This is a genomic window from Comamonas sp. GW821-FHT11H03 (genome assembly GCF_058807955.1).
Genome location: NZ_JBXARF010000005.1, coordinates 120,470 through 177,605 on the forward strand (window position 1 = coordinate 120,470; position 57,136 = coordinate 177,605).

The 57,136-nt window shown below is 61.4% G+C and carries 46 protein-coding genes, 4 tRNA genes and 1 pseudogene (1 of these 51 only partly in view); 33 read left to right on the plus strand and 18 right to left on the minus strand.

Annotated features, from left to right (window positions below; all coding sequences use genetic code 11):
- Position 1: 1 nt before the first annotated feature.
- The 4 genes and pseudogenes from AC1RTQ_RS13000 (at position 2) to AC1RTQ_RS13015 (ending at position 1,292) form a co-directional block, all read left to right on the plus strand.
- A tRNA-His gene (locus AC1RTQ_RS13000) sits at positions 2–77 on the plus strand.
- A gap of 140 nt (positions 78–217) precedes the next feature.
- Positions 218–293, plus strand: a tRNA-His gene (locus AC1RTQ_RS13005).
- 190 nt (positions 294–483) lie between these two features.
- Positions 484–1,158 (plus strand): annotated as a pseudogene (locus tag AC1RTQ_RS13010) (IS5 family transposase); the annotation flags it as partial.
- Positions 1,140–1,292, plus strand: a complete 153-nt coding sequence (locus AC1RTQ_RS13015) for a hypothetical protein (RefSeq protein WP_492876289.1) — start codon at positions 1,140–1,142, stop codon at positions 1,290–1,292. The pseudogene AC1RTQ_RS13010 and the gene AC1RTQ_RS13015, both read left to right, overlap by 19 nt.
- A gap of 26 nt (positions 1,293–1,318) precedes the next feature.
- On the opposite strand, the gene AC1RTQ_RS13020 is transcribed toward AC1RTQ_RS13015, so the two are convergent.
- Positions 1,319–1,468 carry a hypothetical protein gene (locus tag AC1RTQ_RS13020; protein ID WP_492876291.1) on the minus strand — a complete coding sequence of 50 codons (150 nt, stop codon included), beginning with the start codon at positions 1,466–1,468 and terminating at the stop codon, positions 1,319–1,321.
- Between the two features lie 1,073 nt (positions 1,469–2,541).
- Between AC1RTQ_RS13020 and AC1RTQ_RS13025 the strand changes: the two genes are divergently transcribed.
- Positions 2,542–2,676, plus strand: a complete 135-nt coding sequence (locus AC1RTQ_RS13025) for a hypothetical protein (RefSeq protein ID WP_492876293.1) — start codon at positions 2,542–2,544, stop codon at positions 2,674–2,676.
- Between the two features lie 169 nt (positions 2,677–2,845).
- Positions 2,846–2,922, plus strand: a tRNA-Met gene (locus tag AC1RTQ_RS13030).
- A gap of 536 nt (positions 2,923–3,458) precedes the next feature.
- Here the strand turns inward: AC1RTQ_RS13030 and AC1RTQ_RS13035 are convergent.
- Both AC1RTQ_RS13035 and infA read right to left on the minus strand, forming a co-directional pair.
- Positions 3,459–3,535 (minus strand) — tRNA-Pro (locus AC1RTQ_RS13035).
- Between the two features lie 70 nt (positions 3,536–3,605).
- Positions 3,606–3,863, minus strand: a complete 258-nt coding sequence (gene infA, locus AC1RTQ_RS13040; protein ID WP_302091344.1) for a translation initiation factor IF-1 — start codon at positions 3,861–3,863, stop codon at positions 3,606–3,608.
- Between the two features lie 411 nt (positions 3,864–4,274).
- Between infA and asd the strand changes: the two genes are divergently transcribed.
- A complete protein-coding gene (gene asd, locus AC1RTQ_RS13045) occupies positions 4,275–5,138 on the plus strand; it encodes an archaetidylserine decarboxylase (protein WP_492876295.1) in 864 nt (287 codons plus the stop codon).
- A gap of 64 nt (positions 5,139–5,202) precedes the next feature.
- Here the strand turns inward: asd and AC1RTQ_RS13050 are convergent, their stop codons facing one another.
- The 3 genes from AC1RTQ_RS13050 to map form a co-directional block, all read right to left on the minus strand.
- On the minus strand, positions 5,203–5,463 hold the full coding sequence (locus AC1RTQ_RS13050; RefSeq protein WP_302091342.1) for a hypothetical protein: 261 nt from the start codon (positions 5,461–5,463) through the stop codon (positions 5,203–5,205).
- 74 nt (positions 5,464–5,537) lie between these two features.
- Complete coding sequence (locus tag AC1RTQ_RS13055) at positions 5,538–8,180, minus strand: [protein-PII] uridylyltransferase (RefSeq protein WP_304351041.1); 2,643 nt, start codon at positions 8,178–8,180, stop codon at positions 5,538–5,540.
- Between the two features lie 191 nt (positions 8,181–8,371).
- Complete coding sequence (gene map, locus AC1RTQ_RS13060; protein WP_302091340.1) at positions 8,372–9,184, minus strand: type I methionyl aminopeptidase; 813 nt, start codon at positions 9,182–9,184, stop codon at positions 8,372–8,374.
- Positions 9,185–9,363: 179 nt separating this feature from the next.
- On the opposite strand from map, the gene purL reads away from it, so the two are divergent.
- The 6 genes from purL (at position 9,364) to AC1RTQ_RS13090 (ending at position 22,408) form a co-directional block, all read left to right on the plus strand.
- Positions 9,364–13,374: a phosphoribosylformylglycinamidine synthase gene (gene purL / locus AC1RTQ_RS13065; RefSeq protein WP_492876299.1), complete on the plus strand. Its 4,011-nt coding sequence runs from the start codon at positions 9,364–9,366 to the stop codon at positions 13,372–13,374.
- 937 nt (positions 13,375–14,311) lie between these two features.
- Entirely contained in the window at positions 14,312–15,691 is a 1,380-nt protein-coding gene (locus AC1RTQ_RS13070) for an SWIM zinc finger family protein (RefSeq protein ID WP_492876301.1), read from the plus strand.
- Complete coding sequence (locus AC1RTQ_RS13075; protein WP_492876303.1) at positions 15,688–17,445, plus strand: DUF5691 domain-containing protein; 1,758 nt, start codon at positions 15,688–15,690, stop codon at positions 17,443–17,445. Before AC1RTQ_RS13070 ends, AC1RTQ_RS13075 begins: the two co-directional genes overlap by 4 nt.
- 36 nt (positions 17,446–17,481) lie before the next feature.
- Positions 17,482–18,564, plus strand: a complete 1,083-nt coding sequence (locus AC1RTQ_RS13080) for an ATP-binding protein (protein WP_492876305.1) — start codon at positions 17,482–17,484, stop codon at positions 18,562–18,564.
- 53 nt (positions 18,565–18,617) lie between these two features.
- Positions 18,618–21,200 carry a DUF5682 family protein gene (locus AC1RTQ_RS13085; protein ID WP_492876307.1) on the plus strand — a complete coding sequence of 861 codons (2,583 nt, stop codon included), beginning with the start codon at positions 18,618–18,620 and terminating at the stop codon, positions 21,198–21,200.
- A gap of 2 nt (positions 21,201–21,202) precedes the next feature.
- The gene (locus tag AC1RTQ_RS13090) at positions 21,203–22,408 is read left to right on the plus strand and encodes a VWA domain-containing protein (protein WP_302091333.1); all 1,206 of its coding nucleotides are present in this window, start codon (positions 21,203–21,205) and stop codon (positions 22,406–22,408) included.
- A 43-nt stretch (positions 22,409–22,451) separates the two neighbouring features.
- Here the strand turns inward: AC1RTQ_RS13090 and AC1RTQ_RS13095 are convergent, their stop codons facing one another.
- The gene (locus tag AC1RTQ_RS13095; protein ID WP_492876309.1) at positions 22,452–22,661 is read right to left on the minus strand and encodes a hypothetical protein; all 210 of its coding nucleotides are present in this window, start codon (positions 22,659–22,661) and stop codon (positions 22,452–22,454) included.
- A 143-nt stretch (positions 22,662–22,804) separates the two neighbouring features.
- Between AC1RTQ_RS13095 and AC1RTQ_RS13100 the strand changes: the two genes are divergently transcribed.
- The 4 genes from AC1RTQ_RS13100 (at position 22,805) to egtB (ending at position 27,371) form a co-directional block, all read left to right on the plus strand.
- On the plus strand, positions 22,805–23,824 hold the full coding sequence (locus AC1RTQ_RS13100; RefSeq protein WP_492876311.1) for a DUF808 domain-containing protein: 1,020 nt from the start codon (positions 22,805–22,807) through the stop codon (positions 23,822–23,824).
- 203 nt (positions 23,825–24,027) lie between these two features.
- Positions 24,028–24,642 carry an OmpW/AlkL family protein gene (locus tag AC1RTQ_RS13105; protein ID WP_280031332.1) on the plus strand — a complete coding sequence of 205 codons (615 nt, stop codon included), beginning with the start codon at positions 24,028–24,030 and terminating at the stop codon, positions 24,640–24,642.
- Between the two features lie 481 nt (positions 24,643–25,123).
- The gene (gene egtD, locus AC1RTQ_RS13110; RefSeq protein WP_492876313.1) at positions 25,124–26,056 is read left to right on the plus strand and encodes an L-histidine N(alpha)-methyltransferase; all 933 of its coding nucleotides are present in this window, start codon (positions 25,124–25,126) and stop codon (positions 26,054–26,056) included.
- Entirely contained in the window at positions 26,043–27,371 is a 1,329-nt protein-coding gene (gene egtB, locus AC1RTQ_RS13115) for an ergothioneine biosynthesis protein EgtB (protein ID WP_492876315.1), read from the plus strand. The genes egtD and egtB overlap by 14 nt, the downstream gene beginning before the upstream one ends.
- A gap of 27 nt (positions 27,372–27,398) precedes the next feature.
- Here egtB and AC1RTQ_RS13120 read toward each other — a convergent pair whose 3' ends face one another.
- The gene (locus AC1RTQ_RS13120) at positions 27,399–28,676 is read right to left on the minus strand and encodes an O-acetylhomoserine aminocarboxypropyltransferase/cysteine synthase family protein (protein ID WP_492876317.1); all 1,278 of its coding nucleotides are present in this window, start codon (positions 28,674–28,676) and stop codon (positions 27,399–27,401) included.
- Positions 28,677–28,884: 208 nt separating this feature from the next.
- Between AC1RTQ_RS13120 and AC1RTQ_RS13125 the strand changes: the two genes are divergently transcribed.
- Positions 28,885–30,081, plus strand: coding sequence for a GGDEF domain-containing protein (locus AC1RTQ_RS13125; RefSeq protein ID WP_492876319.1), 1,197 nt, complete (start codon positions 28,885–28,887; stop codon positions 30,079–30,081).
- A gap of 71 nt (positions 30,082–30,152) precedes the next feature.
- Here AC1RTQ_RS13125 and AC1RTQ_RS13130 read toward each other — a convergent pair whose 3' ends face one another.
- From AC1RTQ_RS13130 to AC1RTQ_RS13165, 8 genes are all read right to left on the minus strand, one after another.
- Positions 30,153–30,797: a 3'-5' exonuclease gene (locus tag AC1RTQ_RS13130; protein WP_492876321.1), complete on the minus strand. Its 645-nt coding sequence runs from the start codon at positions 30,795–30,797 to the stop codon at positions 30,153–30,155.
- A gap of 129 nt (positions 30,798–30,926) precedes the next feature.
- A complete protein-coding gene (locus tag AC1RTQ_RS13135; protein WP_492876323.1) occupies positions 30,927–31,709 on the minus strand; it encodes an enoyl-CoA hydratase/isomerase family protein in 783 nt (260 codons plus the stop codon).
- Positions 31,709–33,265, minus strand: a complete 1,557-nt coding sequence (locus AC1RTQ_RS13140) for an acyl-CoA synthetase (RefSeq protein ID WP_492876325.1) — start codon at positions 33,263–33,265, stop codon at positions 31,709–31,711. The genes AC1RTQ_RS13135 and AC1RTQ_RS13140 overlap by 1 nt, the downstream gene beginning before the upstream one ends.
- Before the next feature lie 54 nt (positions 33,266–33,319).
- Entirely contained in the window at positions 33,320–34,474 is a 1,155-nt protein-coding gene (locus tag AC1RTQ_RS13145; protein ID WP_492876327.1) for an acyl-CoA dehydrogenase family protein, read from the minus strand.
- A gap of 2 nt (positions 34,475–34,476) precedes the next feature.
- A complete protein-coding gene (locus AC1RTQ_RS13150) occupies positions 34,477–35,307 on the minus strand; it encodes an SDR family NAD(P)-dependent oxidoreductase (RefSeq protein ID WP_492876329.1) in 831 nt (276 codons plus the stop codon).
- A gap of 30 nt (positions 35,308–35,337) precedes the next feature.
- A complete protein-coding gene (locus AC1RTQ_RS13155) occupies positions 35,338–35,751 on the minus strand; it encodes a MaoC family dehydratase (RefSeq protein ID WP_492876331.1) in 414 nt (137 codons plus the stop codon).
- 12 nt (positions 35,752–35,763) lie between these two features.
- Positions 35,764–36,204 (minus strand): MaoC family dehydratase N-terminal domain-containing protein, encoded by a 441-nt coding sequence (locus AC1RTQ_RS13160; protein WP_492876333.1) that lies wholly within the window; start codon positions 36,202–36,204, stop codon positions 35,764–35,766.
- Positions 36,205–36,215: 11 nt separating this feature from the next.
- Complete coding sequence (locus tag AC1RTQ_RS13165; protein WP_409812888.1) at positions 36,216–37,400, minus strand: lipid-transfer protein; 1,185 nt, start codon at positions 37,398–37,400, stop codon at positions 36,216–36,218.
- 125 nt (positions 37,401–37,525) lie between these two features.
- On the opposite strand from AC1RTQ_RS13165, the gene AC1RTQ_RS13170 reads away from it, so the two are divergent.
- The 12 genes from AC1RTQ_RS13170 to AC1RTQ_RS13225 all read left to right on the plus strand — a co-directional run bounded on the left by AC1RTQ_RS13170 (position 37,526) and on the right by AC1RTQ_RS13225 (position 51,981).
- A complete protein-coding gene (locus AC1RTQ_RS13170) occupies positions 37,526–38,545 on the plus strand; it encodes an AraC family transcriptional regulator (RefSeq protein WP_492876335.1) in 1,020 nt (339 codons plus the stop codon).
- A gap of 88 nt (positions 38,546–38,633) precedes the next feature.
- Complete coding sequence (locus AC1RTQ_RS13175; protein ID WP_302091317.1) at positions 38,634–39,281, plus strand: TetR/AcrR family transcriptional regulator; 648 nt, start codon at positions 38,634–38,636, stop codon at positions 39,279–39,281.
- Positions 39,281–40,171, plus strand: a complete 891-nt coding sequence (locus AC1RTQ_RS13180; protein WP_302091316.1) for an SDR family oxidoreductase — start codon at positions 39,281–39,283, stop codon at positions 40,169–40,171. Before AC1RTQ_RS13175 ends, AC1RTQ_RS13180 begins: the two co-directional genes overlap by 1 nt.
- Positions 40,168–41,811 carry an acyl-CoA carboxylase subunit beta gene (locus tag AC1RTQ_RS13185; protein WP_492876338.1) on the plus strand — a complete coding sequence of 548 codons (1,644 nt, stop codon included), beginning with the start codon at positions 40,168–40,170 and terminating at the stop codon, positions 41,809–41,811. Before AC1RTQ_RS13180 ends, AC1RTQ_RS13185 begins: the two co-directional genes overlap by 4 nt.
- A 56-nt stretch (positions 41,812–41,867) precedes the next feature.
- A complete protein-coding gene (locus AC1RTQ_RS13190) occupies positions 41,868–43,046 on the plus strand; it encodes an acyl-CoA dehydrogenase family protein (RefSeq protein WP_492876340.1) in 1,179 nt (392 codons plus the stop codon).
- Between the two features lie 10 nt (positions 43,047–43,056).
- Positions 43,057–43,890, plus strand: a complete 834-nt coding sequence (locus tag AC1RTQ_RS13195) for an enoyl-CoA hydratase/isomerase family protein (RefSeq protein WP_492876342.1) — start codon at positions 43,057–43,059, stop codon at positions 43,888–43,890.
- Positions 43,887–45,860 (plus strand): acetyl/propionyl/methylcrotonyl-CoA carboxylase subunit alpha, encoded by a 1,974-nt coding sequence (locus tag AC1RTQ_RS13200; protein WP_492876344.1) that lies wholly within the window; start codon positions 43,887–43,889, stop codon positions 45,858–45,860. The genes AC1RTQ_RS13195 and AC1RTQ_RS13200 overlap by 4 nt, the downstream gene beginning before the upstream one ends.
- Positions 45,857–46,999, plus strand: coding sequence for an acyl-CoA dehydrogenase family protein (locus AC1RTQ_RS13205; RefSeq protein WP_492876346.1), 1,143 nt, complete (start codon positions 45,857–45,859; stop codon positions 46,997–46,999). The genes AC1RTQ_RS13200 and AC1RTQ_RS13205 overlap by 4 nt, the downstream gene beginning before the upstream one ends.
- Positions 47,000–47,101: 102 nt before the next feature.
- On the plus strand, positions 47,102–47,968 hold the full coding sequence (locus tag AC1RTQ_RS13210) for a beta-keto acid cleavage family enzyme (protein ID WP_492876348.1): 867 nt from the start codon (positions 47,102–47,104) through the stop codon (positions 47,966–47,968).
- 18 nt (positions 47,969–47,986) lie between these two features.
- A complete protein-coding gene (locus AC1RTQ_RS13215) occupies positions 47,987–49,528 on the plus strand; it encodes a class I adenylate-forming enzyme family protein (RefSeq protein WP_492876350.1) in 1,542 nt (513 codons plus the stop codon).
- Positions 49,525–50,328, plus strand: a complete 804-nt coding sequence (locus tag AC1RTQ_RS13220) for an SDR family oxidoreductase (RefSeq protein ID WP_492876352.1) — start codon at positions 49,525–49,527, stop codon at positions 50,326–50,328. Before AC1RTQ_RS13215 ends, AC1RTQ_RS13220 begins: the two co-directional genes overlap by 4 nt.
- Positions 50,329–50,391: 63 nt before the next feature.
- Positions 50,392–51,981 (plus strand): class I adenylate-forming enzyme family protein, encoded by a 1,590-nt coding sequence (locus AC1RTQ_RS13225; RefSeq protein WP_492876354.1) that lies wholly within the window; start codon positions 50,392–50,394, stop codon positions 51,979–51,981.
- Between the two features lie 48 nt (positions 51,982–52,029).
- On the opposite strand, the gene AC1RTQ_RS13230 is transcribed toward AC1RTQ_RS13225, so the two are convergent.
- Positions 52,030–52,830, minus strand: coding sequence for an SDR family oxidoreductase (locus AC1RTQ_RS13230; RefSeq protein WP_492876356.1), 801 nt, complete (start codon positions 52,828–52,830; stop codon positions 52,030–52,032).
- Between the two features lie 310 nt (positions 52,831–53,140).
- On the opposite strand from AC1RTQ_RS13230, the gene AC1RTQ_RS13235 reads away from it, so the two are divergent.
- From AC1RTQ_RS13235 to AC1RTQ_RS13245, 3 genes are read left to right on the plus strand one after another with little or no spacing between them, the layout of a single operon-like run.
- The gene (locus tag AC1RTQ_RS13235) at positions 53,141–53,890 is read left to right on the plus strand and encodes an SDR family NAD(P)-dependent oxidoreductase (RefSeq protein WP_492876358.1); all 750 of its coding nucleotides are present in this window, start codon (positions 53,141–53,143) and stop codon (positions 53,888–53,890) included.
- A 9-nt stretch (positions 53,891–53,899) separates the two neighbouring features.
- Complete coding sequence (locus tag AC1RTQ_RS13240) at positions 53,900–55,363, plus strand: flavin-containing monooxygenase (protein ID WP_492876360.1); 1,464 nt, start codon at positions 53,900–53,902, stop codon at positions 55,361–55,363.
- Positions 55,364–55,419: 56 nt separating this feature from the next.
- On the plus strand, positions 55,420–56,361 hold the full coding sequence (locus tag AC1RTQ_RS13245) for an alpha/beta hydrolase (protein ID WP_492876362.1): 942 nt from the start codon (positions 55,420–55,422) through the stop codon (positions 56,359–56,361).
- A 258-nt stretch (positions 56,362–56,619) separates the two neighbouring features.
- Here the strand turns inward: AC1RTQ_RS13245 and AC1RTQ_RS13250 are convergent, their stop codons facing one another.
- Positions 56,620–57,136: the 3' portion of a peptidase U32 family protein gene (locus AC1RTQ_RS13250; protein ID WP_492876364.1), read on the minus strand. Its footprint extends 1,490 nt past the window's final position; only the last 517 of its 2,007 coding nucleotides appear in the window; its start codon lies off the right edge, out of view — the gene reads right to left on this strand; it ends in the stop codon at positions 56,620–56,622.

The following is a 57,136-nucleotide window of genomic DNA, read 5'->3' on the forward strand; positions in this document are numbered from 1 at the left end:
GGTGGCTGTAGCTCAGTTGGTAGAGTCCAGGATTGTGATTCCTGTTGTCGTGGGTTCGAGTCCCATCAGCCACCCCAGAATTTTGAAAACGCTCTGCAGCGCAGAGCGTTTTTACTTGATGAGAGGTTTTTACCTTGAATCGTTGCTAGTTCAGTGTTTGTTGCTCTCAATTTTGATTGGCTGCTTCAAATTCTGAAGTACAATAGAGACTTCTACGGTGGCTGTAGCTCAGTTGGTAGAGTCCAGGATTGTGATTCCTGTTGTCGTGGGTTCGAGTCCCATCAGCCACCCCAGTTTATAAAATGCCTCACAGGTTTTCTTGTGAGGCATTTTTGTTTTTGCAACCCTGCTGAGCAGGGTACAAAGGCCGCTTTGAAGTTCTACTTTCTCGCTAGGCCGTCCGGCACTGAAAGCAGCGTGACAGCGGTTGGGCTGGAAGTCGTACAGCGCAGCATTGAAGGCCCGAGGTGATTTGAGCATGTGAAGGGGTTGGAGGTTCAGGTGCACTCCCGTCCAAGCCGCAACGGCCTGCATTTGCTCGCTGACTCCACGGGCATCAAGTGCTTGGGGGAAGGTGAATGGAAAGCCAAGAAGCATGGCGCCGTCGCCAGTGGCGCAAGGTGCATCTGGGCATAGACGCACAGACACTGCATATTGGAGCCATCGTCGTGACCACTAACGAGGTGGGTGATTCGCCAGTAGCGGCTGAGCTGCTTGGCCAAACACCCAACACCTGAAGAGGTGGCCAGCTTCACGGGCGACGGCGCATATGACGCACAGGATGTGCATGAAGCATGTCACGGCCGCAGCGCCATCCCCGTCATCTCGCCACGTAAAGGAGCAAGACTGCGTAAAGGGTTGGCCTTTACGCATCGCAACGAGGTCGTTAAGGCGTGCAAGCGAGTGGGGCGCAGTATCTGCAAGCGCTGCAGCGGCTACCATCGCTAAAGCTTGGTGCCAACCAAGATGAGTTGCTTCAAACGCCTGGGAGAGAAGGCGATGGCCAGGACGCTTGAGCGTCAAGTCGTCGAGCTCAATATTCGTGCATCCATCCTCAATCGATTGACCGAGCTGTGCATGCTGCAGACGGCGGCCGTTGCATATCTTGTCTGGTTGCTATGCACATCACGGACATCGCTATGGGCATCGTCACCATGATGGGGTCTACGGGCATCCGCACGGCCACAAGCATCGTGGCCATTGATCAGATGGTCATGGCGGAGGATATAAGCACCACGGCGGATGTAGACACGGTCGACGCTAGGCCTGAAACGCAAAAAAGCCACCTTTGAGGTGGCTTAGTTTATTTGGAGACTGTTTAGAAAGCGTCGACGCTGTACTCGCCTTCGGGAGGGTTCTGGGACAGCATCCGCAGAACTTCTTCGGGAGAGCGCGGGTCAGGCATTGGCATCATGATCTCTTGAGTCGTCGCTTTGAGTTCAGGATAGGCGGCGTACAGGTAGGTCATGGCTACTCCTTGAAGGGTGGATGGAAGCTGATGTGTCCCTTTTTAATGCTTGACTGTGTCAGTTCGTTGACAGAAATGTAAGCCGTGATGTGTGCTTACAGATTCTCAAGCAGGCATTGCACGGTCCTGTTGTCCGGTCACTAGGCTGTCTGCCCGGGCAGGAAAAGGCAGCGCGTGCAGCGACTCGGATCGCACCGCCTGGGGGCTGAGATCGGTATCCGCCCAAGCCGGCCAGCGGCTCAGGGTATCGCTAGCGGCGATAGCCGGGTTGTTGCCGGATGCTTTGCCGTCAATCTGGTACAGGGCTCTGCCAGCCATGTGCGGTGCGTGATGGCGCAGTCGAGAAACTCTGGCCTGTGCTTGAGATGAGAGTCCGGCTTGTGATTGCGCAACGGTGTTTGGCCGTGCTGCTGTGGTTGCCGACTTGATTGACTCGATCGTGGAAAAAAGGCTTGGCTAATAGGAGAGGGCCGCTGGCTAGCTAAAACGCTGCAAGCCCTCGCTTGTCAGCGCCCCACGATGAAGAGGCAGTACAGCGATTCGCTGCACCATGAGGTGGATTATAAATGCAATTGAGAATCGTTTGCAAATAACCGTGCGATTTTCAGGACTATAGAAAGAAAGGGCTAATGTCTGGAGGCGTGAATCTGAATTGCTCCAAGAGTTGCTGGATAGATACGGGCGTTTGGTTCAGAAGCGTTGGAAGAGGTTGCGATGCGTCAGTGCCAAGGAGCGGTGTCAGTCTCTGCCGCAGGAAGATGAATCATCAATCCCTTTTATTCCGGACTGGCGCTAGACAGGCTCAGCTTGCGCTGCAAGCCGCGTCCATGAAGTTCCATCATGCGCTGTTTGCAGCCTGTGTCCTGAAGAGGGAGGTTGTGAGTACGTTGATAACGTGTAAAGGCTTGTGCTGCATGGATGCGCTGTCTGGTCCCACGGCCGTAGGCCTCGCTAGAGCTTAACTTTGAACCAAGCCGCATTTCGCGGCTTTGTTCATAAGGAGGGCGGCATGAATGCTGATCAAGTCAAGGGCGCGCTGAAGGATGCTGCAGGTAGGATTCAGGAGAGGTTTGGTGAACTTTAAAGACGGCCCTGAACAAGAAGCCAGGGGAATCGCAAAGCAGGTTGAAGGCTCCGCTTGGAAGAAGGCCGGTGATCTGAAAGAGCGATTCAGGATGCGGTCAAAAAATACGCTGCACGAGCGCTAAAGAGCAGGCCACCTCCAGGTTGGCCAGTTGGCTTTTGTGTTGCTTTCTGGCGGGGTTCATTACTGAATATCTATTCATGCTGTAGATTTATACATGTGTGCTACAATACAACGGTCGGGGAAATCATGCTGGCGCCTAGGAATGGTGGTTGGCCCCCGACGCGGAATATCGCGAGGTGGAGCAGTCTGGTAGCTCGTCGGGCTCATAACCCGAAGGTCGTTGGTTCAAATCCGGCCCTCGCAACCAATAAAGCCCTGGTCGGAAACGGTCAGGGCTTTTTTGCCATCTTTCTGTCATATTTCGAGAGCAAGATACGCATCGCTAGGTTCAGGTTGTAGCACTGAAAGATGGCTTAACCCCTGGCGCCAATTCCCAAGCCCTGGCTGTAGCAGCCGGGGCTTTTTCTTTTGCCTTCTACCAGCCGGGAGCTGGTTGCTGCGGCCAGGGCTTTGTCTCGTCGGCTTTTCTTGTTCGCTTGAGCCAGCCAGGCCTACGCCCGGGTGGCATGCCGTAGGGGTGATGAAAGGGCTGCTTTATCACTCACGGAGAGCTCTTGCATGTGTCACCTTTGGCCGAAGGTGTGGAAGCTGGAGTTGCGGAGGCAGCCGGTTTTCCTGCCATGAGGGCGCACAGCATCAGTGTTCGGTGCTGGCCTTGGAGGGTTAAGGCGGTTCTTGGTCCGCCAAGCCACAAATAAATCTGATGGCGCGTACAAGCCGGCAAAGTTGCAAATCGCAGACAGACAAAAGGGGTTAGATCTTTCGATCTAACCCCTTGTCATTTGGTCGGAGCGGCGGGATTCGAACTCGCGACCCTCTGCTCCCAAAGCAGATGCGCTACCAGGCTGCGCTACGCTCCGAAGCCTCTATTCTAACTACAAAAAATTGCTCATTTTTTGAAATATCGAATTTTTAATGGTGAGGCGCAATTTATTTTGAACGAGGTGTCGTGGGGGCCGGGCCACGGTTGGCCAGGTGGCGGAAGGTGATGCGGCCCTTGGTCAGGTCGTAGGGCGACATTTCCAAAGACACTTTGTCGCCGGCCAGAATGCGGATGTGGTGCTTGCGCATCTTGCCGCCGGTATAGGCAATCAGTTGGTGACCGTTTTCCAGCGTGACGCGAAAACGCGAGTCAGGCAGGACTTCCGTCACGGAGCCTTGCATTTCAATCAGTTCTTCCTTGGCCATTTGTTCAATCTCTCAGAAAAGGTCAGTTGCGGCGCTTGCTCGTCATCACCACGTAAAAGGCCTGAGCAGTACAAGTGCTCAGGCCTCAGTGTGGCAAGGGCGCTGCGCTGATTGCGCAGACCGAACAAAAGGCCGATATCCAATCAAGCCATGCTGTCAAACAGCATTCAGCTAAACATTGGAATTGTAGCGTCTCGCCTTCGCTTATGCCCTCATAAATGGGTAAAGCGTCGCAGCGATGAGACGGAGGCATGGGGCCTTGTCATGACGCCTGCATCATTGAGATGTCGTGCCCGGGAGGTGGTCTGGATGGGGGAAAACGCCTGTAGCCCTCAAAGACAGCCGCCGCTGCCGTGGTCTTGGCTAGAATCCTGTTCGACAGCTCTATAACTTTGATAGCAAAATTCCATTGTGTCTGACCGACTTGCCGTACTTTCCCAATATTTCTTGCCCAAGCAGGCGCTGACCGCGCTGATGGGAAAACTGGCGCAAGCCGAGGCCGGCGGATTGACGACGGCGGTCATTCGCCGCTTTATCCAGCGCTACCAGGTGAACATGGCCGAAGCGGCCAATCCCGATCCTGCTGCCTACAAGACCTTCAATGCCTTTTTCACACGTGCGCTCAAGGACGGTGTTCGCCCTCTGGCGCAGGCGGACTGGATTTGCCCGGTAGATGGTGCGATCAGCCAATTCGGCAGGATCGACGGCGAGCAGATATTTCAAGCCAAGGGGCATCAATACAGTGCGACTGCCCTGGTGGGAGGCGATGCGGCTCTGGCTCGTCAGTTCGATAACGGCAGTTTTGCCACGATCTACCTGAGCCCGCGCGACTATCACCGCATTCATATGCCTTGTGCCGGCAAGCTGCGCAGCATGACCTATGTGCCAGGGGATCTGTTCTCGGTGAACCCGGTTACCGCACGTGGCGTACCCGGCTTGTTCGCGCGCAACGAGCGCGTGGTCTGCGTGTTCGATACCGACCATGGCCCCTTCGTGCTGGTGCTGGTGGGCGCGACGATCGTTGGCAGCATGGCCACGGTGTGGCACGGCCTGGTCAACCCGCCGCGCCCAGGCCATATCAAGACCTGGAATTACGAAGGCGCCGAGGCGGTGACGCTGGCTAGCGGTGAGGAGATGGGGCGCTTTCAGCTTGGCTCCACGGTGGTCATGCTGTTTCCACAAGCGGCAGGCCTGCAGTTCAATCCGCAGTGGCAGCCAGCGGCGCCGGTGCGACTGGGTCAGGTCATGGCCAACGCCCGGATCAAGCTGGGCTGATAGCCGGGTTCCATAGAAAAAGCCGCTGATGCCATGAGCTCAGCGGCTTTCTTGTTTTGATGGATCAAAGAAACCAGGTCAGCGGTTCAGGCCTGCGTTCGGTGGTGAACACCGAGGGGGCAATACTCAGGCGATCGGGTTTCACCGGGTCGTCGTGACCTCGGAGGTAGACCATCAGTTCGCGTCTGCGCAAGATGACATGACTGACGACTTCGCGTCGGCCATTCTGAGTGACCTCGGTGCCGGGGCGAAACAACGGCATATGAAACAGGCCGCTGCGTGTAGTGGGCGGCGATGCCGCAACTTCATTGGAGGCGAGCTGCATGGGCTTTCCGTAGTAGTGGTGACTGCTTATCGGCAGCGAATCATCAAACTAAAGCCCGAATTGCCGGGCCTGGTTCAACCGGGCTGGGCCAGGGCCTTGAGCAGCTCGGTCTCCATGCGCAACTGGCTGTTGTTGTCCTGCAGTTCAGGGCCTTCGATGAGGAAGGTGTCTTCCACGCGCTCGCCCAGGGTGCTGATCTTTGCCAGATGCACGCTGATATGGTGCTGGGCGAGGATGCGGGCAATGATGTAGAGCAGGCCGGCGCGGTCTGACGCGGAGATGGACAGCAGCCAGTGCTGGGCTTTTTCATCGGGGCGCAGGATGACGCGCGGAGCGAATGGAAAGCTCTTGACGCGGCGCGAAAGCCGTCTTTGCGATGGTGTGGGCAGCGGGCCGCCCTGCAGCAGTGTCTGCGTCAGATCGCTTTCCACCATGTGCATGAGCTCGCGGTACTGCTCCTGCATGGTGGGTGCGACGACCTGGAAGGTGTCCAGTGCGTAATCGTTGTTGGCCGTGTGCACGCGCGCATCGAGGATGGAAAATCCGGCCCGGTCGAAGTAGCCGCAGATGCGGGCAAACAGATCGGGCTGGTCGGGTGCATAGACCAGCACTTGCAGGCCTTCGCCGGCCAGCGACCGCCGGGCGCGCACCACGGGCTTGCCCTGGCCCACATGGCGTGAGAGATGGCGGGTATGCCAGGCGATGTCGGCCGCTTCATGGCGCATGAAGTAGCTCACATCCAGTGTCTCCCAGAGTTTCTTGTGGGACTCGAAAGGCTGGGCGGACAGGGCCAGTTGCACCAGTGCCTCGCGCTTGCGGGCTTCGATTTCAGCGGCGGCATCCGGGGCGCGACCACCCAGCACACGCAGGGTCAGTCGATAGGTGTCTTCCAGCAGCTTGCCTTTCCAGGCGCTCCAGACCTTGGGGCTGGTGCCGCGAATGTCGGCCACCGTCAGCAGGTACAAGGCGGTGAGCTTGCGCTCGTTGCCGACGCGTTCGGCAAAGGCGCGAATCACATCGGGGTCGGACAAGTCCTGCTTCTGGGCCACCTGGCTCATGGTCAGGTGCTCGCGCACCAGAAACTCGACCAGATCCGCATCAGCTTTGTCGATCTGGTGGGCGCGGCAAAAACGCTTGACTTCGACGGCGCCGATCACGGAGTGATCGCCGCCTCGGCCCTTGCCGATATCGTGGAAGAGGGCAGCCAGATACAGTATCCAGGGCTTGTCCCAGCCTGCGGCGAGCTGGGAGCAGAACGGATACTCATGGGCATGCTCGGCCATGAAGAAGCGGCGCACATTGCGCAGCACCATCAGGATGTGCTGGTCCACGGTGTAGACGTGGAACAGATCATGCTGCATCTGTCCCACGATGCGGCGGAAGGGCCAGAGATAGCGGCCCAGTACCGAGGTCTGATTCATCAGTCGGATGGCATGGGTGATGCCGCGCGGCTGCTGCAGGATTTTCATGAAGGTGGCGCGATTGACCGGATCGTGACGGAAGGCGCTGTCCATCACATCGCGGCTGGCATACAGCGCACGCAGGGTGCGCGTCGACAGACCCGTCAATCCCTCATGCTGCTCATACATGAGAAAGGTTTCGAGAATGGCATGCGGATCGCGCTCGTACAGATCGTCGCTGACTACCTCGATGGTGCCGGCCTTCTCGCAAAACCGATCATTGAGCGGAATCAGTTCGTGCGAGCCGGGGTTCAGACGCTCCTCGATGCTCATGCGCACGATCTGGCACAGCTGGGTCACCGCCTTGGCGGCCCAGTAATAGTGGCGCATCAGGGTCTCGCCAGCGCGCATGGCCAGCTTGCGGCCCTCTGGCGTGGTGGAGCGGTAGCCAAAGGCTTCGGCCACGGCGGTCTGCAGGTCAAAGACCAGCCGGTCCTCATGGCGCCCGGCTGCGGCATGCAGGCGTGCACGGATCAGGCTGAGCAGGGATTCGTTGGATTCGAGCTGCTGGACCTCGAAATGGGTAATCAGGCCTTGCTCGGCCAGCTCATGCCAGCTGTTGCCGAAGCCTGCAGCCTTGGCCAGCCAGAGCATGGTGTGCAGATCGCGCAGCCCGCCGGGCGACTCCTTGCAGTTGGGCTCAAGCGAATAGGGCGTGAAGTCGTATTTGGCGTGGCGCTGGCGCATTTCCAGCAGCTTGCCTTCGACAAAGGCTCGGGGCTCGAGCTGCGCACGGAACTGCTGCTCGAAGTCGGCAAACAAGGCCTTGCTACCTGTGATGCGGCGTGACTCCAGCATGGCGGTCTGCACCGTCAGGTCCTGCGCGGCCTCCTGCAGGCATTCGGCAATGCTGCGCACGCTGGAGCCGATTTCCAGGCCTGCATCCCAGCAACTGCTGATGAACTGCTCGATGCTGGCCGCCAATTCCGCAGCCGGCTGCGCACCGCTTTGGGGCAGCAATACCAGCACATCGATGTCCGAATAGGGAAAGAGCTGGGCGCGCCCATATCCGCCCACGGCCAGCAGGGCTGCACCTTCCGGCATCTTCGCGCGCTCCCAGAGAGTGCGCAGCAGACCATCGGCGAGTTCACTGAAATGGTGCAGCACTCCGCGCACGCTGCGTCTGCCCAGCGTGGGGTTGCGCAGCAACTCCATCTGCCGGGCCTTTGCCTCGCGGTATTGCTCGCGCAGGCTCTGTAGCGAGGACAGGTCGGAGACGTCGGCAGAGTTGGCGTAGGAGTGGGCAGAGGAGGTCATGCGCAGTAGAAAAAAAGCGTTTCAACAGGGCAAGTGCTTGAGCGTCACCTTAACCCAACTGACTTGGGCTTGAGGTCTGTGATGGCAAAAAGATGAGCGCATGGCGCTTGCAGAACAAGGTCTACAAGCAAAAAATATGCCGCATCCAGCCTTGGCCGGATGCGGCATGCAGATCAGCGGCAGCAGCGTGCTCAGGTGCGGATGGCCGTGATGAAGTCGGGCGGAGTGGGTGAGCCATCGGACCAGGTCAGCACGTCATAGCCGGTCTTGGTGACGGCCAGCATCAGCTCCCACTGGGCGGTCAGGCTGCGATCCTTGGTGACCACGGTCCAGCCGTCGGGCATGGCCTTGATGTCGCGCTTGCCAAGATTCAGCATGGGCTCGATGGTGAAGACCATGCCTTCTTCAAGCACCACACCTTCGCCGGGGCGGCCGTAGTGCAGCACCTGGGGCTCGTCGTGGAACACCTTGCCGATGCCGTGGCCGCAGTATTCACGCACCACGGACAGATTGTTGCCCTCCGCATAGGTCTGGATGGCGTGGCCGATATCGCCCAGCGTGGCGCCGGGCTTGACTTGGGCAATGCCCTTCCACATGGCTTCGAACGTGAGCCTGGACAGGCGCTTGGCAGCAATCGTGCCTTCGCCAATGATGAACATGCGGCTGTTGTCACCGAACCAGCCGTCTTCGGTGATGATGGTCACGTCGACATTGACGATATCGCCCTTCTTCAAAGGCTTGTCGTTGGGGATGCCGTGGCACACCACATGGTTGACCGAGGTGCAGACATAGGCCGGGTAGGGCGTCATGCCCGGGGGCTGATAGCCGAGGCAGGCGGTCTTGGTGCCTTGCTCGGCCATGCGCTTGGCGCACAGATCGTCGATCTGCTGGGTGGTGATGCCAGGTTTGATGTGGGGGGTGATGTAGTCCAGCACATCCGAAGCAAAGCGGCCTGCAATGCGCATGCGCTCGATGTCTTCGGGGGTCTTCAGTGTGATGCTCATGGCCGCAATTATCCCATTGCGCGCTTGAACATGCAGGGCTTGTGGGTGTGAGCATTCGGACTAACCCCGAGGCACGGTAAAATCCGAGGCTCACCGAATTCAGCGCTTTGGCCAGGTCCTCTCAAGCAGGGGATTGGTCAGGACGCTTTTCAACAGCCTTCACACAAACAGGCCGCCACGTGACATTGCATCTGACACAGTTTGAGGGTGGAAACGCCCTGAGCTCGTTCCGCGCCCAACAGCTTCTGACCGATCTGGTCGCCATTCACCCCAAGATCACCGGCGTATCTGCACGCTTTGTGCACCTGGTTGCCACCGAGGGTGCAGTTGCGCCCGCATTGCAAGAGCGCCTTTCGGCGCTCTTGACTTATGGAGACCCCTATACGGGCAGCGCTGAAGGCCTGGCCTTTATCGTCACCCCCCGTCTGGGTACCATCTCTCCCTGGGCTTCCAAGGCGACCGATATCGCCCGCAACTGCGGCCTGAATGTGTTCCGTGTGGAACGCATGACCGAGTATCGCGTGGACATGAAATCCGGTCTGCTGGGCGGCAAGCCCGAGCTGTCGACAGAGCAAACCGCTCAGGTCGCCGCTTTGCTGCACGACCGCATGACCGAGTCCGTGTTTGCGACACGCGCAGAAGCCGAGCAACTGTTCAACACCCTGGCCGCACAACCCATGGAGTTTGTGGATGTGCTGGGCGGTGGCCGCGCTGCGCTGGAAACCGCGAACAAGCAATGGGGCCTGGCCCTGGCTGAAGACGAGATCGAGTATCTGGTCAACGCTTTCAGCGACCTCAAGCGCAATCCCACGGACGTGGAGTTGATGATGTTTGCGCAGGCCAACTCCGAGCATTGCCGCCACAAGATCTTCAACGCCAAGTTCACTATCGACGGCGTGGAGCAGGAAAAGTCGCTGTTCGGCATGATCCGCAACACCGAAGCCTGCTCGCCCCAGCACACCGTGGTGGCTTATGCCGACAATGCTTCCATCATGGAAGGCCATGAGGTCGAGCGATTTGTCGCCAAGTTCGATGCCAAGGCAGATGCAGTCAGCGCGCCCAGCTATCAGAAGCAGGCGGCTACCAACCATGTGCTGATGAAGGTGGAAACACATAACCACCCCACAGCGATTTCGCCCTTCCCCGGCGCATCGACCGGCAACGGCGGTGAAATTCGTGACGAAGGCGCGACCGGTCGTGGCTCCAAGCCCAAGGCCGGCCTGACCGGCTTTACTGTCTCCAAGCTCTGGGGCAGTGAGGTGGGCAAGCCCGAACATATCGCCAGCCCGCTGCAGATCATGATCGAAGGCCCTCTGGGCGGTGCGGCGTTCAACAACGAGTTTGGCCGCCCCAATCTGACTGGCTATTTCCGCGAGTACGAACTGCAGGTCGGCGACATCACCCGTGGCTACCACAAGCCCATCATGATCGCTGGCGGCCTAGGCGTGATCGATTCCGAGCTGACCAAGAAGATCGAGTTTCCGGCGGGCACGCTGCTGATCCAGCTGGGCGGCCCCGGCATGCGCATCGGCATGGGCGGCGGGGCGGCCAGCTCCATGGCTTCGGGCACCAATGCCGCCGAACTGGACTTCGACTCGGTGCAGCGCGGCAATCCCGAGATCGAGCGCCGTGCGCAAGAAGTCATCAACCATTGCTGGCAGCAGGGCGCAGGCAACCCCATCCTGGCCATCCACGACGTGGGTGCCGGTGGTATCTCCAATGCCTTCCCCGAGCTGACCAACGATGCCGGGCGCGGTGCACGCTTTGACCTGCGTGCCGTCAAGCTCGAAGAGTCCGGCCTGTCGCCCAAGGAAATCTGGTCCAACGAATCGCAGGAGCGCTATGTGCTGGCCATCGCTCCCGAATCGCTGGAGCAGTTCACGGCCTTCTGCGAGCGCGAGCGCTGCCCGTTTGCCGTGATCGGCACAGCCACCGAAGAACGCCAACTGGTGCTGGAGGACACGGCGGTCGAGTCCGGTGACCAGAAGTTCCCCGTGAACATGCCCATGAACGTGCTGCTGGGCAAGCCGCCCAAGGTGCACAAGGATGTGACCAGCGTGGAGCGCGAGCTGCCCGCCATGGACCTGACCGGCGTGCCGCTGGAAAAGGCCGTGATCGAAGTGCTGGCCCACCCCACGGTGGCTTCCAAGCGCTTTCTGATCACCATTGGCGACCGCGCCGTCGGTGGCCTGACCCATCGCGACCAGATGGTCGGTCCCTGGCAGGTGCCGGTGGCCGACGTGGCCGTGACCCTGGCCGACTACAAGGGCTTCAAGGGTGAAGCCATGGCCATGGGCGAGCGCACGCCGCTGGCCGCCATCAACGCGCCCGCCTCGGGTCGCATGGCCGTGGCCGAAGCCATCACCAATATGCTGGCCGCGCCCATCGAGCTGTCCAAGGTGAAGATGTCGGCCAACTGGATGGCCGCCTGTGGCGAAGCCGGCGAAGACGCTGCGCTGTACGCCACCGTCAAGGCCGTGGGCATGGAGCTGTGCCCCGCGCTGAACATCTCGATTCCCGTGGGCAAGGACTCCCTGTCCATGCACACCCAGTGGAGCGAGAACGGCCAGACCAAGAAGGTCACCTCGCCCGTGAGCCTGATCATCACCGGCTTTGCCGCCATCGACGATGTGCGCAGCACGCTCACGCCGCAGCTTGACGCCGAGGTGGAGGACAGCACCCTGGTGCTGATCGACCTGGGCCGCGGCAAGATGCGCATGGGCGGCTCCATCATCGGTCAGGTGCTCAATCAGTCGGGCAACGAAGTGCCGGATCTGGACGAGCCCAAGGATCTGATTGCCATGGTGGATGCAGTGAACGCACTGCGCGCCAAGGGACTGATCCTGGCCTACCACGACAGGGGCGACGGCGGCCTGCTGGCTACGGCCGCCGAAATGGCCTTTGCTGGCCATGTGGGCGTGGCCCTGAATGTGGACATGCTGATCACCGAGGGCGACGGCATCTCCGATAGCCGCATGGACAGCGGCGAAGGCAAGAACTGGGGCAAGCAGGTCTCTGGCCGTCGCGAAGACCTGACCCTGCGCGCGCTGTTCAACGAAGAGTTGGGCGCCGTGCTGCAGATCAGGACGCAAGACCGTGCCGAAGTGTTGCAGGTGCTGCGCGAACATGGCCTGATCCAGTGCAGCCATGTCATCGGCAAGACCCGTCCTGCTTCGTCTCCTGTGGACGCCGGCAAGGGCGAGTTGCAGGTGTGGCGTGATGCGAACAAGGTGTTTGGCGCAACCCTGTCCGATCTGCACCAGGTTTGGGATGCCGTGAGCTGGAAGATCACCCAGCAGCGCGACAACCCCGTCTGCGCCGACAGCGAGCATGCTGCTGCGGGCGAACCCACCGACCCCGGCATGCATGTGCATCTGACGTTCGACCCCAAGGAGAACGTGGCAGCGCCCTTCATCAACGTGGCTGCCAAGCCTCGCGTGGCGGTGCTGCGCGAGCAGGGCGTGAACTCCCATGTGGAAATGGCCTACGCCTTCACCGAAGCCGGCTTTGATGCGGTGGACGTGCACATGAGCGACCTGCAGTCCGGCCGTGCGCAGCTCAAGGACTTCGCCGGTGTGGTGGCCTGCGGCGGCTTCAGCTATGGCGACACCCTGGGGGCGGGCATTGGCTGGGCGCGCTCCATCACTTTCAACGACCGTCTGTCCGAGCAGTTCCAGGCCTTCTTCGGTCGTACCGATACCTTCGGTCTGGGCGTTTGCAACGGCTGCCAGATGTTCGCTGAGCTGGCCGACATCATCCCCGGTGCGCAGGACTGGCCGCGCTTCACGCAAAATCAGAGCAACCGCTTCGAAGCCCGTCTGAGCATGGTGGAAGTACTGGAGTCGCCCAGCCTGTTCCTGCAAGGCATGGCCGGCTCCCGCCTGCCCATCGCCGTGGCGCATGGCGAGGGCTTTGCCAACTTCCAGTTCCGTGGCAATGCCGAGCAAGTGGTCAAGGCCATGCGCTATGTAGACAACCACGGCCAGCCTACGGAACAGTATCCTTTCAACCCCAACGGCTCGACCGGTGGCTTGACTGCGGTGACCACGGCCGACGGCCGCTTCACGGCCATGATGCCCCACCCCGAGCGCGTGTTCCGCAATGTGCAGATGAGCTGGACTTCGGGTGACAAGTCCGAATTCAGCCCCTGGATGCACGTATGGCGCAACGCGCGCAAGTGGTTGGGTTGATCCCCAGGCACTGCTAGTGCAATCAAAAGGCTCTGCATTTTGCAGAGCCTTTTTTCATATCTCATGCCCTTCACCGAGTCCGGCTGCAGGCGCAACTGCTCTACGAGAAAGACGAAAGAAAGCCGGATGGCGATTACCTTGCTGCGGTTGCCGCTGCAGGTGTGGATGTGCTGTTTGTGCTGACCGGCCGGCGCCAGTCAGATCTGCCTGCGGGGGATGCCAGCGAACAGCTCTTGCTTGAGAACTTTCGACGCTGCTCCTTGGCCGCCAGAGAGAATCTCTTGCAGTCCTCTGTTTTGTTGGCAGCAGGCTTGCCAGCTGAAGCATCGTCAGTGGCTAATTCTCCGACCCAGAGCCGGCTTCCAAGGTTGTGACACGGGCGTGCGCAGCCTCGCAAGTGTCCTGATCGATTTGACCCAGAGCATTAAAGACCCACGGTAGCAGTTCGACAGCCAGATAGGCAGCAAGGTGCAGTTGCGGGCAGCTTGTGCGGTAGGAGCTCCGAAGCCGGGTCGAGCTATTGGTAAGCAAAAGTAGCAAGGGTGCCGTGGTTTGGCTGCGGCGGAGTCGGTACTTGCATCTGCAGAAGCATCGGCGGACTCAATGTTCGCCGGGAACAGTGGTGCCGAAGCTCGGCGAGGAAGCCGGTTGATGCATGTCACCAAGCTCCTTTGTGTTCTGATTTTTTGCACGTTTTCATCGGCACAGTGTCATGGCGATGATAGGCTGACGTATTGCGCGCAAAGGTTTGCGCGGTCTGTCAAACCACAGTTTTTGCCGCGTTGAAAGCACAGCTTCAGCAAAGCGCGGACGAGGTTTTCCGAGGAGAGTCTCGCACTCGTCCTTGGTGCGTTAGCGCCTCGAACTATCAAGATATTGCGTTGATTCGGGACGGGAGACATTGGTGTCGCGTGTATTAGCAACGGAAGCAGAAGTTTTGGCACTGTCGCCGGATGCTGCGTCATCCAAGGCGGCCAAGGGACTGCAGTCCCTGAGCAAATGGCCGAACACAGGCAGCAATGATGCTGCGGTCTGGGGGGAATGCCAGGGCAGCGGCAGCAAGCCGTATCAGACTCAGGTGGATCTGAGCGGGCCGGCCTTCAAGTGCTCCTGCCCCAGCCGCAAGTTCCCCTGCAAGCACGGGCTGGCGCTGATGCTGCTGCGCGCAGGCGGGCAGGTGCCAGAGGGCGGCGAGCCTCCGGAATGGGTCAGCAACTGGCTGGGTGGTCGTCTGCAAAAAGCCGAGCAGAAAGAGGCCAAGGCTGCCGCCATTGCCGCTGCGCCAGTGGCGGATCAGGAGGCTCTGGCCAGACAGCAGGCCAAGCGCGAGGACAAACGCTGGGACAAGGTTGCTGGCGGCATGCAGGAGCTGTCACTATGGATGCAGGACATGGTGCGCACCGGCCTGGCCAATCAGGCCGGCGACAGCCAGACGCGCCAGCACTGGAACACCATGGCGGCACGCATGGTCGATGCCCAGGCCACGGGCATGGCCGCGCGTATCAGGGAAGCCTGGGAGCTGGTGGACAGCCACCCGACCTGGCCGCGTGACCTGCTGGTGCAGCTTGGCCATTGGCAGCTGCTGGTGGACGCGGTGCAGCGGCGTGATTCGCTGAGCCCCGAGGTGAAGGCCGACGTCATGGCTGCCCTGGGCTGGCCCATGGACAAGGCCGAAGTACAGGCCCGTGGCGAGACCATCAGCGACGATTGGCGGGTGCTGGGCCAGCGCCTGATCGAGCGCGAGGGTCGCCTGCTGGAGCGCCGCGTCTGGTTGCAGGGCCTCAATACCGGCCGCGCGGCCCTGATGCTGGACTATGCCCAGGGCGGGCGCGGTTTCGAGACGGCCTGGGTGAGCGGCGGAGCCTATCGCACAGCCTTGAGCTTCTACCCTGGCAGGGCGAGCTTGCGGGCGGTCGCCATCAATGGGGCTGAAACACTCGACAACTGCGATGCTGCAGCCCTGACGCTCAAGGCTTTGGGCGAACCGTTGCTGCAACTGGGCGAGCGCATTGCCGCCAATGCGTTGCAGCCGGTGCAGCCGCTGTGGTGTGCGAATGCCCAGCTGCTGTATGCCGAGGGGCAATGGCTGGTGGGCTGGCCCACAGGGCAGAGCCAGCGGGCGCCCGTGCCGGCGGTGATTGCCGATGACGAAGCCTGGCGGCTGCTGGCGCTAAGCGGCGGCACGCCTTTGGCCCTGTTTGGCGAGTGGGAGTCCGGGCCGCAACTGGGGCGCTGGCGCTTGCTCAGTGCGTGGCAGCAGGCTGCTCAGAGCCAAGCCTTGTCCCCCATCTGGCAGAACCAAGGAGAGATGCCATGAGCAGCGCCAATTTATGGGCTGCGCTGCAGCAGTCAAGTCTTGTCGGCGCGGACAGGCTGGCCGTTCCTGCGGTGTTGACCGCGCAGGTCGATTCCGCAGCCAGCGCCGGTCTGCAAGCCATGCAAGCCGCCTGGCTGCAGCCGGCTGCATCAACGGCTGCACAGTTGCTGAGGGCCAGTGCCGTCGCCGCCGTCTTGGAGCGCGCGGGCTGGCAGCCCGGTGTGCAGGTTCGGCTCAGCGCACCTTTGAGCTCCCCGGCATTGCCTGCCGACGAGTCTCGCCGTGCGCCCGAGGATGAGCGCTTGCATGGTCTGATGCGTGATGTGTTGCAGAATGGGCCCGAGAGCATGCTGGCTCCGATGTTTCACGCCCTCGATCAGGCCGGACAGCGCTTGCCTTATGCACTCCTGGTCGAGGCTTTGAACGAGGGGCGCCGCTCGGTGGAGTTGCGTACCTGGCTGACGCCGGTGCTGGGGGAGCGAGGACGCTGGCTGGCCGGGCTTAACCCGCAATGGAGCTATGCCAGCGGCGTGCAGGAGACGGCCAATGCCGAGCTGATCTGGCAGGAGGGCTCCATCGAGCAGCGCGTGGCGCTGCTGCACAGCGAACGTGAGACCGATGCAGACCAGGCGCGCGCCAGACTGGAAGCCAGCTTGAAGGAGCTCAATGCCAAGGAGCGTGCGCCCATGGTGCTGGCCCTGGGCGTGGGACTGTCCATGGCGGACGAGCCGCTGCTGGAAAGGCTGCTGACCGATCGCAGCAAGGAGGTGCGTGAGAACGCGGCCCGTCTGCTCTCGCGTCTGCCGCAAAGTGCGCACAGCCTGCGTATCACGGGCTGGCTGCAGTCCATGCTGAGCCGCAATGCCAAGGGGGAATGGCAGATCGAGCCGCCCGAGGAGGGCAGCAAGGACTGGGAGCGCGACGGCATTGCGCTGCAACCGCCCGCTTATATCAAGGGCGTGAAAGCCTGGTGGCTGCAGCAGATGGTGGAGCTTGCGTCCATCGATTTCTGGCTGCAGACCCTGGAGATGACGCCCGAGCAGCTCTGGGACTGGAGCCGTCGCAGCGACTGGAAGACCGCTTTGCGCCAGGGCTGGCTGGCGGCCCTGCGCGATCAGCCCGATGTGCGCTGGATTGCACTGTTGCAGACCATGGAACGCGATGCTCGGGCTGGAGCGCTGCTGCCGGCCCTGCTGGACCGGCTGAGCCAGCACGAGCGCGAGGCGCTATGGCAGGCGCAGTTGCAGCAGGCCAAGGGAGGCCTGGTGGACCGTATCAACATCATCGAGAGCAGCATGCCGGTGGTTGGCGTGTTTTCTCAATCCATGTCTGAGCAACTGATGGACGCTCTGGACAAGGCGCTGGGCGGCAAACAGGCTACAGGCAACTGGCATAGCTGGCAGGGCGATCAGGCCGTGCTGGCCTGCGCGCGCCGACTGCATCCGACCGTTCTGTCGCGCTTTGTGCGACTCTGGCGTCAGCCAGCACAAGTGGAGGAACTTGCCGTGCCGCAGCAGCATCCCGAGGCAGCAGCCCCGGCAGGGCTGGCCGGGCTCTGGAAAAAGCTGGTATCCAAGGTGGCCGATGCGGCCGAAGAGGTCACCTCAGTGGCTGCGGAAAGCAACCTGACGCCCGAACAACAGGCGCGGCTGGAGCGCGCCCGTCTGCGTCCCTGGGATGACGAGCGCGTGCTCGAGCAACTCAACCGTATCGTCGATCTGCGCCTGGCCCTGCATGCCGCACTGAGCGCCTAAGCCTTCGATTTTTTCTGCATTCAACCGAAAGTCATCATGAGCCAAGTACTACGTCAGCACGCCGAGGTGCAATTTGCTGAAGAACTCGATGCCCTGCAGAAGGTGGACGATCGTCCGCGCCCGTCAAACTGGAAGCTCTCGCCCTGGGCCGTGCTTCAGTATCTGATGGGAGGCAAGCTCAGCAACGGGTTTGAGCTCAGCCCCAAATACATCGGCAATTCGCGTCTGATGGAGATTGCCGTGTCCACGCTGGCCACCGACCGTGCCTTGCTGCTGTACGGCGTGCCAGGCACGGCCAAATCCTGGGTGTCCGAGCATCTTTCGGCGGCCGTGAGCGGCGATTCGACCATGCTGATCCAGGGCACTGCCGGCACCAGTGAGGAGCAACTGCGCTATGGCTGGAACTATGCCCAGTTGCTGGCCCATGGCCCTTCCGAGAAGGCGCTGATTCCCAGTCCGCTGGTCAATGCCATGAAGCTGGGCAAGATCGCGCGCATCGAGGAGCTCACACGTATTCCCGCCGATGTGCAGGACACGCTGATCACGGTGCTGTCCGAAAAGACGCTGCCTGTGCCGGAGCTGTCCATGGAGTTCCAGGCCGTGCAGGGCTTTTCGGTCATTGCCACGGCCAATAACCGCGACAAGGGTGTCAACGAGCTGTCTAGCGCCCTGAAGCGCCGCTTCAACACCGTTGTGCTGCCTGTACCGGCCTCGCAAGACGAGGAGGTGCAGATCGTCACCAAGCGCGTGGCCGAGCAGGGGAGGGCGCTGCAGCTGCCAACCGAGCCGCCCGCGCTGCAGGAGGTGCGCCGTGTGGTGCAGATCTTCCGCGAGCTGCGCCACGGTCAGACCGAGGACGGCAAGACCGTGCGCGTGAAGTCGCCCAGCTCCACGTTGTCCACGGCGGAAGCCATCTCGGTCATCAACAGCGGCATGGCGCTGGCCGGCCATTTCGGCGATGGAGTGCTGCGCGCGGCCGATGTGGCCTCGGGCCTGCTGGGAGCTGTGATCAAGGACCCGGTGCAGGACACGGTGGTGTGGAAGGAATATCTGGAAACAGTGGTCAAGGAGCGTAGCGACTGGAAGGATCTGTACCGCGCCTGCCGCGAGCAGATCTGACGTACTTCCCGGGACTTTCCCATTCTTTTCTCCTGTGACTGCTGATCGAGCCCATGGCCACTTCCGCTGACAACGTCCATTTCTTCGGCATACGCCACCACGGCCCGGGCTGCGCTCGCAGTCTGCTGCAGGCGCTTGAGGCCTTGCAGCCCGATTGCCTGCTGGTGGAAGGTCCGCCCGAGGGGGAGGCGCTGCTGCCCATGCTGCAAAGCGCCGAGCTGCGCCCGCCCGTGGCCATGCTGGTCTATATGCAGGACGAGCCCAGCCAGGCCGCGTTCTATCCGTTTGCCGAGTTCTCACCCGAGTGGCAGGCATTGCAGTGGGCCAGTCGCCGGAGTGTTGCAACCCGCTTTATTGACCTGCCCCAGACCCATGGCATGGCCATCGAGTTTGCGCGACGCGAAGCGCTGAAGAAGGCGGCTCAGGCAGCCGAGGAGGCTGTGCTGTTGGAGGCTGTCCCGGACTCCGAGCAGGCAGCCGCAGAAGCACCGGATGGAGTGCAGGCCACGACGCTGGCCGATATGCAGGACGGCGACGAGCATGAGCTGCAGCAGGATCTCCCGCCATCGGCCTCGCGGCACCTGCACCGCGATCCGCTGGACTGGCTGGCCCATGCCGCAGGCTTTGACGATGGCGAGAGCTGGTGGAACCGTCTGGTCGAGGAGCGAGGCGACAGCGAAGCACTGTTTGAAAGCATTGGCGAGGTGATGGCGGCAGCTCGCGAAGAGCTGGCCAAGGACGGCGAACATTGGCGCGGTGAGGAATACATGAAGCGCGAAGCACTGCGCGAAGCCCATATGCGCCAGTGCATTCGCGAGGCGACCAAGGCCGGTCACCAGCGCATTGCCGTGGTCTGCGGTGCCTGGCATGTGCCGGCGCTCAAGGCCAGCGTGACGGCCAAGGCCGACAGTGCTTTGCTCAAAGGCTTGCCCAAGGCCAAGGTGCTGGCGACCTGGGCTCCCTGGACTTATCGCAACCTGGCCAGCAGCAGCGGCTATGGTGCGGGCGTGACTTCGCCGGGCTGGTACCAGCATCTGTGGCAGTGCTATCAGCCGCCTCCGGATTTGGAGTCAAATCAGCCTCAAACGCTTGATGGTAAAGCGAAAGCAGCTATCAAAAACGTGGTTTCTCCGGCCACGCTGCGCACGGCGGGCTGGCTGACACGCGTGGCCCATCTGCTGCGCGACAAGGATCTGGACTGCTCCAGCGCTCACATCATCGAGGCCACGCGGCTGTCCGAGAGTCTGGCGGCGCTGCGCGGCCAGCCCATGCCCGGCCTGGACGAAATCAACGAGGCCATCGTCACCGTGATCTGCATGGGCGATGACGCATCGCTCAGGTTGATCGAGGAGGAACTGACCGTCGGTCATGTGCTGGGCCAGGTGCCTGCCGATGTTCCCCAGGTGCCGCTGCAGCGTGATATCGAGCAGCAGCAGAAGTCGCTGCGTCTCAAGCCCGAGGCGGCCAGCAAGCTGCTGGCGCTGGATTTGCGCAAGGACACGGATCTGGCACGCAGCCATTTTCTGCACCGTCTGCGCCTGCTCGGCATTGACTGGGGCGTGCGCGCCACCGATGCCCAGCGCAATCGAGGCACTTTCCGCGAAAGCTGGCAGCTGCAGTGGGAGCCCGAGCTGGCGGTGCGCATCATCGAGGCCAGCGTTCACGGCGCGACCGTGGCCCAGGCAGCCACGGCCAAGCTGCGAGCCAGCCTGACGCCCGAGACCTCGCTGCCCGAAATCGCGCAGGCCATCGACGATGCGTTGCTGACCGATTTGCCGCAGCTGGTCGAAGCCCTGATCGCCACGCTGGCCCAGCGTGCAGCCACCACGGGCGATGTGGGCCAGCTGCTGCAGGCCTTGCCGCCGCTGGCCAATGTCTATCGCTATGGCAGTGTGCGCCAGACGGATACGGCGCTGCTGGCTGGCGTGATCGATTCGCTGGTGCTGCGCGCCGCCATCGGCTTGCCCGTGGCTTGCATGGCCATGGATGAGGATGCGGCGGCCGCCATGAAGACCAAGGTGCTGGCGGCGCACGAGGCACTGCGGCTGCGAACCAGCGACGGCCAGGCGCAGCAGGCGGTGGATGCCTGGCGCCTGGCACTGCGCAGCCTGGCCATGGGGGATGCCGCAGCGGCGCTGCTGCGCGGCATGGCCTGCCGCTTGCTGCTGGACGAGCAGTTGCTGGAAAGCGCTGAAATCGTGCGTCAGTTCAACCGCAATCTTTCGCTGGGTGCGGCCCCCATGGATGTGGCGGCCTGGCTGGACGGTTTTCTGAACCGGCAGGCGCTGGTGCTGCTGCATGACGAGTCCATCTGGGGGGCCGTCGATGCCTGGCTCAGCGCTCTGGGCGAGGTGCAGTTTGCACAGATTCTGCCGCTGGTGCGGCGCAGTTTCTCGGCCTTTAGCAATCACGAGCGGCAAAGCCTGGGCGACAAGGTCAAGCGAACGCCTGTCGGAGGCGCTGCGGCACCCGGTCCCATCGTGGGTGCCGCGGACGATGCCGCTCCCTGGGATGAGTCGCGTGCCTTGCTGGCCTTGCCCGTGCTCAATGAGCTGCTGGGCTTGAATCTGCCTCAGGCGCTGATGGGCCAGGCCCAGGCAACTACCGATTTTGATGCGGCTGCGGCCAAGGTGTGACCATGAAGCAAACAGCAAATATGGCGACTGAGCCGCAACAGGAATCCGAAGAGCTGCAGCCCACTACGCGGATGCAGCGCTGGCGCATGGTGCTGGGCAGCCCCGCTGACGCCAGTTGCGGCGGTGTGACAGGCCGTTTGCAGGAGATGGACAAGGCGCTGGCCGCCTTGTATGAGGAAGACAGCAAGCTGGCATCGCGCAAGGGCGGGCGCGGCAACTCCTCGCCTTCGGTATCGCGCTGGCTGGGCGATATCCGCAAATACTTTCCGAGCCAGATCGTGCAGGTCATGCAGCGCGATGCCATGGAGCGCCTGAATCTGCGTGAGCTGCTGCTGCAGCCTGAGATGCTGGAGAACGTGCAGCCCGATGTGCATCTGGTGGCGGACCTGATTTCGCTGGGCTCGGTGATTCCGCAGAACACCAAGGCCACGGCGCGGCTGGTGGTGCGCAAGGTGGTGGACGAACTGATGAAAAAGCTCGAAGAGCCCATGCGCAGTGCCGTGGCCGGGGCACTGGATCGCAGCCAGCGCAACCGCCGCCCGCGCCATGCGGAGATCGACTGGAATCGCACCATACGCGCCAACCTGCGCCATTGGCAGCCCGAGTACAAGACCATTGTTCCGGAGACGTTGATTGGCTATGGGCGCAAGGCGCGCCGACCGCAGCGCGAGGTGATCCTGTGCATTGACCAGAGCGGCTCCATGGCCAACTCGGTGGTCTATTCCAGCATCTTCGGTGCGGTGATGGCCAGTCTGCCGGCCGTGGCCACCAAGCTGGTGGTGTTTGATACGGCCGTGGTCGATCTGACGGAGAAACTCGACGATCCCGTCGATGTGCTGTTTGGCGTGCAGCTGGGCGGTGGCACCGATATCAATGGTGCGGTCGGCTATTGCCAGGGGCTGATCAGCGAGCCGCGCAACAGCATTCTGGTGCTGATCTCCGATCTATACGAAGGCGGTGTGGAGTCGGGCCTGCTGCGCCGCGCCAACGAGCTGGTGGAGGCGGGCGTGCAGTTCATTACACTGCTGGCGCTCAGCGACGAGGGCGCTCCGGCCTATGACGCGGAACTGGCGGCCAAGCTGGCGGCACTGGGCGTGCCCTCGTTTGCCTGCACCCCCGATGCCTTTCCGCAGCTCATGGCGGCGGCCATCCGCCGCGACGATGTGGCCGCCTGGGCGGCGACGCAGGGCTTCAAGACCAGCAAATAGGAAGACTGAGGAAGACTGCCCGAAGAAACCTGCTTGTTGGGGCTCAGTCCGGCAGAACGACGCCGAGCTTGGCCAGCTTGGCGGCCATCACCTCACGGCGGCGCGCGGCTTTGGCAGCGGTTTCGCTGACCGTTGCAATGGTCTTGGGGCCTTTGCCCGCAGCGGCCTTGACCAGCTCGGCCTTCTTGGCGGCCTCTGCGGCAAGTTTGCGGTAGCTGGCAATCAGTTCGGCATGAGCGATGGCTTGAGTCACAGGGTTTCCGTTCGGTAAGGGCGTTCATTGTCGCTGCAAAGCCAGGACCCGTGCCGAACGCGCAGCTGATTGGCAATTTCCTGTCGCAATCGTGGCACGGTTTGCAGGCATGATGGCGACTTTGCAAACCACCGGGAGAAGCGATGGCAGGTGCCGGCCTTTTGATGTTGCTAGACGATATTGCTAGCTTGCTGGACGATGTGGCCTTGATGACCAAGACTGCGGCAGGCAAGAGCACGGCGATTCTGGATGATGTGGCTACCCAGACCAAGGTGGCGGTGCAAAAGACAGCCGGCGTGTTGGGCGACGATCTGGCACTCAATGCCGAGCAGGTCACGGGAGTGAAGGCCAACCGGGAACTGCCCGTGGTCTGGGCTGTGGCCAAAGGGTCGTTGATGAACAAGGCCATCTTGGTGCCGGCGGCGTTGTTGATCAGCGCTTTCGTGCCCTGGCTGATCACGCCATTGTTGATGGTGGGAGGAGCTTTTCTGTGCTTCGAAGGCGTGGAGAAGATCCTTGAGCTGTTTCACAAACACCAAAAGCATGATGCACATGACGCCGTGGTGGATGCCGAGGAGGCTGCCCATCAAGGTGTTGCACCTTCATCGGTGCGTGCCGCGCGTGAAAAGCAGATGGACCCGATGGAGTACGAAAAGCAGAAGGTCAAGGGTGCCGTGCGTACGGACTTTATTCTGTCGGCCGAAATCATGGCGATTGCGCTGGGTACGGTGTCCGCCAAACCCATATGGGAGCAAGCCTCGGTGCTGATCGCTGTAGCTCTGGCCATCACCGTCTTCGTCTATGGACTGGTGGCCGGCATTGTGCGCATGGATGATGTGGGTGGCTGGCTGATGGCCAGGAGCAGCAGCGCTGCCAAGGCCATGGGCCGTGGTCTGATTGGTTTTACCCCGTGGCTGATGCGCGGGCTGTCCATCGTGGGCACGGCCGCCATGTTCATGGTGGGCGGTAGCTTGCTGGTGCACGGCATAAAGCCTGTCGAGCATTGGATAGAGCAGGTGATTGTGCCCACGGGCGGTATGGCAGCAATGCTGGGACCGGTGTTGGTGCATGTGCTGGTCGGGGGCGTCATTGGCGGTGCGGTTGTGGTGTGCGTGGAGCTGTGGCACAAGCTGCGACCAGCTGGGGTGGCTCATCCGAAGTGACGAATACCATCACTGGTGACGCAAATTTTTGCGCTTCATCAGTATCTTGGGCGGACGTGGCCTATGGGCAACGTCCGCTTTTTTCTTTGCGGTGTTGGTGTGCGGGTTGACATGGGACAAACCCGTGTGGCAACGGCTTTGTTTCAATGGATGCCAAGGGATGCAAAGCATTGCACTCACCCAATTCTTCAAGGAAAGAACCCATGAAAAAGACTCTGATCGCGATTGCTGCTGTTGCCAGTGCCCTGACTGCCGGGACCGCTTTTGCCCAATCTTCGTTTGACGGCTCCAGCCCTTGGCAGGTTCGCGTGCGCGCTCTGCATCTGGACAGCGACAACGGTGGCGCTGCTGGAGACGCCGGCGTGAGCATCAACAACAAGTGGATGCCTGAACTGGACGTGTCCTACTTCTTCACGCCCAACATCGCGGCAGAGCTGGTGCTGACCTATCCCCAAAAGCATGATGTGCGCCTGAATGGCGGCAAGATCGGTTCGCTCAAGCATCTGCCCCCCACCTTGCTGGCGCAGTACCACTTCACCAACTTTGGGGCCTTCAAGCCTTATGTGGGGGCAGGCGTGAACTACACACGCTTCTCGAGCGTGGACATCCTGGATGGTGCCGTGACCGTGAAGAAGAACAGTTTTGGCGGCGCGCTGCAGGTCGGCTTCGACTATGCGCTGGACAAGAACTGGTCGCTGAACTTCGATATCAAGAAGGTGTATTTGGGCACCAAGATCACAGGTGCAGGCGTGTTTGAAAACACCAAGTTCAAGGTTGACCCATGGCTGGTGGGTGTGGGCGTGGGCTATCGCTTCTGATAGCTTCACGGCAAAGAGTGTTCTTGTCTGCGGCCTTCTTCCCGCAGGCGAGGCACGCACCGCAGGCTCTGCGGTGCATCGGGGTCATCAGGTCGGCATGGCCTGATGACTTCGGAGGCTAGGGTGTATGTTTAGATCGGTATTCCGCCAACGCGGGGTACCGATTTTTTTTGCTGAATTCTTTGAGCAGTATTGACTTTGTCAGCATTGCTGCATACGCATGCAGTAAAAGAATCGCTGGCTTCAGTCCTACTTCTGCCGATTGCCGGCCGCGCTAGGCTGAGGGCCTAAGGCAGGCTTGGCAGTGATGGCGCGGGCAGTGGCTGCATCGCGCGATCGGCTCATCAGGAGGATCAGCATGCGCGCGATACCGGACAGGCAGGCAGCATCAATAGAGTTTGCATCACGCGCAGGGCGCATTCCATTGCCTCTGGCGACCTCGTTGAGACCTCCACAGCTTCAGGGCGAGAGTTGCACCTTTATGGATGCGTATACCCCCTCGACGCTTGTGCGCTGTGAACTGGCGCAGGGGCTGATGCAGCGGCAGGCGCAGATTTCCCCCAAGTTCCTATATGACGCGCATGGCTGCGCCCTGTTTGAGCAGATAACCCAGCTGCCCGAGTACTATCCCACAAGAACCGAGGCGGCCATCATGGCTCGCTACGACCTGGAGATCGCCCAGGCCATGGCGGGTTGCCAGGTGCTGATAGAGCTGGGAGCGGGAAATTGCGAAAAGGTGCGACGCCTGTGTCGCAGCGTGGGGCCGCAGCAGTTTCTCGGGGTGGATATTGCGGTCGAGTTTTTGCAGGCCGCTGTGGCGAGGCTGGAGCATGACTTTCCGCGACTTACGGCTCGTGCGGTTGCGGCGGATTTCACGGGGGACTGGCATCTGCCGTCAGGCGTGCCGCAGGCGCGGCGTGAGCTGTTCTATCCTGGCTCCTCGATCGGCAACTTCGATACACAGCAGGCTTTGCATATGCTCAGACATATGCATTCGCTCGTGGAGGGCGACGGCGGTCTGCTCATTGGTATCGATCTGCCCAAGCCGGTACCGGTTCTGTTAGCTGCTTACGACGATGAGCAGGGCGTCACAGCCGAATTCAATCTCAATGTGCTCAATCATGTGAACCGTCTGCTGGGCAGCGATTTCAATCTTCAGGACTGGGCGCATGAGGCGCGCTTCGACAGCCGGACATCGCGCATAGAGATGCATTTGCGCGCCCGTCGCCCCGTCATGGTGTGCTGGCCTCAGGGCCTGCGCTATTTTGCTCAGGGCGAGACCATCCATACGGAGAACAGCTACAAATACCCGCTGTCCGATTTCCTCTCCATGCTGGCTTGCGCAGGATTTGCCGAACCCAGGGTCTGGACCGATGAGCAGCAATGGTTTGCCGTCATTCATGTCCATGCCTGAAGCCATGGTTCTGCCCCTTTTCGTCTCGTCTGAGGCATGGGACTGGACGGCACTGGCGCAGCAGTTCGCGCAGGTGAGGGCCTGCACGCAAAAGCTGGCAGCGCCATTGTCCGCCGAAGACGCCTGCGTGCAATCCATGCCCGATGCCAGTCCTGCCAAATGGCATCTGGCCCATACCAGCTGGTTCTTCGAAACCTTTGTACTGGCCGTGCATCAGCAGGGGTATCAGGTTTTCGATGCCAGCTATCGCATGCTGTTCAACTCCTACTACCAGCAGGTGGGGACACGCTATCCGCGAGCCCAGCGGGGTTTGTTGACCAGGCCGGCTCTGGCACAGGTCATGGCCTATCGCACTGTGGTGGATGAGCAGATGCTGGCGCTGATGGCCGCCATGAAAGAGACAAGCCCGACGACGCAGGAGGCCGTTGCTCAGCTCGTCACATTGGGTCTGCAGCACGAGCAGCAGCATCAGGAGTTGATGCTCACCGACATCAAGCATTTGCTTTCTTGTCACCCACTCTGGCCTGCTTATGCGACAGGTGGGGGGGCAGAGGGGAATTGCGTGCAGGCCTATGCCGATATCACTTGGCAGCCACTTGAGGCGGGCATCTACAGCATAGGTCATGGCGGCGGCAGCTTTGCGTTTGACAATGAAATGCCCAGGCACAGCGTCTATGTGCAAGCCGCGCAGATTGCATCGAGGCCCGTGAACAATGGCGAGTTTCTGCGCTTTGTACTGGATGGTGGCTACAGTCAGCCGCAATGGTGGCTGGCCGAGGGCTGGGACTGGTGCCAGGCACAGCAACTGAGCCACCCCTGGTACTGGAGGCAAGCTGAGGATACTTCAGGTGATGTGGGCTGGCAGGAGTTCAGCCTGTATGGCGTGACGGCTCTGCATGCGCTGAGGCCTGCCTGTCATATTTCCTATTTCGAGGCCGATGCCTATGCGCGCTGGGTCGGTGCGCGCCTGCCGACGGAGATGGAGTGGGAGGTGGCAATGAGCGCGCATGACTGGCCTGTGTCCTCGGCAGTAGGGCATGCCAGCCTGCATCCTGAAATCTCAGGCGCTCATCATGGGGTGGCAACTGGCCAGGTCTGGGAGTGGACGCATTCGTCCTATGCCGCCTACCCGGGCTTTCGCGTGGCCGAGGGTGCCGTGGGTGAGTACAACGGCAAGTTCATGGTCAACCAGTATGTGCTGCGCGGAGGCTCCTGCCTCACGCCTGCCAGTCATGCTCGGCTGACCTATCGCAACTTCTTTCCCGCAACGGCTCGCTGGCAGATGACGGGGCTGCGCCTGGCGCGCGATGCCTGAGGCCGCGCGCCAGAGTTGGACGCCTTTTCAGACCCGTTCCAGCGCCTGGTTCAGGTCGGCCAGCAGATCGTCGATATGCTCGATGCCCACGGACAGGCGCACCATGCCTTCGGTCACGCCGGCCTTGGCCAGCTCTTCGGCATCCAGCTGGCGGTGGGTGGTTGAGGCGGGGTGGGTCGCCAGCGACTTGGCATCGCCGATATTGACCAGGCGCGTGAACAGCTGCAAGGCATCCAGGAAGCGTGCACCGGCCGCACGGCCTTCGTTGCCTTTGAGGCTGAAGGAGAGAATACCGGAGGCGCGGCCGCCAGACTGCTTTTGCACGATGGCGTGGTCGGGGTGGTCCTTGAGCCCGGCATAGCGCACCCACTCCACTTTGGGGTTTTGCTGCAGGGTTTCGGCAATCTTCTGCGTGTTTTCGCAGATGCGGTCCATGCGCAGGGCCAGGGTCTCGATGCCCTGCAGAATCTGGAAGGCGTTCTGCGGCGAGATGGCAGCGCCCATGTTTCGCAGCGGAACGACGCGGGCGCGGCCGATGAAGGCGGCGGGGCCCAGCGCTTCAGTGTAGACCACGCCGTGATAGCTGATGTCGGGTTCGTTCAGGCGCTTGAAGCGGGCCTTGTGCTCCGCCCAGGGGAACTTGCCGCTGTCCACGATCGCCCCGCCAACGCTGGTGCCGTGGCCGCCCAGGTATTTGGTCAGAGAATGCACGACGATGTCTGCGCCATGTTCAAACGGGCGCAGCAGATAGGGAGAGGGCACGGTGTTGTCGACGATCAGCGGCACACCATGCTGGTGGGCCACATCGGCCAGCGCACGGATATCGGTCACATTGCCCAGCGGGTTGCCGATGGACTCGATGAATACCGCCTTGGTCCTGCCGTCGATCAGCTTGCCGAAGCTGGCCGGATCGCGTGGATCTGCAAAGCGCACCTCGATGCCTTGCTGCGGGAAGGTGTGGGCAAACAGATTGTAGGTGCCGCCGTAGAGCGTGCTGGCAGACACGATGTTGTCGCCCGCTTCGGCCAGGGTCTGGATGGCGGCGGTGATAGCGGCCATGCCTGATGCAACGGCCAGTGCGGCAATGCCGCCTTCGAGCGCCGCGACGCGCTTTTCCAGCACGTCGGTGGTGGGATTCATGATGCGCGTGTAGATATTGCCCGGGACCTTCAGATCAAACAGATCGGCGCCATGCTGGGCGCTGTCAAACGCATAGGCCACCGTCTGGTAGATGGGCACGGCCACAGCCTTGGTGGTGGGGTCGGGGGAATAGCCGGCATGTACGGCGAGTGTCTCTATGCGCATGTGTGTGTCTCTTTGGCAAGTTATTCGAACGCCACAGCCAGAGCTTTGGCGTCATTGATTATGGACAGGACGCTGATTCAGGCGAACGACCTAATGGCTATGTGCTTATGCCAGAGTGAAGGCGAGCGCTGTATTGGAATATTGGAGATACTTCTCGCCGGAGAATGGATGACGTTGAATTCACAGTTTCCTGCGCGGAGAACCTCAATTGGGCCAGCCTGCAGATTTGTACTTTGCCTTGATTGCACCGGCTTGCGTGGTGTTGTTCGGGTTTGCCCTGTTGGCTTGCTGGTATGTGCAACGCCGACAGCCGCGTGCGCTGTTTCTGCTCTGGCTGGTGGGCGGCTATGTGCTGCTCGCGACGGCTTTGGCTGCCCAAAGCCTGATGAGCAATGCGCAGCTGAGCCAGTTTGCCATGGCCACGGCATGCCTGTACCTTCTTGGTACCTGGTCGCTGGCGCAAGGGGTTTCACTTAGGCTGGGGTCTGCGGGGGCGAGTGTGCCCGGCGGCATTCTGATCGCTGTCGTCGCCCTGTCGGTGCTGTTCTATTTTTCCCGGATCGAGAATAACTTGTGGGTCCGCGTGCAGTGTCTGGCACTGGCGATGGCGCTGCAGCTGACCCTGGCCATACCGGCTTTTCTCAGGGCCGATTCGTCAAAGGACTGGCTGGAGCGCGGAGTGCGCTGGGCCTATGGGCTCAATGTATGCAATGCCTTGTTACGACCTGCGGCCGTCAGTCTGTTGCCTGTGCACGAAGTGCAGGAGCTGACCCGATCCGGATATTGGCTGCTCACCCAGGCCATAGCGCTTCTGTTTGCGATGTGGTTTGCTGTAGGACTGCTGGCATGCTCGGTCAGGGATGTGATGACGACATTGCGCGAAGAGCGCAACCGGGACTCTTTGACGCGCCTGCTCAATCGTCGCGCTTTCATGGAGGCCGCAGAGTCGCGTTTGGCCGATCAGCGGCTGGTGCCCTGGGCCGTGGTCGCTGTGGACATCGATCATTTCAAGTACATCAACGACAACTGGGGTCATGCAGCTGGCGATCAGGTGCTGCAGCACCTGGCACAACTGCTGACTCAGCAGGTCAGAGACTGTGATCTGGTTGCCCGCTTCGGCGGAGAGGAGTTCGTCTTGCTGCTTTCGCGAGTACAGCTGTTCGAAGCGCAAGCCATTGTGGAGCGTGTGCGTGAGCGCTTGCAAAGTCATGTGCTCGCAGGAATGCCTGCGCAAATGAGGGTGACAGCCAGTTTTGGCATTGCTGCACTCAGCTCCGCGCAGGATTTCGAGCAGGCACTGGCCCAGGCCGATGCGCTGCTCTACCAGGCCAAGAAGGCGGGGCGGGATTGCGTCATGAGCTCTGCGCAAGACGAGAGCCAGTCGCAATGGAGAATGATTGCCTGACCCCGCTATCAGGCCCAGAACTCTTGACGCCTTGCCTTCAGGATTCGGCTCGCGATCGGAGGCACGACACTTCAGGACCTCGGACTTCTGGGGGCGCGCCGTGGAGGAACGGGGAGGGCGCTTTCCCAGGTGGGCAGGTGCGCATAGATGACGGCCGGGGCATGGGCGTCATTGGCGGCATAGCGTCGCTGGGCCGGGCTGAGTTCTGCTGCGGCCCAGTTGGAGGTGGTGGTGCGCTTGGACTTGCGAAAGCTCTGCTGGAGTACCAGCGCTGCGGCAGCACGCACACCCACCGACGGGCCATAGCCCAGCCGCTTGAAGCGGCTGTCCAGATCCTGAATATTGATCAGCGGCGCTCCCAGCCTGCGGGGCAGGGAGTGTTTATCGTTATCGAGCCCGAAGCCGACCTTGCAGATATGTTCTGCAGCCAGCACCATGCGCGATACTTCCAGAGCCATGGGCCTGTGCAGCTGCAGCAGCCAGACCTGGCTGGCCGTGGCGAGCTGCACCAGATGAGGGCCGTTGTCCTGCTGGCCGATATTAAAGATGGGTTTGCTTTCCGTGTCAAAGCCGAGCACAGGCTCGGCATTCATGGCCTTGAAGGCGGCTTCAAATTCGGCTTCGGACTGCGGAAGGTGGATTGCATGTTCGGGCAATTCCAGAAACGGAGGGAGCAGGGCACTTTCGTCCTTGCTGGGGGCAATCAATCTGGGCATGCGGGTGATTACACAACAGCTTGGCTTGTCCCCAGATCATGTGGGCCGGTCTGTGGGTAATTCCGGGGAAATGTCTGCAAAGCCTTGCTCACAAAGGTTTTGTATGTGTTGCTTAAATAAAAGGCAGTTTCAGCGGCGTGAAAAAGCGGGAGCGCGTTTTTCCAGAAAGGCGCTCACGCCCTCACGGCTATTGGCATGGCTGGCGCAGTCGGTGATGGCCAGGCGTTCGGCCTCGAGGTGGGCGGCCAGATCATGGCTGTGGGCACTGTCGCAGAGCTTTTTGATATGAGCCAGAGAATGGGGAGCGCCTGCAGCCAGTTCTTCGGCCAGTTGAAGGGCCTGGGCAGCCAGAGCATCCGGCTCATGCAACTCGTCAAAGATGCCCATGCGCAAGCAGTCCTGGGCAGAGGCAGGACGGTTGCTCATCAGCAGGTACTTGGCCTTGGCAGCACCAGCCCTGCGGCTGAGGTAGTAGGAGGAGCCCAGATCCGGGCTCAACCCTATGGCCGAGTAACCACCGCGCAAGAACACCTTGTTGGAGGCCAGCACGATGTCAGCACACAGACCCAGGCCAATGCCGCCACCGCCCAGCGCACCCTGAATGGCGCTGATGACAGGCACGGGTATGGTGACCAGTGCGTGCATGGTGGGGTTGAGCAGGGCCAGAATTTCCGTGATCTGGCGGGGCAGCTGATTGCGGTTTTGCACGAACTCACGAATATCCCCGCCCACGCAAAATTGCTTGCCTGCAGCAGAGATCAGTACAGCGCCAATATCTGCCTTGCAGGCCTGTTGCACCGCAGCGGCCAGCGCATGGGCCATGGGGGTGCTGATGACATTGCCCTGGTCGGGCTGGTTCAGCACGATATGGCCGACGCCATTGCGCTGCTCCCATAAAACGAGTTCGGACATTAGGCGATCTTTCTTTCCTGGTTGGCCCAGAAGGGTGCGCGCAATGTGGTCTTCAAAATCTTGCCCGCGCCAGATAGCGGCATGGCGTCGATGAAGGAAACCCCACGCGGGCATTTGTAGTGGGCAATGCGATTCTTGCAGAACTGGATTAGCTCATCGGCCTCAAGCATGGCACCGGCTTTGCGCACGATGAAGACATGCACCAGCTCGCCCCATTGCTCACTGGGCACGCCAATGACGGCGCAGGATGCGACGCCTGGATGGGTGGTGATTACGCTTTCCACTTCCACACTGTAGACGTTCTCGCCGCCAGTCACGATCATGTCTTTTAGGCGATCGACGATGAATACATAGCCCTCGTCATCCATGCGGCCGCCATCGCCCGTGTGCATCCAGCCGTTGCGAATGGCAGCGGCAGTCTCGGCAGGCTTGTTCCAGTAGCCCAGCATGACGCCGGGGCCGCGAACAACCACTTCTCCCACCTCGCCCCGTGCCACTTCCTGCCCGTCGGGGTCCACGATACGGACTTCGGTGCAGACCGTGGCGCGTCCGGCGCTGCGATGGCGGCCTTGGGCCCGTCCCTCCTGTCTGTGCATTTCGGGGCTCAGAACCGTGGCGACCGGGGCCAGCTCCGTCATGCCATAGGCCTGGGTGAAGCCGACGCTGGGAATGGTCTTCATGGCCCGGTCCAACAGACCTTCGGAAATGGGCGACGCCCCATACAACATGTTCTGCAGCGAACTCAGGTCATATTGATGGACATCCGGGTGGTCCACCAACATCTGAATCATGGTGGGTACCAGCAGCAGGTCGGTGATCGATTCTGTGGAAATAGCCTGAAGAACGGCCACAGGATCAAAGCGCGGCACCATGACATGGCAGCCACCAGCAGCCAGCAGCGCATTCATGAAGGCACCGTCTGCCAGATGAAACATGGGCGCAGCATGCAAACCGACGCTGCTGCGACGTGCCGTGTTCTCGCAGACGCCGGAGATGGCGTTTGTGTAGAGATTGCGATGGCTGAGCATCACGCCCTTGGGCGTGCCGGTGGTGCCACCGGTATAGAACACACCGGCCAGATCATCTCCGCCACGCAAGGCGTCTTCCACCGGCGCGGTATTGGCAACCAGTGCCTCGTAGGAAAGCATGCCTTCGGGAGCCGGGCCATCACCGATGTGGATCAGCGTCTGCAGGGCTTGTGCACTCTTTCGGATTTCAGGAATCAGGGGCAGAAAGCTGTCATCCACCAGCAGGACATGGGTGTCACAGTCGTCCAGTGAATAGGCGATCTCTGCAGCACTCCATCGGATATTGATGGGGTTGACGGCAGCGCCCGCCCAGTAGGTGGCAAGGTAGTACTCCAGATACCAGTCGGAGTTCAGGCCGAGGATGGCCACGCGGTCGCCCGCTTGCACGCCCAGTGCGCGCAAGGCGCCAGCAAAGCGGGCCACACGGTCGCCCAACTGCACAAAACTGCGTCTGCGACCGTTGTAGATCGTGGCCGTGGCGTGGGGCTGCTGCTGTATGGAGCGGCGCAGATTTTGCGTGAGATACATGACAGGCCTTCCAAGGTCAGTGTGTTGGAGAAAAGAGCGGGTCTTGAGCCCCGCTTATGAAAACAGGCGTCTGGCGATCAGGTCCTTCATGATTTCATTGGCACCGCCGTAGATCTTCTGGATGCGTGCATCGGCATACATCCGGCCAATCGGGTACTCCTCCATATAGCCGTAGCCGCCGAACAGCTGCAGGCACTCATCCATCACTTTGCACTGCTGCTCGCTACACCACCACTTGGCCATGTAGGCGGCCTCGTTTTCCAACGTGCCATCCAGCAGGCGCTGTATGCAGTCGTTGACAAAGCTGCGCACCACATGGGCAGTGGTGGCGCATTCGGCCAGCTTGAAACGCGTGTTCTGGAAGTCGGCGATCGTCTGGCCAAAAGCCTTGCGCTGCTGCGTGTACTCCACCGTCAGCGCCACGGCCATTTCGATGGCGGCGGCTGCTCCCACGCCAAGCAGCATGCGTTCATAGGGCAACTGGCCCATCAGCTGCTTGAAGCCCTGGCCTTCGGTGCCGCCCAGCAACTGAGAAGTGGGAATGTGCACGTCTTCAAAAAACAGTTCGGCTGTGTCAGAGATATGCTGGCCTATCTTGTCCAGCCTGCGTCCAACGCGAAAGCCGGGCAGGTTCTCGGTCTCCAGCACCACCAGAGATACACCGCCGCTGCCGGCATCACCCGTACGCACGGCCACTACCAGCAGATTGGCGGTGAAGCCGTTGGTGATAAAGGTCTTGGAGCCATTGATGACGTAGTGATCCCCATCAAGCTCAGCACGTGTGCGCATGGCTTTCAGGTCGGAGCCCATGCTGGGCTCGGTCATCGCAATGCCGGCCAGCATCTCGCCGCTGCACAGCTTGGGCAGCCAGCGCTGCTTTTGCTCGGGCGTGCCATAGGTGTCTATGTAATGGGCGGTGATGGTGTGCACGCTGGTGATGGCGTGAATCTCGGCCTTGGTAAGCTCTTCCTGCACCACTAGCTGATAGGCCAGGTTGCCACCGCCGCCGCCCCATTGCTCGTCCATCTCGGGCAGCAGAAAGCCATGTTCGCCAAAGCCGCGCCAGGTCTCGCGCGGCACATAACCCTGAGCGCGCCAGGCGGGGACATGGGATGCCAGCTCGCGCTCGATGTAGCGGCGCACCTGCTCCCGGAAGGCGTCGATCTCGGCATCCATCCAGTCATGTTGAAAGGGTTTGGGCAGCAGCATGTTCAGACCCCTGTCAGGCCGCCGGTACACATCAAGGTCTGGCCGCTGATGTAGTCCGACTCAGGTTGGCAAAAGAGGTAGACCGCACCCGCTGCTTCGTCGGGCGTGCCGGCCCGACCCAGGGGAATCGTCTGCTCCATGGCGGCCATCAGGCCGGGGTTCACGCCTACCTTGATATCGCGGCCCTCGATGTGGGCTGTCTCGCCATTGGCGGCGGAGTTGGTCAGCCTTGTCTTGATGAGCCCGAATGCCACGCAGTTCACGTTGACGTTCATGCGTCCCCACTCCTTGGCCAGCGTCATGGTCATGCCTGTGATGCCGGCCTTGGCCACGGAGTAGTTGGTCTGGCCCGCATTGCCGAACAGACCCGCCACCGAGGAGATATTGACCACCTTGCGCATGACGCGCTGGCCAGATTCCAGCTCGGCCTTGGACAAGGCCTTGATGACAGGCTGGGCCGCACGCAGTATGCGAAACGGCGCTGTTAGATGGCAATCGAGAATGGCATACCACTGTTCGTCGCTCATCTTCTGGATGACGTTGTCCCAGGTGTAGCCGGCGTTGTTGACGATGATGTCCAGTCCCTGGTATTTCTGTTCGGCGGCGCCGACAAAGCGCTCGGCAAAGTCGGTGTGGGTGACATTGCCCACACAGGCAATGGCCTCGCCGCCCATTTCACGTATCAAGGCCAGAGTCTCATTGGCGGGTTCGGCGTCGAGGTCGTTGATGACCAGGCGTGCGCCTTCGCTGGCCAGCTTGAGGGCGATGCTGCGGCCTATGCCGCGGCCAGAGCCCGAAACCAAAGCCACCTTGCCGTCGAGTTTTCCTGTCATTGCTGTCTCCTTGAGGGAATCAATACGCTCTCAGGGCAATCTGATCCAGGCATCGCCCGCGATCTTGGTCTGGCCATGCTGATTGCTGCTTTGCACCTCGATGCGGACGCCGCGGTCCGCATCGCGTTTTTCCACGATGCGGCCCGTGCATGAGATCGCATTGGCAAGATGGGTAATGCCCTGAAAGCGCACATCGAAGCGGCGCAGCCGGGACTGTGGCGCCCAGTTGGTCAGCAGCCGGCCCAGCCAGGCCATGCCAAGCATGCCGTGCGCAAACACATCGGGCATGCCGGCCTTGCGCGCAAAGTCGGTGTCGATATGAATAGGGTTGTGGTCGCCTGAGGCGCCGGCAAACAAGGCCAGTGTGGTGCGGTTGATCGGGGGCAGGTCGATAGCGGGCAGTACATCTCCAACCTGGACCTCGTCGTAGCGAGGGGTGTTCATTGCCAGCCCTTTCTAGTTGCGAACCACGATGACGGAGCGCATTTCTGCCACCAGCTCGTTGTTCTGATTGACGGCGCGCGATGACTTCACGACAAAATCCAGCGCGCCGTTCTTCTTGCTGTAGATGTCATCGATCCTGGACAGCACCGTGATGCGGTCTCCGGCGCAGGCGCTGCGGTGATAGCAAAAGCTCTGCTCACCATGCAGGATCTTGGCGATCGGGATGTTCAGGGTTTGCAGGAGCAGGTCGGACGTGCCACTGTCTATTTCCACCGCAAACAAAAAGGTGGGGGGCGCGGGCAGGTCCGGGTAGCCCGCTGCGCGGGCGGCCTCCAGGTCGGTATAGACGGCATTGCTCTCACCGATGGCCTTGGCAAAGAAACGCAGGCGACTGCGGTCGAGGCTGAGTTCGGAAGAGGGCAGAACATGCCCTATCCATTGCGGGTCAATCATCGGCAGCTCCTTCAGACGCGCTCGTAGAGGGTGACCACACAGGCTCCACCGAGGCCGAGGTTGTGCTGCAGCGCCAGGCGGGCATTGGCAACCTGCCGCTGGTCGGCGCGGCCGCGCAGTTGCTGCACCAGCTCCGTGCACTGGGCAAGGCCGGTGGCGCCCAGAGGGTGGCCCTTGGACAGCAGGCCGCCCGATGGATTGGTCACAAACTTGCCGCCGTAGGTGTTGTCGCCGTCGCAGACAAACTTTTCCGCGCCGCCCACGGGGCACAGGCCCAGGGCTTCGTAGGTCAGCAGTTCGTTTTGCGCAAAGCAGTCATGCAGCTCCACCACGTCCACGTCCTGGGGACTGATGCCCGCCTGCTCATAGACCTGGCGCGCAGCGTCCTGTGCCATGCTGAAGCCCACTACTTCGCGCATATCGTGAGCCTCGAAGGTCCTGGGGCTGTCCGTGGTCATGGACTGGGCGCGGATGCGCACGCTGTGATCCAGGCCATGCTTGAGCGCATAGGCTTCGGACACCAGCAGGGCGGCTGCCGCGCCGCAGGTGGGTGGGCAGGCCATGAGCCGGGTCATTACGCCCGGCCACATCACGGGGGAGGCCATGACCTCTTCCTCCGTAACCTCGGTGCGAAACAGGGCCAGGGGATTGCGCGCCGCATGGCGGCTGGCCTTGGCGCGGATCTTGGCGAAGGTGGAAAGCTGCGTGCCGTACTGCTCCATATGCGCCTTGCCAGCTCCGCCGAAGTAGCGCAGGGCCAGTGGCACGCCGTTGTCGCCGACCAGGGCATCGGTTTCCGCTTCGAACCGGTCAAAGGGGCTGGGCCGGTCGCTGAAGACCGAGCCCAGTGCACCAGGGGTCATCTGTTCGAACCCCAGGGCCAGCACGCAGTCTGCAGCGCCGCTGGCCACGGCCTGGCGTGCCAGGAACAGTGCAGTGGAGCCGGTAGAGCAGTTGTTGTTGACGTTGACGATGGGAATGCCGGACATGCCCACCTCATACAGCGCTCTCTGACCGGCGGTGGAGTCACCGTAGACATAGCCCACATAGGCTTGCTGCACTGCGTCATACGCGAGGCCTGCATCTGCCAGCGCCAGGGACGTGGCGCTGGAGCCCATCTGGAAGTAGGGATCACTCTTTCCGGGCTTGGCAAATGGAATCATGCCTACGCCGGCAACAAACACATCGCGACTCATGAGGGCTCCTTGGGAAAGTGGCAAGCAGATGTCGAGCAATGAGGGCCATCGTAGGATTTACCGATGCGCAAACCCATTGCCGAGCGCATCTTTCGTATGTCAAAAGACCTCAAGGTGATCTTTTCATGGCTGCTGCTTCTATCGTTCCTTTCACGATCTCCATGGCGTTGGTGCGAGGTATTACTGCCGGCGTGAGAAGACGAGGGCATGACTGCGAGGAGCTGCTGCTGCGTGCAGGCATAGCCCCTTTGCTGTTGGCGCAGGAAGGCGCCAGAGTCACGGCAGACCAGTATGTGGCGCTGATGTGGCGAGTGGTGGAGATGCTGGGAGACGAGGCCATGTGCCAGTTCTCCAGACCGCTCAAGCGCGGCAGCCTGGAGCTGATTGCCCGTCAGGCCCTTTCAGGGCACGGAATGGAGACTGCGCTGCAGCGCATGTGCCAGGCCCATGTGCTGCTGCAGGACCAGGTGGATGTGCAACTGGTGCGTGATGGAGCGCTGGCTGGCATTGTGCTGCGCCCGGTGGGGAATGAGCCGCTGCCCAATTTCCTCTATGAGTTTTCCCTGCGTGTGCTGTGGCGGCTTACTGCTTGGCTGATGGGCGGTACGCTCAAGGTACAGCACTTTGACTTTGCCTTCGGGCAGCCCGATTACGCCAACGACTACGGCGACACCTTTCCTGCGCCTTTGCATTTCGGCCTGCCGTTTTCGGCATTCTGGTTTGACGCGCGCAAGCTCGCCCGTGTCTGCAGCCGCGACGAGCAGGCTTTGCAGACCTTTGTGGCCAGCTGGCCGGCGGCGGCCATCATGCCGCCGCGTACCGGAGAAGGTGTGGATGCCCGCGTACATGCCCATCTGCTGCAGTCGCGTCCGCAGTGGGCAGGGCTGGAAGCCACGGCCGCCGAGTTGAACATGTCGGCCCCCACGCTGCAGCGCAAGCTGGCTGCTGCAGGCACCTCCTTTCAGGCCATCAAGGATGAGCTTCGCCGAGACATCGCGGTCTCTCGGCTGGGGACCAGCAAAGTCAGCTTTACAGAGCTTGCGGCAGACCTGGGGTTTGCCGATGCGGCGGCGTTTCAACGTGCATTCAAGGGCTGGACGGGCAGCTCTCCCGGCCTTTATCGCGCCAGGTCGGTCGAGAGCTGATTGCTTGAAAACCCTTGCGTAAAAGCCCTAGTTATTTTTACAGAGCAAATGATTGGTAAAAATAAAAAAGGCCGATATGCTGCATCTCATGCAAACAAGTCATGAAGCAGTCATCACCAAAAAGCGCGGTCGCGGCAGACCTCCGAAGTCGGCCGATGAGCGCAATGAAAGCATGCGTCGTGGCGAGCTGGTGAAGGTCGCGGCGCAGCTATTCAGACAGCGCGGATTTCATGGCACCAGCACACGCGATATCGCTGCAGCCGCAGGTATGCAGCCAGGCTCCCTGTTCTATTTTTTCGAGAGCAAGGAGGCCATCCTGCATGCGGTCATGCGCGATGGAATGGCGCAGGCAGCCGCCAGCCAGGCCGCTGCACTGGATGCGCTGACGGCGCGTGCCAGCGGTGTGCAGCGCCTGCGGGCCCTGGTGCGCAATCACCTGCAGATCATGGTCGGTCCGGACAGTGACTTCATTCCCGTCATGCTGTACGAATGGCGGCTGCTCAGTGATGAGCAGCGCGTAGATGTGGGAGCGCAAAAAGACGAATACGAGGCGCAGTGGATGCCCGCACTGCAGGCCCTGCACCACACGGGAAAGCTCAAAGCCAGTCCAGAGATTGCACGCCTGTTGATCTTCGGTGCGCTGAACTGGACGGCTCAATGGTTTACCGAGGGCCGTGGGCTGACGCTGGATGAGCTTACCGAGCAAGCCCTGGCCTTATTCATTGGAGAGCGTTGATGTACCAATCCGTATTCCGTGCCGCATTGTTTGCGGGGCAGGTGGTTGTGGTGACTGGTAGCGGCTCGGGAATCGGTCGCTGTGTTGCGCACGAGCTGGCATCCCTGGGGGCCACAGTCGCCCTGGTGGGACGCAATCAGGACAAGCTGGCTGCGGTGCAAGCCGAGTTGCAGCAGGCCGGAGTACCGGAGGATCGAGTCAGCCGGCACAGAGCGGATATACGGGATGAGGCTGCCGTCAAAGCGCTGGTGGCCGAGGTTCTGGCCCGCCACGGGCGCATCGACGCCCTGGTCAATAACGCGGGTGGGCAGTACATCGCGCCCCTGGCCAGCATCGGAGTCAAGGGCTGGCAGGCCGTGCTGGACACCAATCTCACAGGCGGCTTTCTGATGGCGCGCGAATGCTTTGTGCAACACATGGCAGAGCATGGTGGCTCCATCGTCAACATGGTGGCCGATATATGGGGCTCCATGCCGGGCATGGGGCACAGCGGTGCGGCGCGAGCGGGCATGGTCAGCCTTACCGAGACGGCGGCTGCGGAATGGGCACCCCATGGCGTGCGTGTGAATGCCATCGCACCCGGCTACATCGCCTCCAGCGGCATGGATCACTACCCACCCGAAGCGGCGGCCATGCTGCGCAAGATACCCGCTACCGTGCCGGCGGGACGCTTTGGCAACGAGGCCGAGGTTTCCGCCTCCATCGTGTTTTTGCTCAGCCCCGCAGCCAGTTTTATCAGCGGCACGGTTTTGCGCGTCGATGGCGCCCGGCCCCAGGTGCGGATGGGCATGGGGCCGGTTGCCGCCAGCGCCGAGGTGCAGCAGCGCGGCGCAGTGCGTGCATTTGGCGGCTTTTCTCTCTACCAGACTCCCAAGGTTTTTCAGTCATGAGCGTCTTTGCATCGCAATGGAATGCAGCCGGCGAGCAGGCGCAGCAGCGCCGGGCCGCCACGCTGTCGCGCATCGCCGCGCTGCGTGAGCTGGAGCAGCGGGCAGCCCAGGCATCGCAGCGGGCCAAGCCGCAGTTTGAAAAGCGCGGCCAGTTGCTGCCGCGAGAGAGAGTGGCCTTGCTGCTGGATGCCGGAACGCCATGGCTGCCGCTGTGCACGCTGGCGGGTTTCATGCTGGACCAGGAAGACCCCGCCAAGTCGGTTCCCGGAGGCGGAATGCTGGCGGGCATCGGCTTTGTCAGCGGCGTGCGCTGCATGGTCGTGGCCAGCGATTCGGGCATCGAGGCGGGAGCCATCCAGGAAAAAGGCCTGGACAAGATGCTGCGCGTTCAGGAGATTGTGCTGCAGAACAAGCTGCCCTTCATTCATTTGGTGGAGAGTGCAGGCGCCAACCTCATGCGCTACCGCGTCGAGGGCTTTGTGATGGGCGGAGCCTTGTTTCGCAACCTGGCGCGGTTGTCCGCGGCGGGTTTGCCGGTCATCACCGTGCAGCATGGCTCGGGAACGGCCGGCGGAGCCTATATGCCGGGGTTGTCGGACGTGGTCATCATGGTGCGCGGTCGCTCGCGCGCCTTTCTGGCCGGGCCGCCCCTGCTCAAGGCGGCGACCGGCGAAATCGCGACCGAGGAGGAACTGGGCGGTGCCGAAATGCACACCAGTGTCTCGGGGCTGGGCGAATATCTGGCGGAGGACGACCGCCATGCCCTGGGTATGGCACGTGCCGTGGTGTCTCAGCTATCTTCATGGAAGACGTCTGCAACGGTTGATGCACATGCGAAAAAAGCTATTGATTCAGGAGTTTCGGAGCCGCGTTACGACGCCGATGAACTGCTGGGCCTGATGCCGGCACACCATCGCGAGCCAGTGGATATGCACGAAGTCATGGCGCGGCTGGTCGATGGTTCCGAGCTGCTGCTGTTCAAGTCCGGCTACGGTGCGGCCACGCTCTGTGCGCAGGCGCATATCGGCGGCCATGCCGTGGGCCTGATCTCCAACAACGGCCCCATCGATGTGGCCGGTGCTAGCAAGGCCGCGCACTTCATTCAATGGATGTGCCAGTTGGGCCACCCCATCATCTATCTGCAGAACACCACGGGCTATATGGTGGGCAAGGACAGCGAGCAGGCCGGCATGATCAAGCACGGCAGCAAGATGATTCAGGCCGTCACCAATGCCACCGTGCCGCAGATCACCATCCAGTGCGGCGCCAGCTTCGGAGCAGGCAACTACGGCATGTGCGGCCGAGGCTATGCGCCGCGCTTTCTGTTCAGCTGGCCCGGGGCCAAGACGGCGGTGATGGGCGGCGAGCAGGCGGCCAGCACCATGCGTCAGGTCACCGAGGCCGCCATGGCACGCAAGGGTTTGCCCATCGATGCCGAGCTGATGCAAAAGCAGTACGACCAGATCGTGGCCATGTTCGAAGCCCAGGCCGATGCGCTGGTCACCAGCGGCTTGCTGCTGGACGACGGCGTGATCGACCCGCGCGACACCCGCGCAGTGCTCTCGTTTTGCCTGCAGACCTTGCACGAAGCGCAGCAGCGCACCTTGCGCCCCATGCAGTTTGGGGTCGCGCGCATGTAGGGGCGCGCCTCTTCCCCCCTTTTTTTCTTCCAAACAGGACTCGACGGAGACAAGCCATGCAATGGACCCATGAACATCTGGAAGTGCGCAATACCCTCAAGCGCTATATCGACGAGAAGATCAACCCTCATGTCGATGAATGGGAGCAGGAGGAGATCTTCCCTGCGCACCAGGTGTTCAAGGGGCTGGGCGATCTGGGCATGCTGGGCCTGACCAAGCCCGAAGCCTATGGCGGTGCGGGGCTGGACTACTCCTACAGCCTGATGATGGCCGAGACACTGGGCCATATCCGCTGCGGCGGTGTGCCCATGGCCATTGGCGTGCAGACCGATATGTGCACGCCCGCACTTGCACGCTTTGGCAGCGATGCCTTGTGCGAGCAGTTTCTGGCTCCAGCCATTGCGGGTGATATGGTGGGCTGCATCGGCGTGAGCGAGCCCGGTGCTGGCAGCGATGTCTCGGGCATCAAAAGCCATGCGCGCAGGGATGGTGACGATTACGTCATCAGCGGCCAGAAGATGTGGATCACCAACAGCATTCAGGCGGACTGGATGTGCATGCTGGTCAACACCAGCGAGGGGCCGGTACACAAGAACAAAAGCCTCGTCATGGTACCGCTGCGTGACGGCCCGCGCGGTAGGCTGACCAAGGGCGTGGAGGTGGCGCAGAAGCTGCGCAAGATCGGCATGAACTCCTCGGATACGGGCCTGCTGTTCTTTGACGAGGTGCGCGTTCCGCAGCGCTATCTGGTGGGGCAGGAGGGGCAGGGCTTCGTCTATCAGATGCAGCAGTTTCAGGAGGAGCGGCTCTGGGCCTCGGCCAGTGGCCTGCTCGCCATGGAGGATTGCATTCAGCAGACCATCGAGTGGGCGCAGCAGCGCCAGATGTTCGGCAGCACCCTGATAGATCAGCAATGGGTGCAGTTCAAGCTGGCCGAGTTGCAGACCGAAGTCGAGGCCCTGCGCGCACTGACCTATCGTGCCGCCCAGATGTATATGGCAGGTCAGGATGCGCTGCAGCTGGCCAGCATGGCCAAGCTCAAGGCAGGGCGGCTGACGCGCGAAGTGGCCGACACCTGTCTGCAGTTCTGGGGCGGCATGGGCTTTACCTGGGACAACCGCGTCTCGCGCCTGTACCGCGATGGGCGTCTGGGCTCAATAGGCGGTGGTGCCGACGAGGTCATGCTGGGCATCATCGGCAAGACCATGGGGCTGATCAAGCGCCAGGCGCACTGAGGAGCGGCGCATGACTCAGTTGCTTGAAATCGAACGCCAGCCCTTGGGCAGCGGCTTTGTGGAATGGTGGCGACTGAATTCGCCGCAAACCCGCAATGCGCTGACCGACGAGCTGGTGCAGGCTTTGCGCGATCAGGCCACAAGAGCGCACAAGGATTCACAGCTGCGCGTGGTCGTGTTGTGCGGCAACGGCGGGCATTTCTGTGCGGGCGGGAGCCTGGGAGGCTTTGCCAGCAGCATAGGCTCGCCGCTGCCTGCGGGGGCGCAGGACCCGCTGGTTCAGGTCAACCGCGAGTTTGGTCATCTGCTGCAGCTGCTGGCAGAGCTGCCCCAGTTGCTGATCGCTGCCGTGCAGGGCGCAGCCATGGGCGGCGGTGTGGGGCTGGTCTGCGTGGCCGACTGGGTGGTGGCGGATCAGCAGGCCGTCTTTGCCACACCCGAGGTGACGCTTGGAATTGTGCCCGCGCAGATCGCGCCGTTTGTGCTGCGCAGGCTGGGTGAAGGTTACGCGCGTCAATGGCTGCTGGGCGGTCAGCGCTGGTCCGCAAGCCAGGCCCAGGAGGCCGGCCTGGTACAGACCGTGATCCAGGCCACAGACGCTGCCCAATGGCAGAGTCAGCTGCAGCATCAGCTTGAAATCTGCGCGCAGGCTGCACCGCAGGCGGTGGCTGCCACCAAAAAGCTGCTGGCAACCATTGGCGGGCAAAGTCTGGATGCATCGCTGAACCAGGGCGCGCAGGCCTTTGCCAGTGCACTGCGCAGCGCTGAAGCGGGGGCGGGGCTCAAGGCCTTTTCCAGCAAGCAACCGGCTCCCTGGACCTGCATTGCAGGAGGCACATCATGAAGCGCATTCTGATTGCCAATCGTGGCGAGATTGCGCTGCGCATCATGGCTACGGCCAGGCGCATGGGCATAGAGACCGTGGCTGTGTACTCGGATGCGGATGCGGGAAGCCTCCATGTGCAACAGTCCACACAGGCCTATGCACTGGGCGGGCTGACATCGGCACAGAGCTATCTGGACGTGAACAAGCTGCTGGCGGCCGCCAAGGCGACAGGGGCCGATGCCGTTCATCCCGGTTACGGCTTTCTCAGCGAGGATGCGGGCTTTGCCCAGGCCGTTCAGGAAGCGGGCCTGATCTGGATTGGTCCGCCGCCGGCCGCGATCCGCCAGCTCGCCAGCAAGGCCGCCGCCAAGCAACTGGCCAGGGCCCATGGCGTGCCCTGTCTGCCGGGCTATGAGGGCGATGACCAGAGCGATGCGCGCTTTGCCGACGAAGCAGCCATGATTGGCTACCCTGTCATGGTCAAGGCCGTGGCCGGTGGCGGCGGGCGCGGCATGCGGCTGGTGGAAAGTGCCCAGCAGCTGCATGCCGCTCTGAACAGTGCGCGTTCGGAAGCCCTGGCTGGCTTCGGCAATGGTGACTTGCTGGTCGAGCGTGCCGTCATGCACCCGCGTCATGTGGAAGTGCAGGTGTTTGCCGACGGGCATGGCCATGTGATTCATCTGGGGGAGCGCGACTGCTCGGTTCAGCGTCGCCACCAGAAGATCATTGAAGAGGCCCCCAGTCCGGCCGTCAATGCCGAGCAGCGCGAGCACATGGGCAGTTGTGCCGTGGCCCTGGCCAAGGCGGCAGGCTATGTGGGTGCGGGTACGGTGGAGTTCCTGGTCGAAGGCCGGCAGTTCTATCTGATGGAGATGAATACCAGACTGCAGGTCGAGCATCCTGTGACCGAGGCCTTGACTGGCCTTGATCTGGTCGAGTGGCAGATCCGCGTGGCGCGCGGCGAGGCCTTGCCGTTGACGCAGCAGCAGGTGCAGTTCGACGGCCATGCCATCGAAGTGCGACTGTGCGCCGAAGACGAGAACTTTCAGCCCCATACCGGCGTGGTGCGACATTTCTCGGCCCCCGACGCTGCCGCCTTCAGCCGCGCGCCGCTGCGCTTTGACCACGCATTGCACACCGGCAGCGAAGTCACACCCTATTACGACGCCATGCTGGGCAAGCTGATCGTCCATGCGCCGACGCGAGAGCAAGCCATTGACGGGCTGATTCATGCACTGGGCCGGCTCGCGGTGCTGGGCTTGCCGACCAATCGCGCCTTTCTGATTGAATGCCTGAACGACGAAGTGTTCAGGCGGGGCCAGGTTCTGATCTCCTATCTGACGGGCGATGCGCCACGCTTGCAGCAACTGCTGCGAGAAAAGGAAGCTCTGGCGCACCAGCACTGGGGAGCGCTTTGCGCCGTGGGCCAAAGGCCGGGGCCGCTGGCTTGCAGCTATGCCCAGTTGCGCAAGCTGCAGCACCGGGGCCGGGTACAGGAGCTGGCGCTGCGGCCCGAGACCGAAGACAGCTGGCTGCTGAACCGGCACGGCGCAGAGCCTGAGCTGCTGCAGGTCGACGCGTTGCTGGCCTATGGCTGGCGAGCGAGATCGGCGGGCCTGACCCAAACCGTGCAGGCCGTGCAACTGCCCGTCGGGCAAGGCGGGACGCGCTGGCATCTGCAGGCTGGCAGTGTGGACTGGTGGGTCGAAGATGCAAGCTATGCCCCGCCAGAGCATGCACCCGGAGCCGGCCAGACTGCAGAGCTGCGCGCGCCGTTCAACGGCCGTGTGGTGCAACTGGGCGTGGAGACCGGGCAGGCGCTGAAGGCCGGCGATGTGGTCGTGGTCGTCGAATCCATGAAGCTGGAGCACAGCCTGAGCGTGAAGGCCGACTGCCGGGTGGAGGCCGTGCTGGTCAATGCCGGCCAGCAGGTGGCGCCGGGCCAGGTGCTGCTGAAACTGGCGCCCCTGTCTGGAGGCACTGCATGACTGATGCCACTGAACGCGAAATGCTCTATGACATGGTGCGCCGCTTTGCGCGTGAGCATATCGCTCCTCATGTCACGGCCTGGGACGAGGCGGGAGAGTTCCCGCGTCAGCTCTATCGCCAGGCCGCCGAGCTGGGGCTGCTCGGCATTGGCTACCCCCAGGAGCTCGGTGGTACTGCGGCCACGCACGGTCTGCGCGCCGCTTTGTGGCTGGCGCTGTGCCGCTACGGGGGCAGCGGCGGTGTGCTGGCCAGCCTGTTGTCGCACAACATCGGCCTGCCGCCCGTGGTGGCTCTGGGCAGCGATGCGCTCAAGCAACAGGTGGTGCCCGATGTGCTGGCAGGCCACAAGATCGCGGCGCTGGCGATTACCGAACCTGGCGGTGGATCGGACGTGGCGGCGCTGCGCACCAGGGCCAGGCGCGATGGCACCGAGTATGTGATCGATGGCGAGAAGACCTTCATCACCTCGGGCATGCGTGCGGACTGGATCACGGTGGCGGTGCGCACGGGCGAGCAAAGAGGTGCATCCGGCATCTCCCTGATCCTGGTGCCGGGCGAGAGTGCGGGATTGCGCCGCAGCCCGCTGCACAAGATGGGCTGGCAATGCTCGGATACGGCCCATCTGTTCTTTGATGGCGTGCGCGTGCCTGACAGTCACCTGCTCGGGGCCGAGGGCGAGGGCTTTCGCGCCATCATGCAGAACTTCAACGGCGAGCGCCTGGGCATTGCCTGCGCTGCGCTGGGCTTTGCCCAGGCCTGCTATGACGAGGCGCTGGCCTGGGCGCAGCAGCGCCAGACCTTTGGCGTGACGCTCAATCAGCATCAGGTCATACGCCACAAGCTGGTGGACATGCAGCAGCGCCTGCGCAGCACCGAAGCCTGGCTCAACGCCGTCTGCGCACGAGCCGATGGCGGCGATAGCGGTGCGGATTGGGTGGGCGAGGTCTGTGTGCTCAAGAACCACGCCACCCAGACCATGCAGTTCTGCGCCGATACTGCGGTGCAGATTCTGGGTGGCATGGGCTTTATGCGCGGCACGCTGAGCGAGCGCATTTACCGCGAAGTCAAGGTACTGACGATTGGCGGCGGCACAGAGGAAATCATGAAAGAGCTGGCCGCGCGCCAGTGGCGTATCTAGCGCGGCTGTCGCAGCGGCCTCAGCCGTTGCCGGGAGATTTGAGCGAAATAAGCCTGAAACGCTTATGTGTAAAGCGTTGTCAGCTTCTATTAAAGGAGCAATATGTCCGATAAAGCCATTATTACCTGTTCCATTACCGGGGTGCTGACCGACCCGAATCAGCATCATGTGCCCGTGACACCAGAGCAACTGGCGCAGGAAGCACGCCGGGCCTATGACGCGGGCGCATCGGTGGTGCATGTCCACTTCAGGCGCCAGGAGGAGGGCAAGGGTCATCTGCCCAGCTGGGACCCGGCAGTGGCCAGGGCCTGCGTGGATGCCATGCGCGCAGCCTGCCCCGAGCTCATCATCAATCAGACCACCGGGGTGGTCGGCCCCGATTACCGGGGACCGCTGGACTGTCTGCGTGCCACGCGACCCGAGATGGCGGCCTGCAATGCGGGCTCGCTCAACTATCTCAAAACCCGCAGCAATGGAAGCTGGGCCTGGCCGCCGATGCTGTTCGACAATCAGCCCGCAAAGGTGCAGGACTTTCTCGATGTGATGGCCGAGACCCACACTCTGCCCGAGTTCGAGTGCTTTGACGTGGGCATCGTGCGCTGCGTGGGCATGTATGTGGAAACCGGCATGTACCGAGGCCTGCCCGAATACAACTTCGTGATGGGGGTGGAGTCCGGCATGCCGGCAGACCCCGATCTGCTGCCTATCCTGCTCAGGCTCAAGATCAAGGATGCGCCCTGGCAGACCACGCTGATCGGGCGCAGCGAGATCTGGCCCACCCATCTGCGCACGGCCGAGCTCGGCGGACATCTGCGCAGCGGGCTGGAAGACACTTTCTATCTGCCGGACGGCAGCAAGGTCGCATCCAACGCTCCGCTGATCGAGCAGCTGGCGCGCTATGCGCGTGATGTGGGCCGTGAAGTCGCCACTCCCAGGGAGGCCAGGCAGATGCTGCACCTGGCGGCCTGAATCGGGGAGAAGTTGCAGATGAACACTTGCCCTCCTCCTCGGACCGTGGCGCAGGCACTGGCGCAGACCGTGGCCGCCCATCCCCACAGGGATGCCTATATCGACCAGGGGCGCAGCTACAGCTGGCAGCAGGTGGATGTCATGGCCAGCGCCTGGGCTGCCCATCTGTCCTCGCTGGGCCTGCGGCCCGGTGAACGCATCGGCATCATCCTGCCCAACGGTCTGCCCTGGGTGCTGAGCTATCTGGCCGCGTCGAAGACGGGGCTGGTCGTGGTGGGCCTCAGCGTCCGATACCGGGACGCCGAGCTGGACTTCATGCTGCAGGACAGCCAGGTCAAGGCCGTGCTTGCGCCGCGCGAGTTTGCTGGTTTCGACTACCAGCGCTATCTGGCGCAGGCCCGTCGGCGTTTTGCGGCGCTGGAGCACTTGTTGTGGGTGGATGAAGGATTCGAGCAATCGCTGCAGTCCGGCGCGAAAGTCTTGCATGAAGGCACCGGTCCTGAACCGGATGACCTGCTGATGATCATCTACACCTCCGGCACCACAGGCCGGCCCAAGGCGGCGGGGCTGACGCATCGCTCCCAGTTGGGCGCAGCGCTGGCGCAGCACGCGCATGTGAGGGCTGTGGTGGACGATATGGTGCAGCTGGCCATGCCGCTCAACCATGTGGGTGGCATTACCTGCGGCGTGTTGACCATGCTGCTGGCGGGCGGCACCTGCGAGCTGGTGCCCATGTTCAGCCCCGAGGCCGTCTGGAAGATGGCGCACCGGCATCCGCCGACCTGGCTGGTGGGCGTGCCAACCATGCTGACACTGCTGCTCATGCATCCGCTTCTGGCGGAGGTTGACATGAGCCGGCTGCGCCTGATCGTGGTGGGTGGATCCAATGTGGAGCCAGTCTTGCTGCAGCGGCTGCAGCAGCAGTTTCCGGGCGTGAGCATCATGAATCTCTACGGTCTGTCCGAGACTTCGGGGGCCATCGTGATGACGCCCTGGCAGGCGGATCAGCAGGCCCTGCTGCACAGCATAGGCAAGCCGCTGCAAGGGGCGCAGCTGCGCGTGGCGGGGGCTGATGGAGAGGAGCTGCGAAGTGGCGAGGTGGGGGAGCTGTGGTTTCGCGGTGCGGGGGCGATTCCGGCCTATGTGGGGCAGCAGCAGGACGAAGAGGCGTTTGCCGGCGGCTGGCTGCATTCGGGGGATCTGGGGCTTGTCGATGAGCGGGGCCTGGTCTACCTCAAGGGGCGGCAAAAAGACATGTTCATACAGGGCGGCTTCAACGTCTATCCCAGCGAGGTGGAGAGCGTGATTGCCGGTCATGCAGGCGTGCTGATGGTCGCCGGCATCGGCGTGCCGGACCCCGTGCTGGGGGAGGTGGGGCGCTACTACATCGTGATCAGACCTGGTGCCAGCGTGAGCGAGGAGGAGCTGCTCGCGCATTGCCGCCAGCAGCTCGCTGACTACAAGCTGCCGCGCCAGCTGGTGTTTCGCACCGAATTGCCGTTGACCCCGGCAGGAAAGATCCAGAAAGCCCTGTTGCGAGCAGAGGAGTGCTGTTCATGAATGTTCAATTTGATTTTTCAGGTCGCCATGTGATGGTGTTTGGCGGCACCACAGGCATCAACCTGGGCATTGCCCAGCACTACGCGATGGCAGGAGCCAGGGTCTCGGTCGCCAGCCGCAAGCAGGCCAATGTGGATGCGGCCCTGGCGACGCTGGGGGCGCAAGCCTTTGGCGTGGTGGCCGATGTGCGCGATGAGCAAGCGGTGGGCGCAGCGCTGGCGCGGGCCGTGGCCTGCCATGGGCCGCTCGACGTGCTGGTGTCTGGCGCAGCCGGCAACTTCCTCGCCCCTGCAGAGCAGATGTCGTCCAACGCCTTCAAGGTGGTGCTGGACATCGATCTGCTGGGCAGCTTTCATGTTGCGCGTCAGGCACTGGTGCACCTGCGGCAATCGGGAGCGAGCCTGATCTTCATCACCGCGCCGCAGTCCACCGTGCCCATGATGTACCAGGCCCATGTCTGCGCGGCCAAGGCTGGAGTGGACCATCTGGCGCGGGTGCTGGCGCTGGAGTGGGGTGCCAGGGGCATTCGTGTGAACGCCATTTCCCCCGGACCCATCGAGGGCACGGAAGGCATGCGCCGGCTGGCCCCGCAGGGGGCAGAAGGAGACGCTCTGGTGTGCAGCATGGTGCCGCTGGGGCGCATGGGCACGACTGCAGATATTGCCCGGCTGGCGATGTTTCTGGGCAGCGATGCGGCCAGCTACATCTCCGGCACGGTCATTGCCTGTGACGGCGGGGCGCAGGGCCAGCTCTCGCCCATGGTTGCCGCTGCCGCCATGGCAATGCCGAAGCAGGATTAGAGACACAACAAGAAAAAGCGTGGGTTATGGGTTCCGGGTTGCACACTATCAAGGAGACAAACCATGATCGAGATGAGTCTGACGAAGGAGGCACGGCGTATCCGGCGCATTGCGCTGGGCGACCTGCTCTACCGCAGTGCGCGCAAGTTTGGCCGCCGCACGGCGCTGGTCGATGGTGCTGAGCGCATCAGCTATGCCGAGCTGGATGCACGAAGCTCGCGCTTCGCGCATTATTTGCTGTCGACGCTGGGGCCGGGCAAGCAGATCGGCATGCTGTGCGCCAATTCCATAGACATGGTGGTGGCCTGCAACGCCATTCACAAAGCGGGTCAGGTGTGGGTGCCCGTCAATATCAAGCTGGAGGTATCGAGCATCGACTACATCCTGCGGCATGCTGAGGTGTCGGCAGTGGTGCTCGATCAGGAGTTGCTGGCCCTGCCCGGACTGGCCGAAATTCTGCAGCAATTGCAAGTGCCGCTCATCATCGCGCGCCTGCAAATGTCGCAGGTGCAGCAAGGACTGCCGGGCATATCGTTGACACAGGCCGAAGCAGGCCAGTCCGATGCTTTGCCGGAGATTGACATTGACGACAACCAGGCGGCCTTGCTCATGTACACCAGCGGCACCACGGGCAATCCCAAAGGCGTCGTGCATTCCCATCTGTCGGTCTATGCGGCGGTCAAGGGCAATATCGACGAGATGAAATATGGCGAGGCCGATGTGCTCAGCGGCTGGTTGCCCCTGTTTCATTGCGCCCAGCATGCGCTGGTGCAGACTGCGCTGGCGGCAGGCGCTTGCACCGTGCTCACGCGACAGTTTGTGCCGGCGGAGGTGGGGCAGCTGGTGATGAAGGAAGGCGTGACGATCTTTGTCGGGCTGCCCCTGATGTATGCAGCGGTGCTGGCCGATCCGGGTTTTGCGCCCACCACGATCCGGCAATGCATCTATGCCATGGCTCCGATTCCCAAACCCTTGATCGCCCAGATTGCGCAGCGCATGTGCCGCAATATCTCTCTGGCCACGGGGCAGACCGAGATATATCCGGCCACCATGACTTTCTACCCCTTGCTCAATGCCGAATGCGATGCCAATTTCTGGGGGCGCTCTCTGACCACTTGCGAGACCGCCGTTATGGATGATGCAGGCAATCTGCTGGGATCCTGCCAGGTCGGCGAGATCGTGCATCGCGGCCCCAATGCCATGCTGGGTTATTTCAAGGACCCCAAGGCGACGGCCGAGGCACAGAAGTTTGGCTGGCACCATACCGGCGATCTGGGCATGTGGGACGAGCAGGGCCGCATGGAGTTCATAGATCGCAAAAAGGACATGATCAAGACCGGCGGCGAGAACGTCGCCAGCGTGAAGGTTGAGGCCGTGGTGCTGGCCCATCCCGAGATCGCGGCCGCTGCCGTCTTCGGCTTGCCGCACCCGCGTTGGAGCGAGGCGGTCTGCGCATTTGTGATGCGCAAGCCCGGAACCTCGGTCGATGCTGATTCGGTGCTTGCTCACTGTCGTCAGCATCTGGGGGGCTTTGAAGTGCCAAAGCTTGTGCACTTTGTCGATGCCTTCCCTTCCACGGCAACAGGCAAGGTACAGAAGAACGTGATGCGCAGGCAGTTCGAGCAGATTGCCAGGGATCTATGGGGGGAGTGATGCTCGCCGTGGATTGAAAAAGGCCGACGATAGCTGGCCTTTCTGTCATCATTCCACGGTTTCCTGTGCCCAGGCAAAGACGGGAGGAGTGCGTTCGGCAATGACCTTGTTGCGAGCCTCCAGCAAGGGGTAGAGCATTTCCGGCTGGGGAACAATCCAGTATTCGCCGCGTTCGATCGCCGCAAAAACCAGGCTGGCAAACTCGTCGCTGCCCAGACCGTTTGCATCAAGCAGATGACTCATCATGCCGTGAAACTGGGCCGATGCGGCGGATGGTGCTTCTCGGAAGATAGCAGTCTTGACCGGACCAGGAGCCAACAGCGAGACCTTGATATGCGGGGTCAGAGCGGCCAGCTCGCTGGCCAGACTTTCGGTCAACGCCACCACGGCAAATTTGGTGGCCGAGTAGGGGGCCATCAGCGGGCTCGGCAAAAAACCACCGATTGATGCTGTATTGATGATGCGTGCGGGCCTGTCTGCCCTGAGCAGGCGTGGCACAAAAGCGCGCAGGCCGTTGACGATGCCGTTGACATTGACCTGCCAGGCTTGCTGCCATTGGGCATCGCTGATCTCCCAGCTATTGCCGGTGCTGAGAACGCCTGCGTTGTTGAAAAGCAGATCGACCTGACCGAAAGCTGCATAGGCCTTGTCGGCCAGCGCATCCAGCGACGCCTGGCTGGTGACATCGGTGGCCACGGCCAATGCCTGATCTCCCAGCTCCAGCGCGACTTTTTCAAGGCCGGTCTGGTCGCGGTCTGCAACCACGACCTTCATTCCAAGAGAGACTGCCTTTTTGGCAAGGCCTGCACCAATTCCACTGGCGGCGCCGGTGATGACTGCAACTTTCATGATTTCCTCATTGGCTAAATACGAATGAATTAAAGCACTCCCAGCGTATTTGTATTTCTCACGAATTCCCGCTTGACAGTTATTGAAGGTGTTTACAGTCTTTATTAATTGACTAAATGCAAATACTTGCTTGACATATAAAAAACCTGGGCACAGTACGTCCGAATGAATTAATGGTTTTCACTAGGGACTGTAAACACAAACTTATTTTGTAAAGAGGAAAAATCAGAGTGATTTGAATTTGAAAATAACCAAGAATCTCAATTCCCATCGCCAATTGGTGGCGGTCAGTCAGTATTGAGGTTTGAAAATGAATTCATTCATCGGTGGTTTGGAAGGAAAAGTGGTTCTGGTCACAGGTGGTGCCTCGGGCATTGGCCTGGCCAGTGCCCAGGCCCTTGCCTCCAGCGGGGCCAAGGTGGTGTGCGCTGATCTGCAGCAAAGCCAGGATTTGCCGCAGGGTTGCGAATTTCGCAAGCTCGACGTGAGCAGCGAGAAGCTGACCAATGAGCTGGTTGCTTACATGCTGGACCGCTATGGCCAGATTGATGGGCTGGTGACTTCGGCTGGCATTTCCCGTGTGGGTGATCTGGAGAGCATGCCCTTGCAGGAGTGGGAACAGGTACTGCAGGTCAATTTGACAGGGACCATGCTCAGTGCACGTGCCGTGGCCAGCCACATGAAGCAGCGTGGTCAGGGCTCCATCGTCACCATCGCCAGTATCAACGGCATGCTGGGTAACCCGAGCAATCTGGCCTATTGCACCTCCAAGGGGGCGGTGATCCAGATGGTGCGCAGTCTGGCCGCAGATCTCGGTGCTTACGGCGTGCGGGTCAACAGCATCAGCCCCGGCTATATCCATACGCCCATGACCACCATGCTTGATGAACTGCCTGTAGGCCAGGCTTTCGAGGCCATGCATTTGCTCAAGCGAGCGGGCAAGCCGCAAGAAGTGGGCAATGCCGTGGCATTTTTGCTTTCCGATATTGCTTCATTTATTACCGGGGTCAATCTTCCAGTGGATGGCGGATTCTCTGCAGCCAAAGTAATTAATATTTAAGGAATTCCAATGAAATATGATGTCATAGTGATTGGTTGCGGAATGTCCGGAATTCTGGCTGGTATTCACCTGAAGAATAGCGGGAAGAAGTTCATTATTCTGGAGAAGGCAGGGACATTGGGAGGAACCTGGCGGGATAATACTTATCCAGGCCTGACTTGCGATGTGCCATCTCACGCCTATACCTATTCTTTCGAGCCCAACCCCGAATGGTCTCGGGTACTGCCGCCCGGAGCCGAGATTCAGCAGTATTTCGAAAGCGTGTTCCAGAAATACGGTATTGCCGATTTTTCGCAGTTCGGCACCGAGATCACGCGAGCCGAGTGGACGGGCGATGCCTGGACGCTGCAGGATCAGCATGGCAAGCAATACGAGGGCAAGGTGGTGGTTGCTGCCACCGGTGTGCTGCACCACCCCAACTATCCGCAGATCAAGGGCCTGGAGGAGTTCGAGGGGAACACGATTCACAGTGCGCGCTGGGATCATTCGGTACCGCTGGACGGTAAAAGAATCGCCGTCATCGGCACTGGATCAACGGGCGTGCAAATTGTCTCGGCACTGGCGCCGCGTGCCAAGGTGCGGCATTTTCAGCGCACGGCCCAATGGATTTTCCCGGTCGAGAATCCAGCTTTCAGCGAAGAGCAACGTGCCGAATTCCGCAGCAACCGCGATCTGCTGGTCTATCTGCAGCGCGAACCTACTTATGTGGCCAATGTTGAACGCTTTACCGAGGGTGTGCTGGATCCGAATTCGGAACAGATTCAGGAAATTCAGAAAATCTGCCAGGACAACCTGGATGGCTCTGTTGCAGACGCAGGCCTGCGTGAAAAACTGCAGCCTCATTACCGGGCTGGTTGCAAGCGCCTGATTTACTCGCCCGACTACTACAAGGCGATCCAGCACCCCAACTCCGAGCTGATCACCGAAGCTATTGCCAAGGTCGAGAAAAAGGGAGTGCGTACCAGCGACGGTGTGCTGCATGAGGTGGACGTCATCGTTCTGGCCACGGGATTCAAGACCGACCGCTATGTGCGCCCCATGAATGTGACGGGCCTGAACGGAGCCACGCTGGAGCAGGCCTGGAGCGATGTGCCAACGGCATACAAGTCCATCTCGGTGCCGGGCTTTCCCAACTTTTACTTCATGAACGGGCCGACCTCTCCCGTGGGTAACTTCTCGTTGATCGATACCTCGGAAATGCAGTGGGGCTATATCTCGCAGCTGATAGAGCGTGGCCAGCAAGCCGGTGTGGCAGGGCTTTCGGCCAGGCCCGAGGCCCTGGCTCACTACGACCAGGAGCGCTTGCAGGCCGCCAAAGGCTCGGTCTTCGGCTCGGGTTGCAACAGCTGGTATCTGGATAGAAACGGTGTGCCCAACACCTGGCCTTGGTCGCAGTCGCGCTTCAGGCAGGAGATGAGTGCGCCGGTGTGGCAGGACTATATCCACCACCAGACCGAAGAGCTTGTGGCCTGAGTGCCACCTTGCGCCCGTCCTGGTCGGGCGCGCTCCATCAACTTCAAGGAGACCCAATGCAGATACACCCCGAAATGGCTGCCGTGCTGGAGCAGTTCAAGGATGTTCCGCCCATGGATTTTGTGGCCACTCCGGTGCCCGAAATCCGCAAGCTCATGGACCACATGGCCTTCCCGCCTGCCGACCTGCCCATGCATGAGGTGCGTGAGATCGACATCCCCGGTGGCGACGGCCAGCCGCTCAAGCTGCGCCTGTACCGTCCTGGCACTGCGCAGGCAGCGCCTGTCATGGTCTATTTTCACGGTGGAGGCTGGTGCATAGGCACGCTGGAAACGCATGACAACCTGTGCCGCCACCTGGCGCGCCTGACCGGCATGAATATTGTGTCGGTCGATTACCGTCTGGCTCCCGAGCATGTCTTTCCCGCCGCGCTGGACGACGCCTATGCTGCCACGCGCTGGGTGGCGTTGCATGCGGCCGAGCTGCACTGCGATGCACGGCAGTTGATGGTGGCGGGTGACAGCGCGGGGGGTAATCTGGCCATTGCCACCTGCCTGCGCGCAAAAGAAGACGGCTGGAAAGGCATAGCCCAGCAACTGCTGCTCTATCCCGTCTGCGATGCGCATATGGATGCGCCATCGCATGCGCTTTATGGGCAGGTGCCGTTTCTCACCACCGAAGCCATGGCGGCAATGTGGCGTCACTATCACCCTGCCATGCCTGCACATCCACTGGCCTCCATCATGCAGTACCCCGATCTCGCTGGTTTGCCGGCAGCGGTGCTGGTGACTGCGGAGCTGGACATATTGCGCGACGAAGGAGAGGCCTTTGGCCTGCGCCTTCAGCAGGCTGGCGTGCCCGTTTCCAGCCTTCGTGCGCAAGGCATGTTGCATGGGTTCGCCAACTTCAGCACCCTGGTGCCGGCGGTGGCAAAGTTGCTGCAAGAGGCTTGTTCAAAGCTGACTTTCGGCAAGATATCGGCTGTTGGACAAGCCTGATGCATGCAACTGTTCATGTATACAGTTGTGTGTGATGGATGCCTCAGTTTTATCCCCGCATCATGTGGACGCTCTTGTGGAAAACTATGCTTTCAAGCCTTGAAACCCGCGCCAGATGGTGCTTTGCACGGATTGCCTAAAAAATAGACGATTTACGCGAAGGGATTAAACCGAGGGTTTTCACCAGTGGTTCTCAGTCGGTAAAAAAAGCCCGCCAACCGTTGCCGGTGGCGGGTTTTTGGGGTGGCATGCGCGCGCTCAGGAAGGCTGCTGAGGCGTGGGGCGTGTGCGGTAGAACTGCATGGGAGACTCTTTCATTTCCTTGGCATGCTGGTTGAGCACTGACTTCTTCATCTTGCCCACCACATGCATCTCGCAGGGCTTGCAGTCAAAGCGCAGCGTGAGCTTTTCCTTGCCGTTGATCAGCTGCAGCGGCTCTGCCTTGATGGTGCCCTTGACGCCGATCACGCCCTTGGCCTGCTTGGGACACAGGCTCATCGAGAAGCGCACGCAGTGCTTGGTGATCATCAGCGAGACTTCGCCTTCCTCTTCCTTGCTCTCGTAGGCGGCGTCGATGATCTTCACGCCATGCTTCACATAGAAGTCATGGGCCTTCTGGTTGTAGACATTGGCCAGATAGGTCAGCGTGTCTTCAGGGAAAGGCGCGGGCGGCTCCACGGGCTTGGCGCGGGGCAGGCGCACAAAGCCGTCAGCGCGGGCCTGCTCCAATGCGACCACGGCATCGCGGCGCAGCTGATTGAGCACCGATGCCTGG

What these genes read in the sequence shown, in the direction of transcription:
- AC1RTQ_RS13015 (WP_492876289.1), top strand. Translation starts at nt 1,140, where the DNA reads ATGGGCATCGTCACCATGATGGGGTCTACGGGCATCCGCACGGCCACA.
- AC1RTQ_RS13020 (WP_492876291.1), bottom strand. Translation starts at nt 1,468, where the DNA reads ATGACCTACCTGTACGCCGCCTATCCTGAACTCAAAGCGACGACTCAA.
- infA (WP_302091344.1), bottom strand. Translation starts at nt 3,863, where the DNA reads ATGGCCAAGGAAGAACTGATTGAAATGCAAGGCTCCGTGACGGAAGTC.
- AC1RTQ_RS13050 (WP_302091342.1), bottom strand. Translation starts at nt 5,463, where the DNA reads ATGCAGCTCGCCTCCAATGAAGTTGCGGCATCGCCGCCCACTACACGC.
- AC1RTQ_RS13055 (WP_304351041.1), bottom strand. Translation starts at nt 8,180, where the DNA reads ATGACCTCCTCTGCCCACTCCTACGCCAACTCTGCCGACGTCTCCGAC.
- map (WP_302091340.1), bottom strand. Translation starts at nt 9,184, where the DNA reads ATGAGCATCACACTGAAGACCCCCGAAGACATCGAGCGCATGCGCATT.
- AC1RTQ_RS13075 (WP_492876303.1), top strand. Translation starts at nt 15,688, where the DNA reads ATGAGCAGCGCCAATTTATGGGCTGCGCTGCAGCAGTCAAGTCTTGTC.
- AC1RTQ_RS13080 (WP_492876305.1), top strand. Translation starts at nt 17,482, where the DNA reads ATGAGCCAAGTACTACGTCAGCACGCCGAGGTGCAATTTGCTGAAGAA.
- AC1RTQ_RS13085 (WP_492876307.1), top strand. Translation starts at nt 18,618, where the DNA reads ATGGCCACTTCCGCTGACAACGTCCATTTCTTCGGCATACGCCACCAC.
- AC1RTQ_RS13090 (WP_302091333.1), top strand. Translation starts at nt 21,203, where the DNA reads ATGAAGCAAACAGCAAATATGGCGACTGAGCCGCAACAGGAATCCGAA.
- AC1RTQ_RS13100 (WP_492876311.1), top strand. Translation starts at nt 22,805, where the DNA reads ATGGCAGGTGCCGGCCTTTTGATGTTGCTAGACGATATTGCTAGCTTG.
- AC1RTQ_RS13105 (WP_280031332.1), top strand. Translation starts at nt 24,028, where the DNA reads ATGAAAAAGACTCTGATCGCGATTGCTGCTGTTGCCAGTGCCCTGACT.
- egtD (WP_492876313.1), top strand. Translation starts at nt 25,124, where the DNA reads ATGGATGCGTATACCCCCTCGACGCTTGTGCGCTGTGAACTGGCGCAG.
- egtB (WP_492876315.1), top strand. Translation starts at nt 26,043, where the DNA reads ATGTCCATGCCTGAAGCCATGGTTCTGCCCCTTTTCGTCTCGTCTGAG.
- AC1RTQ_RS13120 (WP_492876317.1), bottom strand. Translation starts at nt 28,676, where the DNA reads ATGCGCATAGAGACACTCGCCGTACATGCCGGCTATTCCCCCGACCCC.
- AC1RTQ_RS13130 (WP_492876321.1), bottom strand. Translation starts at nt 30,797, where the DNA reads ATGCCCAGATTGATTGCCCCCAGCAAGGACGAAAGTGCCCTGCTCCCT.
- AC1RTQ_RS13135 (WP_492876323.1), bottom strand. Translation starts at nt 31,709, where the DNA reads ATGTCCGAACTCGTTTTATGGGAGCAGCGCAATGGCGTCGGCCATATC.
- AC1RTQ_RS13140 (WP_492876325.1), bottom strand. Translation starts at nt 33,265, where the DNA reads ATGTATCTCACGCAAAATCTGCGCCGCTCCATACAGCAGCAGCCCCAC.
- AC1RTQ_RS13145 (WP_492876327.1), bottom strand. Translation starts at nt 34,474, where the DNA reads ATGCTGCTGCCCAAACCCTTTCAACATGACTGGATGGATGCCGAGATC.
- AC1RTQ_RS13150 (WP_492876329.1), bottom strand. Translation starts at nt 35,307, where the DNA reads ATGACAGGAAAACTCGACGGCAAGGTGGCTTTGGTTTCGGGCTCTGGC.
- AC1RTQ_RS13155 (WP_492876331.1), bottom strand. Translation starts at nt 35,751, where the DNA reads ATGAACACCCCTCGCTACGACGAGGTCCAGGTTGGAGATGTACTGCCC.
- AC1RTQ_RS13160 (WP_492876333.1), bottom strand. Translation starts at nt 36,204, where the DNA reads ATGATTGACCCGCAATGGATAGGGCATGTTCTGCCCTCTTCCGAACTC.
- AC1RTQ_RS13165 (WP_409812888.1), bottom strand. Translation starts at nt 37,400, where the DNA reads ATGAGTCGCGATGTGTTTGTTGCCGGCGTAGGCATGATTCCATTTGCC.
- AC1RTQ_RS13170 (WP_492876335.1), top strand. Translation starts at nt 37,526, where the DNA reads ATGGCTGCTGCTTCTATCGTTCCTTTCACGATCTCCATGGCGTTGGTG.
- AC1RTQ_RS13175 (WP_302091317.1), top strand. Translation starts at nt 38,634, where the DNA reads ATGCAAACAAGTCATGAAGCAGTCATCACCAAAAAGCGCGGTCGCGGC.
- AC1RTQ_RS13180 (WP_302091316.1), top strand. Translation starts at nt 39,281, where the DNA reads ATGTACCAATCCGTATTCCGTGCCGCATTGTTTGCGGGGCAGGTGGTT.
- AC1RTQ_RS13185 (WP_492876338.1), top strand. Translation starts at nt 40,168, where the DNA reads ATGAGCGTCTTTGCATCGCAATGGAATGCAGCCGGCGAGCAGGCGCAG.
- AC1RTQ_RS13190 (WP_492876340.1), top strand. Translation starts at nt 41,868, where the DNA reads ATGCAATGGACCCATGAACATCTGGAAGTGCGCAATACCCTCAAGCGC.
- AC1RTQ_RS13195 (WP_492876342.1), top strand. Translation starts at nt 43,057, where the DNA reads ATGACTCAGTTGCTTGAAATCGAACGCCAGCCCTTGGGCAGCGGCTTT.
- AC1RTQ_RS13200 (WP_492876344.1), top strand. Translation starts at nt 43,887, where the DNA reads ATGAAGCGCATTCTGATTGCCAATCGTGGCGAGATTGCGCTGCGCATC.
- AC1RTQ_RS13205 (WP_492876346.1), top strand. Translation starts at nt 45,857, where the DNA reads ATGACTGATGCCACTGAACGCGAAATGCTCTATGACATGGTGCGCCGC.
- AC1RTQ_RS13210 (WP_492876348.1), top strand. Translation starts at nt 47,102, where the DNA reads ATGTCCGATAAAGCCATTATTACCTGTTCCATTACCGGGGTGCTGACC.
- AC1RTQ_RS13215 (WP_492876350.1), top strand. Translation starts at nt 47,987, where the DNA reads ATGAACACTTGCCCTCCTCCTCGGACCGTGGCGCAGGCACTGGCGCAG.
- AC1RTQ_RS13220 (WP_492876352.1), top strand. Translation starts at nt 49,525, where the DNA reads ATGAATGTTCAATTTGATTTTTCAGGTCGCCATGTGATGGTGTTTGGC.
- AC1RTQ_RS13225 (WP_492876354.1), top strand. Translation starts at nt 50,392, where the DNA reads ATGATCGAGATGAGTCTGACGAAGGAGGCACGGCGTATCCGGCGCATT.
- AC1RTQ_RS13230 (WP_492876356.1), bottom strand. Translation starts at nt 52,830, where the DNA reads ATGAAAGTTGCAGTCATCACCGGCGCCGCCAGTGGAATTGGTGCAGGC.
- AC1RTQ_RS13235 (WP_492876358.1), top strand. Translation starts at nt 53,141, where the DNA reads ATGAATTCATTCATCGGTGGTTTGGAAGGAAAAGTGGTTCTGGTCACA.
- AC1RTQ_RS13240 (WP_492876360.1), top strand. Translation starts at nt 53,900, where the DNA reads ATGAAATATGATGTCATAGTGATTGGTTGCGGAATGTCCGGAATTCTG.
- AC1RTQ_RS13245 (WP_492876362.1), top strand. Translation starts at nt 55,420, where the DNA reads ATGCAGATACACCCCGAAATGGCTGCCGTGCTGGAGCAGTTCAAGGAT.